The sequence below is a fragment of the Actinoplanes sp. DH11 genome (assembly GCF_020873875.1).
GTDB lineage: Bacteria > Actinomycetota > Actinomycetes > Mycobacteriales > Micromonosporaceae > Actinoplanes.
In genome coordinates this window covers 1-44,431 of record NZ_JAHWGU010000048.1, presented here as the reverse complement: position 1 = coordinate 44,431, position 44,431 = coordinate 1, and the positions used below count along the sequence as shown (strand labels likewise).

The following is a 44,431-nucleotide window of genomic DNA, read 5'->3' as shown; positions in this document are numbered from 1 at the left end:
GGTCATAGGCCCCGCTTTCAACCACAAACGCTTCGTGCGTCGCCCACAACACTCCAAGATCCACTGCGCGGGGCGGGGCTGCGGGACGGCGTGGCGCGGAGGCGCTGCGGGGCGGCGGGACGGCGTGGCGCGGAGGGCGGCGGGGCGGGGCGGCGGGGCGGCGGGGCGGAGGGGCGCGGAGGGGCGGCGGGGCGGCGGGACCGCGGTGGGGCGGCGCGCCCTGGAGAGGGTGGCGGGGCGCTGGGGGTGTCGGCTGGGAAGGTGCGGGAGAGCTACGGGAGGGTGGGTGCGCGGTTTCAGCTGATGATCAGGAGCGGACGATAGGGTGCGGCGGTGCGCACGAAGCAACAGCTGACCGAGGACATCCGGCGGGAACGTCGCGCGGCTCTCGTGGTCAACGCCCGCTCGCGGCGCGGCCGGCAGCTCTACGCCGACGCGCACGACCGGCTGGTGGCGGCCGGGTTCACGCTGCTGGGGGCGTTCGCAGTGGAACGCGACCTGGAACGGAGCCTGCGCGACGCGATCGACCTGGGGCCGGACCTGCTGGTCGCGGGCGGGGGTGACGGCACGATCAGTACGGCGGGCCGGATGCTGACGCACCGGGACATGGCGCTCGGGCTGCTGCCGCTGGGCACCACCAACAACTTCGCCCGGACCGTCGGCATCTCGCCCGATCTGGACACCGCGATCGCGACGATGACCGAGGGCGCGGTGATCGATGTGGACCTCGGGATCGCCGGTGACATGCCGTTCACCAACCACGTCGGTGTCGGGCTCTCCGCCGAAGTCATGATCAACGTGCCGAGCCGGTTGAAGCGGGCGCTGGGCCGGCTCGCGTACCCGATCACCGCTCTGGGTCTACTCGCCCGGCACCGGCCGCTGCGCGCCGTCGTGCGGGCCGGCGGCGACGAGATCGTTTTCAGTACGCACCAGGTCTACGTGGCGAACGGGGGCTTCCACGCCGGTCGCCCGATCACCGCGGACGCGCATGCCGACGACCGGTTGCTGGTCGCCTACCCGGTGGGTGGGTCGACGCGGCGCGAGCTGCTGCGTGAGACCGCCCGCAACGCGCTGACCGGGCACCGGCGGACGCTGCACGAGCGCCCGTTCCTGGCGGTCGGCGAACTGTGGCTGGAGACCGACCGGCCGGCTGCCGTCGAGGTGGACGGCGAGCCGTGCGGGCGGACGCCACTGCGGATCGCGCTGGACCCGAACGCGCTGCGGATCATGGCCCCGCCGGGAACGCCCGACCACTGACGGCAGCAGCCACCGGAAACGGCGAACGCCGGAGGCGGCGAACGCCGGAGGCGGCGCCCACGGGAGCGGCGAGCATCGGGACGGCAGGCATCGCGGCGGCGGACGCCGGAGCGGCCGGCGTCAGAAGGTGCAGGGACCGGGGGCGGCCGGCACCCCGGGCACAAGGCAGGCAGGGAAACGCCCCGGGAGATCGGCTCCCAGGGCGTTTCGGCAGGGTGAGGTGCGGCGCGGGGTCAGGCCGGGGTGGATGCCTTCTCGCCGGGCGCCTCACCGGCGGCGTCGGCGGCTGCGGCGGCTTCGGCCTCGGCGAGGATGCGGCGGTCCTCGTCGGCGTTCTTGCGGTACTGCTTGATGGCGTAGACCAGCGCCGCCGCCCAGGCCGCGTAGATCACGGCGTAGACCGTGTAGCGCACCGGGTCGGACGCGTCGATCCAGTCGCTGCGCAGCAGGGACCGGGTGTTGGTGAGGATGATCAGGCCACCGACGGCGGCGCCGAGCACCCGCGGCGGGATGTGCCGGACCAGCCAGGCCGCGATCGGCGCCGCGATGACGCCGCCGATCAGCAGGGCCGCCACCCAGCCGTAGTCGATGTTCTCGTCGCCCAGACCCCAGAGGAAGCCGAGGCTGGCGGCGACCGCGATCAGGAACTCGCTGGTGTCGATGGAGCCGATGGTCTTGCGCGGCTCGAGGCGGCCGCTGGCCAGGATCGCCGGGGTGCCGACCGGGCCCCAGCCTCCGCCCCCGGTGGCGTCGACGAAGCCGGCGACCAGGCCGAGCGGGCCGAGGAACCGCTTGCGCAGCGGCTTGCCGAGGTGCCCCTTGGGGAGTCCCTGGAAGGTGAAGCGGAGAAAGACGTAGAGGCCGAGGACCAGCAGGATGATCGCCATCAGCGGCGCCGCGGTCTCGGTGGAGAGGTTGGAGAGGAACGTCGCACCGGCGAAGGCGCCGACCGCGCCCGGGACACCGATCTTGGCGACGACCTTCCAGTCGACGTTGCCGAACTTCCAGTGCGAGAAGCCGGAGACCAGCGTGGTGCCGATCTCGGCGAGGTGCACGGTGGCCGACGCGGCGGCCGGGTTGGTGCCGACGGCGAGCAGCAGTGTGGTGGACGTCACACCGTATGCCATGCCCAGACTGCCGTCGACGAGCTGCGCACCGAGGCCGACGAGGGCCAGGAGGAGAAGTTTCTGCATGTCTCTACCGCCAGTGGTGGATGGGGTGGATACGTGCGGTTTCAGCCCAAGGCTGCATCGCCGACGTGGCCTGCATTTCCTATTTGTTAGATCGGAGATTAGTTGCTTGCGCCTCCGGCGGCAAGACGGCGTTTCGAGGAACACCGGCGATGGCAGGATGGCGGCATGGCTGATGCGGATGACGTACGCCGCCTCGCGCTGGCCCTGCCGGACGTGGTGGAGATCGACAGTGACGGCTTCGACTTCCGGGTCGGCAACAAGGGGTTCGTCTGGTCGTACCCGGAGCGCGTGCCGGGCAAGCCGCGTCGCCTCCGCACCGACATCGCCGTGCTCTACGTCGGCGACGAGGCCGAGAAGCAGGCACTGCTGCTCGGTGAGCCGGACCTCTTCTTCACCACATCGGGGTACGAGGGCCTGCCGCTGGTGATGCTCCGCCTGGCCAAGGTGACCGTCGCCCGGCTGGCGGAGTTGGTGACCGACGCCTACCGGATGCGGCTCCCGGCGGCCGACCTCGCCGAGTGACACCGGACATCGACGCGGTGGCTTGCCTGCGCCGCCGCAGTTTGATTAGGTTAGCCTCACCTTATCTGGGAAGGCTTTCATGTCACTGGAAGTGGACGGCGTCAAGAGCGCCGTGGAGATCACTGATCATGTGGATCTGGAGGCGCTCGCCGCGGTCTACCGGCGCGTGCACGCCGCGGATCTGCACCTCGTCGACCACAGTGAGCCCTCCGTGGAGGACAGGCTGCGGTGGACGGCCGAGGCGCCGGGCTTCGAGGCCGCGGTCGGTTATGTGGACGGGGAACTGGTCGGCACCGTGATGGGCTGCCCGCTGCCGCCGGAGACGCTCTGGTGGCGGGACCTGACCGACGCCACCGACCCGGACCTGGCGGTCGAGTGGGAGGGGCGCACGTTCGCGATCTGCGAGGCGTTCGTGCTGCCCGAGTACCGCCGCCACCGGCTCGGCGTCCGGATGGTCAACGACCTGCTGGAGCAGCGTTCCGAGGAGCGCGTGACACTGGCCGTCACGGAGACGAACACCCGGGTGTGGCACGCGCTGCAGCGGCTGAGCTTCCAGCACGTCGGTGACCTGGTGCCGTTCCCGGGGTGGCGCTCCCACCGGATGCTGGTCCGGGCGCTGCCGCTGAGCTCGTCGCGATAGAGCTGGCACACGAAGGGCGCAAGCTGACGAAGCGGGCGCCGGCTCCGATGAGCCGGCGCCCTTCCGCCGTGTCCGGGATGTCAGGGTTTCGCGGCGGCCGGGACGGCAGGCCTACGCCGTGCCCGGGACGTCAGACCTACGCCGTGCCCGGGATGTCAGGGCTTCGCGGCGGCCTTGCGGTAGGCGAGCAGGCCCAGCACCAGGCCCGCGAGGCCCGCGACCAGACCGGCGATCCCCCACGCGGTACCGCCACTGCCGCTGTCACTCTCCGCCGGGGCTGCCTCGGCGGCCGGGGCGGCGCTCGCCGCGGTCTCGGCGCCGGCGGCGGTGAGCTTGAGGACCGGCGCGGGCAGTTCCGGCTCGGTGCCGTCGGTGGTCGGTTCGTCGATCCAGCGGACGATGTTGCCGTCCGAGTACGTCTGGAGCGCCTTGAACACCATCTGCTCGGTCTGCGGCAGCGGCCCCATCGACACGTCGAACTCCTGGAACGTGCCCGCCTTGATCTCCGAGCCCTTCGCGGCGGTCCACGTGATCTTCGAGACGGCCTCGGTCATCTCGGCGCCGTGCACCTGCACCGGCGTGGTCAGCTTCGACTTCTCGGCCACCGCGGTCCAGCCCGGCACCGGCTTGATCGAGACGGACCCGACCGGGCTCTCCATCGGCAGGTTGATCTCGAGCTTCGTGGTGGACGCGGTGTCGCTCTCGTTGGGCACGCGGAACGAGACCTTGGCGTAGCCGCCCTGAGTGGCGTCGCCCGGGTTGACCGTCACGTGCGCGGCGGCCGGGACGGCGACACCGAGGACTACGGCGGCCGCGACGGCGGAGACGGCCACGGCACGGCGGAGGACTGCTTGCTTCATCAAGAGAGAACCTTTCCCGCCTTACGGCGGCGACGAGCGATGGGATCGGCGGCGGGGAAACAGGATCGCCGAGGGGCGAGGCGGCAGAGGGGGTGAGGGGTCGAAGCGGCGGAGGCGAGCTAGGGGGTCGAAGCGGCGGAAGGAATGCGGCGGGCGAAGCGGCAGAGGGGATGCGGCGGTCGAAGTAGCGGAAGGGATGCGGCCGTCGGGGAACTGCGGACCGGGCTAGGAGGCCGGCCGACGACGGCGGCGGACGATCACGAAGCCGGCGAGTGCGGCGAAGACCAGCACCGCGACACCGGCGAGCCAGCCCAGCGCCGACGACGACGAGTCGGACACCGGAGCGGCGTCGACAGCGGCCGGCGCCGCACCGGAGGCGACCGAGGAGGCGACGGCCTCGGACGAGGACGAGGACGAGGACGAGGACGACAAAGAGGACGGGGACGAGGCGGGCGCGGCGGCGGCCGGGTCTTCGACGGTGAACTTGTACGAGCCCTTCACCGTGTGCCCGTCCGTCGAGGCGACCTGGTAGGCGACCGTGAAGACCCCGTTACCGAGCGGCTCGTCGAACTCCACGACGCCGGTCCCGCCGTCCACCTCCGGGGCCGACGTGGCGACCTGCCGCTGGTCCGCGTCGCTGACCGTGATGACGGTCTTCGCCGGGTCGAGTTTCTGCAGGAACTTCAGTGTGACGCTCGCCGGCGCCTTCGCGAGTTCGGCGTTCTTGGCCGGTTTCGCGTCGGTCAGGGCGTTGTGCGCCCACGCCGGCACACCGGGCAGCAGCACCGCGAGCAGGGCGGCCACGGCAACCAGCAGGCGGGCCGGACCAGAGCGGCCCGGACCGGGGCGGACCGGACCGGAGCGGGCCGGGCGCGGCCGGCGGAGTCTTATGTCGTCCATGCGTCCTTCTCGGCGGGGGGGTGGGGCAGTTCATCTCAGCTTGATACAGGGCGGAGATGCCTCCGCCGTCGGGTCCGGTCCCCTGTTTGTCGCTGCCCGGGCCGCCGGAGTTCCCGGCGATTTTGCGAGTTTCAGAGAATCGTCCGCAGATCGAGGGTGTGCCAGACCGCGGCCTCCTGCGCGCCGGTCGACCACCAGAGCATGCCGTCCCGGCTCGCGGCCAGGTCGGCGGCCGTGGACAGGGTGACTGTGCGGCCGGCCTCGATGTCGTGCACGACCAGGCCGGCCGTGCCGGTGAGGTCGGTGTCCGGCCGCGGCTCGGAGAACACCTCGAACCGGTCCAGGACGGCGACGTCGTTGACCGCGGCCTGCGTGCCGGGGCCGGCGATCCGCCGCCGGTCGGTGCCGTCGGGGCGCATCAGGTCGATCCGGGCGAGCCCTTCGCCGGACATCACCATCACCCGGCACCAGGCCGGGCTGCACATGGTCCACTCGGCCGGGCCGGCTGTCACCCGCTGCTCCTGGCCGGTGTCCAGGTTGCGCAGCCGGATCGTGCCGGACTGCCCGCCCACGTCGTCGGTGAGCCAGGGCCACCCGGCGAGCGCCCACTGGCCGGCCTCGGCGCGGACCGTCACGGCGCCGCCGGTCAGCGGCACCGAGCGGATCTCGGTGCGCTTGTCGCCGTCACCGGCCGCCCAGTGCACCCGGCCGTCCGCCACGACCAGGTCGTGCTGGTTGCCGTAGAGCAGGATGTCGCCGGTGTCCGCGGTGAGCCGCCGCGGCCGGTCGTCGCCGGTCAGCCGGGCCGCCCAGATCTCGGTGCGGCCCTCGGCGGCGGTCTCGGTCCAGAGCAGGTCGTCGCCGGAGCGGGTGAGGTTGTCGAACCGCGCGTCCACCGGCAGCCGCCGCAGTTCCCGGTCCTTCAGCAGCAGCCGGACCTGCTTGCCGTCCGCCGTCTCGGCGGTGCCGGCGGGTGTCGTCGCGTCCAGGAAGAGCAGCGGCGTGAGGCCCAGGTCGCGCAGGTCGGCGCGGGCGGCCTGCGGCCACGCCTGGGCCAGGGCCTGACGGGCGGCGGTCACGGCGGGCGCCGGCGCCTGCTCCGGCAGGCCACCGGCGAGCAGCGCGACGGCGGCCAGCAGGGCGAGGGCCAGGCTGATCGGGCGGGTACGACTCACTCGTACTGCTGCTTCGGCGCGGTGATCGACTGCCACTGTTCGACCTCGAGGTAGGCGATGTCGGCCTGGTTGACCGGATCCGTCGTCCGCCGGGTGCTGTGCCGCCCGGTGACCTGCACCCAGGTGCCGGCGGGCACGTCGACGGCCGGGCCGCCGGTGAGCCCCACCTTGATCGGCCGGCCGTCGGCGGCGCAGCAGCTCACCACGATCCGGGCCAGCATCGGGGCGCCGTCCGGGCCGGTGGTGAGGAACCCGGTCAGCAGCAGCCGGCGCCCGGCCACGCTGCGCCCGTCGTCGTAGATCACCCGGGAGGCGTAGTCGAGCAGGCCGACCGGCACCGGGTCGCCCTCGGGCAGGGGCGCGTAGTCGGACTCGGCGGCCGCCGGCAGGGTGCCGGACTCCTGCGCGGTGTACGACCCGAGGGCCGGCGGCGCCACGAGCAGCAACCCGATCACGGGCAGCAGGAGCAGCCACCCGACGCGGGGTTCGCCATGCCCATGGTCGTGGACGCCGGAATCCCTTCTGCTGGGTGGGGAAGGGCGGTACTCGTACCACATCGTCATGACCGCCGCCGCCACCAGGACCGCGCCCGACACCAGGAGGAAGGGCCGCAGGCCCTCCTTCACGTAGCGCAGGTGGAGGTCGGTGGCCGACGCCTTGAGGATCGCACCGCCGAAGAGCAGCAGCACCACCGCCTGGGCCTGCCGGTTCACAGCAGCACCACCCCGGTGAGGCTGCCGACGAGCACCGCCAGCACGAACGTCGCCGGGGCGAACCGGATCGCGAAGCGCCGGCCGAGGACGCCGGTCTGCATGGCGATCAGTTTGAGGTCGACCATCGGGCCGACCACCAGGAAGACCAGCCGCGAGGTGAGCGAGAACTGGGACAGCGAGGCGGCGACGAAGGCGTCGGCCTCGCTGCAGATCGAGAGGAGTACGGCGAGCACGGCCAGCGCCAGCACGGAGAGCACCGGGTTGCCCGCCAGGGTCTGCAGCCACGCCTCCGGCACCAGCACGTTGATCGAGGCGGCAGCCGCGGCGCCGAGCACCAGGAAACCGCCGGCGTGCACCATGTCGTGCCGCACCGCGGACCAGAAGGCCAGGCCCTTCGACCCGCCGGCCTCCTGGTGCGGCAGCCGGATCCAGTCGGCGCGGCCCACCCGCAGCCACAGCCAGCCCATCAGGACCGCGACGACCAGGCTGGCCAGGCCCCGGGCGAGGACCATCTCCGGGTTGCCGGGGAACGCGACGGCGGTGGCGGTCAGCACGATCGGGTTGATCGCCGGGGAGGCGAGCAGGAACGCCAGGGCGGCGGCCGGGGTGACGCCGCGCCGGATCAGCGACCCGGCGACCGGCACGCTGCCGCACTCGCAGCCCGGCAGCGCCACACCGGCCAGGCCGGCTGCCGGCACCGCGAGCGCCGGGTGCCGGGGCAGCGCGCGGGCCCAGAACGAGCTGGGCACGAAGACCGCGATGACGGCCGAGAGCACCACGCCGAAGACCAGGAACGGCACGGCCTGGACGAGCACCGAGACGAAGACGGTGGTCCAGGTCTGCAGGCGGGCGCCGCCGGCCAGGCCGGCGAGGTGCCCGCGCAGGACGACCAGCAGGATCAGCAGCGCGGCGAGCACCTCGACCGATCCGATCCCCCGGTCGCGGCGCACCGGGGGATCGAGCGTCTGGGTGTCGGTCACCGTGCGAACCTACCGGCTGACCGCGCCCGGACGCGGATCACCGACCCGTTCGGGTGATCGTCTCACCGGCCCCGGGTCGGGGCCGGCCGATCCGGGGTCAGGGGCTGGCCGATCCGGGGTCAGGGGCTGGCCGGTCCGGGGTCAGGGGCTGGCCGCGAGGAAGAGGAACACGGCGAGCAGGCTCAGGTGCAGGCCGCCCTGCAGGATGTTGGCACGGCCGGGCACCACGGTCAGCGTGCCGACCACGAACGTCAGCACGAGCAGCACCATCTGGGTGCCGCCGAGCCCGAGCAGCAGCGGACCGGAGAGCCAGATCATCGCGATGGCGATGGCCGGGATGGTCAGCCCGATGCTGGCCATGGCCGAGCCGAGGGCCAGGTTGAGGCTGGTCTGCACCCGGTCGCGGGCCGCGGCGCGGACCGCCGCGATCGTCTCCGGCAGCAGCACCAGCAGGGCGATCACGACGCCGACGACGGAGTGCGGCAGCCCGGCGGACGCCACGCCCGACTCGATGGCCGGCGAGATCCCCTTGGCCAGGCCGACCACCGACACCAGCGCGATGAGCAGCAGTCCCAGGCTGATCAGGGCGGTCCGCGCGGACGGTGGCTCCAGGTGGTCCTCGCCGTCGATCACCTCGCCCGCGGTGGTGATCGGCATGAAGTAGTCCCGGTGACGCCGGGTCTGCACCGCCACGAACAGCAGGTACAGCCCGAGGGAGACGACCGCGGCGAAGGCGAGCTGCGCGGGCGAGAACTGCGGGCCGGGCCGGCTGGTGGTGAACGTGGGCAGCACCAGGCTCAGCGTGGCGATCGCCGCCACGGTCGCCAGCGCGCCTCCGGTACCCTCCGGGTTGAAGACCGCGATCCGCCTGCGCAGGGCGCTCACCAGCAGTGAGATGCCCATGATGCCGTTGACCGTGATCATCACGGCGGCGAAGACGGTGTCCCGGGCGAGGGACTGCGACTTCTCGCCACCGCTGATCATGAGGGTGACGATCAGCGCCACCTCGATCACGGTGACCGCGACCGCGAGGATCAGCGAACCGTACGGTTCACCGACCCGGTGCGCGACGACCTCGGCGTGGTGCACCGCGGCCAGCACGGCGCCGCCGAGCAGCAGCGCCACGATCACCACCACGGGCGGTGGCAGGTCGCGGCCCCACGTCAGCACGAGGGCGACCACCGAGAGAACGGGCAGGACGACGTTCCACTGGTACAGGATCTTCAGATTCATCGGGGTCAACTTTGCCGTAGCCGATCAGTTCTCGCCCGATGTTCCGGCCGTCCTGCGGTCGCTGTGGCCCAGGTCCCGGCCGGGCGCGACCCGATCCCGGACCATCCGTTTGAGGGCCGGGAGCTCGGGAAAACCGCCCTCGGCCTTACGCGACCACAGCGTCTCGCCGTCCAACCGGATCTCGAAGACGCCGCCGACGCCCGGCACCAGGACCACCTCGCCGAGGTCGGTGGTGAAGGTGGTGAGCAGTTCCTGCGCGGTCCAGGCGGCGCGCAGCAGCCAGCGGCACTGGGTGCAGTATTCGATTTCCAGGCGGGGTGTCGGCACGCGGACGAGTATGCCCCGTCCGGCATGATCATCCCGCGATGCGCTCCGCGAAGTTCGGCAGGCGGGGTGCGCGAGGCGAAGGAGACGGTGTGAGGCTCGGATGGATCGCCGCCGGCGCGGCGGCCCTGCTTGTCGGTTCCGGATGTTCGGGCCCGGCCGGTGACGACCCGGTCGAGGAGACGGTGCAGGCCGTGGTCGCCCGCGACTACGTGGCGCTCGGCGATTCCTACGCGGCCGGGCTCGGCGGGGGCGGCTACGTCGACACCAGCTGCCTGCAGAGCAAGGCGAACTCGTACCCGCAGCTCTGGATCGACGCCAAGGGCGCCGACGCGTTCGGCGAGACCGTCAACAACGCGTGCAGCGGCGCCCTGGTCGGCACCGTCACCAACCGCCAGCTCACCGCGCTGGACGAGCAGACCGGCTGGGTGACGCTGACCGTCGGCGGCAACGACGCCGGTTTCGTCGCCACCCTCCAGCAGTGCCTGCTCGGCTCCGACCAGACCTGCGCGGGCTCGGTGAAGACCGCGGTCGGCACGATGGGGTCGAACCTGCCGGGCTCGCTCGACGGCCTCTACACCGAGATCCGGGCCAAGGCGCCGAACGCCAAGGTGTACGTGCTCGGCTATCCCCACCTGGTCGCCGACCCGGGCAAGGGCGTGGCGTGCGACGCGCTGACGGACGGCCGCCGCAAGACCCTCAACGCGGCCTCGGACACCCTCTCCGAGACCATCTCGAAGACCGTCGCCGCGCACGATGGATTCACCTACGTCGATGTACGCAAGGCCTTCGCCGGCCACGAGGCGTGCACGAAGGAGCCGTGGATCCACGCGGTCGGCAACGACATCTCCGAGTCGTTCCACCCGAACGCGGACGGTTATGCGGCGTACGCGAAAGCCCTGCTCAGCGCGACCGGCTGAGAATAAACTGAGCGTTCGGTGAACACGGTCATCCAGATATTCCAATGCTTGTGGAACATTGGCGAGCTCACTGAGCGATCGGGCCGGGGCGGCGTGACGATCCAGGTGTGACCGAGACACTTGTGATCCTGACCCTCGTGGTCATCACCGCCCTCGGCTTCGACTTCACCAACGGGTTCCACGACACGGCGAACGCCATGGCGACGTCGATCGCCACCGGAGCCCTGCGGCCGAAGGTCGCCGTCCTGCTCTCCGCGGTGCTCAACCTCATCGGCGCGTTCCTCTCCATCGAGGTCGCGCTCACCGTGACCAACGCCGTCGTCAACATCCAGAACTCCGACGGCGCCCCCCGGCCCGAACTGCTCGCCGACGGCGGCACCGCCCTCCTGGTGATCGTGCTGACCGGCGTCGTCGGCGGCATCCTCTGGAACCTGCTCACCTGGCTGCTCGGCCTGCCGTCGAGCTCGTCGCACGCGCTGTTCGGCGGCCTGATCGGCGCCACCGTGGCCGGCCTCGGCTGGGCCGGCGTGAACTGGACCGGCGACGGCAGCAAACTCGACGGCGTCCTCGGCAAGGTCGTCCTGCCCGCGCTGATGTCACCGCTGATCGCCGGGGTGGTCGCCGCCGCCGGCACCTGGCTGATCTACCGGATCACCGTCGGGGTGGCGGCCCGCTTCACCGACAACGGCTTCCGGTGGGGACAGATCGGCAGCGCGTCCCTGGTCTCGCTGGCGCACGGCACCAACGACGCGCAGAAGACCATGGGTGTGATCACCCTTGCGCTGATCGCCGCCGGCGAGTGGTCCGACACCGAGGACATTCCCCTTTGGGTACGGGTGAGCTGCGCCCTCGCCATCGCCCTGGGCACCTACCTCGGTGGGTGGCGGATCATCCGTACGCTCGGCAAAGGTCTCGTGGAGATCGCGCCCCCGCAGGGTTTCGCCGCCGAGTCCGCCGCCGCCACCGTCATCCTGACCTCCAGCCACCTGGGGTTCGCCCTCTCCACCACCCAGGTCGCCACGGGCTCCATCCTCGGCAGCGGCGTCGGCCGGCCCGGCGCAACGGTCCGCTGGGCCGTCGCCGGCCGCATGGTCACCGCCTGGCTGATCACCCTGCCCGCGGCCGGCCTCACCGGCGCGCTGATGTGGTTCGGCGCCGACCTGATCGGCGGCGTGGCCGGCGCGGCCGCCGTGTTCGTGCTGATGCTGGCCGCCGCCGCGGTCATGTACCGGCTCTCCCGCCGGTCCCCGGTCGACCACCAGAACGTCAACGACGAGTGGCAGGACGCGCGCGAACCCGCCCGCGCCGCCGGCTGAAGGAGACACCCATGGGCAACCTGACCCTGGCCCTGGACAGCGCCTGGAAGATCCTGCTCGCCGGCCTGCTCCTCGGCGCCGGACTGCCGGCGGTCTTCGCGGTGGGGATCCGGTCGATGGCGTACGGCGCCGGCGGCGACGCCGAGGCCCACGCCACCGGAACCCCCGGACCGCGCCCGCACCCGGCCGGCCGGATCGGCGCGTACGCCTGCTTCGCCGTCGTCCTGCTCGCCGTCGCGCTGGGCATCACGTTCGTCGTGGCGACCGGGTTCGGCAAGGAACTCAGCTTCGAGCACATCTACCCCACCCTGACCGGCAAGGACTGACGCGATGGCGGAATCCCGTTCGCGCTTCCTGGCCCGCGCCCTCGAATGGCTGCGCGCCGGGTACCCGCAAGGCGTGCCCCGGCAGGACTACGTGGCGCTGCTCGGCCTGCTGCGCCGCAAACTCACCGAGGACGAGGTCCGGTCCATCGCCCGCGGCCTCGCCGCCGGCCAGGTCACCGAGCCGATCACCGGGCAGGACATCGAAGCGATGATCAGCAGTACGGTCCTGCAGGAGGCCACCCCGGAGGACGTGGTACGCGTCTCCGCGCACCTGGCGGCCGGCGGCTGGCCCCTCGCCGACCCGCCCGAGGCTTAACGCCGGGCTCACGGGCCGTTCGTGTGCCGGATGCCTCGGCGCGCTTCGATGAGCCGTGCACCACGCCAACCACTACTACGGGCACAGCCACGTCCTCGCCCGTTACTGCGGCTACGACGGCGCCGACCCGCCCCGGATACCCGGGTACCTGCAGCACGGCTGGAACATCGGCGACGGGCTGGCGCCCGACCACGAGTACGTGCCGGGCATCCCGTCGTTCGTCTGGAGCGAACGGACCCGGCAACGGGCCGCGTCGATGGGGCGCCGCCGGGTGTACGTCACCGGCGCGCCCCTGGCGTACCTGCTCACCATGGCACCGGCGGTCACCGGCCCCCGGGAGGGCACCATCTGGTACCCGTTCCACGGCTGGGAGGGTCAGCACGTCCAAGGCGACCACGACCGGCTGATCGACGACATCCGGGCCACCGAGCCGGGCCCGGTGACGGTCTGCCTCTACTGGCAGGAGTACCGCACCACCGCCGTACGCCGCCGCTACGAGCGCGCCGGCTTCCGGGTGATCTGCCACGGCTACCGGGGCGGCTGGTGGAAGGACCTCGACCCCGGCTTCCTCGATCGTCAGCTCGCCGAACTGCTGCGCCACCGGCGGGTCGCCTCCAACCGGCTGTGCAGCGCCGTGCTCTACGGCGCCCTCGCCGGCTGCGAACCGGCCGTCTACGGCGACCCGATGCAACTGCGCGACGAACGCGACCTGTTCGGCGGCCGCCCCCGGATCCGCCGGCAGTGGGCCGCGCTGCACGGCGCCCAGGTCGACCCCGCCGTGGCCCGGGCCGTGGCCGCCGACGAACTCGGCGCCGACCGATTGCTCACGCCCGCCGAACTGCGCGCCCTGTTCCACTGGTCCCCCGCCCAGTCCTCAGCCCAGTCCCCCGCCCGGCCGCTCGCCTCGTCCCCTGCCGTCGTGGAGGCTGCCTCATGACCCCGCACCCGCCGCGGCCGCCGCATCTGCTCGGGGGTGAGATGCCGCACTGGTCCGACCCCGCGCCCACCGGCGGGCCCGCCCTGACGTCGCTGACCTCGTTCGTGCGGGGACACACCCTGATCGCCGGCCCGCACGACCCGGCCCTCATCGACGCCGTCCCCGCCGAACGGATCACCGTGCTGGTCCGCGGCGTACCGGACGCCGAAACCCTGGCCACCCGCTACGCCACCCGCCCCGGCGTCGAGGTGTGGTGCGGCAGCGTGTCGAAGCTGGCTGCCGTCCCGGCGTTCGACACGGTGCTCGCCCTCGACGGCCCCGAACGCGTGAGCTCCACCGAGGACGTCGGCCTGACCTGGGAGGACAGGTTCGCCGCGCTGGTCGGTGTGCTGCGGCCCGGCGGGCGGTTGCTGCTCGGCTGCCAGAACCCGGCCGGCCTGCATCGGTTGCTCGCCCTCGCGCCCGATGACTCCGACGGTGAATGGGCGCCGCCGCTCGGCGACGACCCGACGCGTCCTGCTGGGCTGGCAGCCCTGCGTGAGCGGCTCGCTGCCGGCGGTCTCGAGGTGCTGCGGGCGTACGCGGCCTTCCCGGCACCGCGCTCACCCGGGACCCTGATCAGCACCGCGGCGCTGTCCGACCCGGAGCTGCACGGGTTCCTGGCGGGCGTCCTGCGGCGTACGTGGCCGACGGCGGTGCCGGTGCTGGCGGATCCGCAGCCGATGGGCGTACACCTGCTCAGGAGCGACCTGGCCACCCACCTCGCTCCCGCCTGGTTCCTCCTGGCCACCAGCACCGCCCCGCCCGCCGCCGTGCCCGCCGCCCTGCCCGCCACCGCACCCGCCGCCCTGCCCGCCACCGCACCCGCCGCCCTGCCCGCCACCGCACCCGCCGCCATGCCCGCCGCCGCACCCGCCGCCGCACCCACCGTCCCGGCCGCCGCCGCACCCACCGCCCTGCCCACCGCCGCGCCCACCGCACCCACCGCCCCGGCCGCCGCCGCACCCGCCGCACCCGCCGCCCTTCTTGCCGCTTCGGCCGACGCCGGGGGCGTCGAGTTGCCCGAGGCTGTGCTCGCATCCGCCTCCGGCGACGTCCGCCACCTGGAGCGGGCCACAACCGGCTGGCTGCTGCGGCCGGCCGCCCCCTCCCCCAGTGCCGTCACCTCGCCGCCGTTCGCGGTGCCGGCGGGACGCAACCTGCTGGAGATCCTGCTGGTCGCGGCGCGGGCGCACGACCTGCCCGGAATGCGGGCGCTGCTCGCCGGATGGCAGGGCGGTGAGCACGCCGGCACCGACGCCGACGCGATCGTCGTGGACGGAGACGGGCGGTTGCACGCGGCCGGACCCGGCGGGGACGATCCCGCGGCGGCGCTGCGGCGTTTCGCGGACGCCGCGCCGATGGACCTCGCCGAACTCATCGGCGCCATGGCCGGCGTCGCCCCGGCAGCACCACAGTCCGCCGACCGGCCCGGCATCGCCGCCTTCCGCGAGGTCGCGGCGGACCGCGACCGTCTGGCGCGGGAACTGGGCGAGGCGCGGGCACAGTCCGAGTGGTACGAGCAGAGGCTGTCCACCCGCGACGCCGAACTGACCCGGGCCTACCGCATCATCTCCCTGCTCAAGGGCACCGTCCCCGGTCGCGCGGCCACCGCCGTACGAGGCGCGCTGCGCACCGGCAAACGAGCCGCCCGGACGGCCCTGCACCAACTCCGCAAACCCTGACCCGCCGCCCACCGGCACGCAGACCCCCGGGCTCCGCTGACACTGGTCTCGACCGGCCTCCGTGGAGTCCGGACCGTCGAAACGGGGTGATGCCCGAGGGCCTGGGCGTCATGTGTGGAGTTCCGAGGACGCTATGGCCCGGCTGTCACGAGCGGCTGCTGCGCCGGCGACGAAACAACCCTGGGTGACAGCCGGGCAGCAAGAACGACCCTGGGTGACAGCCGGACGGCATGAACAACCGTGGATGACAGCCGAGCCACAGCTGTCACTAGCGGCTGCTGCGCCGGCCACGAAACAACCTTGGGTGACAGCCGGACTGCAGGAACAACCGTGGGTGACAGCCGGGCAGCGGCTGTCACCCACGGCTGCTGTGCGCCCGGCAAAGCAACCCCCAGTGACAGCCGAGCCACAGCTGTCACTAGCGGCTGCTATACCGGCGACGAAACAACCCTGGATGACAGCCGGACGGCATGAACAACCGTGGGTGACAGCTGGGCGGCAGGGCGGCCGGGCGCGGACGGGCGGGGCGAGGTCGGCTGTGACGGGCGGTCGTTGTGCGGGTGGCGCAGCCGTGGGTGACAGCCGGGCGGGAAAGGGCAGCCGGGCGGGAAAGGGCAGCCGGGCGGGGAGGCGCAGCCGGGCGCGAAGGGGCGGCCGGGCCGGCGACGGGCGTGGTGCGGGCGTGGTGCGGGGAGCGGGTGGTCAGCGGGCCGGGACGGGTGGGTGGGCGGCCGCTTCGTCGTACAGGTGCTCGAGTTTTCTGGTTTGTTCTCGCAGGTCGAAGGCGGCCGCCACCCGCCGGCGGCCCTGGGCGCCGAGTTTGTGGCGCAGGGAGGCGTCGCCGAGCAGGCGGGTCATGGCGGCGGCCAGGGCGGTGGGGTCGGCTTCGGGGCAGAGGAGGCCGGTTTCGTGGTGGATGACGGCTTCGGGGATGCCGCTGTGGTGGGTGGCCACCACCGGCAGGCCCAGGGCGGCGGCCTCGAGGATGGTGGTGGGCAGGCCTTCGGTGTCGCCGTCGGGGGCGGTCTTGGACGGGGCCACCAGCATTCTCGCCTCGGCCAGGTGGCGCTGCACCACGTCGGGTGGCTGGCTGCCGAGGAAGGTGGCGTCGAGGCGCAGCTGTCCGGCCCGGGCGCGCATCGCGGTCTCCAGCGGGCCGTCGCCGATGAACAGGGCTCGGGGGCGCGGGGAGTGCATGGTGGCGAGCGCGGTGAGCAGGTCGTCCACGCCTTTCTTGGGCACCAGGCGGCCGACGAAGATGACGTCCCAGCGTTTTGGCACCGCCGGGAGGGCCGGTGGCAGGGGGACGCCCGTGTGGTGCACGCGCACCTTCGCCGGGTCGGCGCCGCGCGCCACGGCCCGGTCGCGGATCACTTCGGAGACCGCGACGATCAGGGTGGCGCGGCGGAACACGGTGTGCAGGTTCCGGCGGTAGCGCAGGCCGTGCACCCCGGGGGCTTCGGGCTGACGGGTGACGTCGTGGCCGTGCACGGTGACGACCAGGGGTACGCCGGCCCGCCGTGCCGCGCCACTGACCAGCCAGCCGTCGCCGCCGAAGTGGGCGTGCACCAGGTCGGGCCGCTGATCGGCGAGGGCCCGGTCGAGCCGGGGTGAGCTGCCGGTCAGCCGCAGCCGCAGGAAGGAGCGCCGGTCGCCGCCGAAGACGATCACGTCGTCGGCGCGGGCCAGCGGTGAGCCGGTGCGGGTGGCGCCCAGATAGGTCGGCCGCCACCGGGTCAGCGCGTCGCCCTGCCCGCGGACGAACGTCTCGGACCCGGCGAGCAGGGCGCTGCGCCAGATGACGACGCGCGGGCCGGCGGTCTCAGGTGGCATTCTGCGACGCCCGGCGGCTCACCACGAGGTCACGGACCCGGTGCCGCAGCGACGGCGGCAGCGCCCAGATCTGCGCGTGGGTCAGGTAGTCGAGCGCGCCGGGACGGCCGTTGCCCCGGGCTTCGGCGAGCAGCTCGCGGAACAGCCGGGCGTCGCGGGTGGGCGCGGCCATGGAGCTGAGGACGCTGAGGGCGAAGGCGGCGTACGCCCGGGGCGTGAACAGGTCCCGGTTGGTCCGCAGCCATTCCAGCTGCTGCTCGTAAGGCATTTCGAGGCTGATCCGGTGCCGGTCCTCGTCCTGGTGCCACAGCACCAGCGGTTCCGGCGCGTAGATCAGTTCGACGCCGTCCTCACGGACCGCCCGCAGCGTCCAGTCGAGTTCCTGCTGGCGGCGCAGACCGACGGTGAACGGCACCGCGCGCATCAGCGTGGCCGGCGCCATGATCGTGGAGGTCTGGATGAAGCCGTCGCCGTAGAACAGGCCGCGGCGCACGGTGAAGTACTCGCTGAGCGGCTCCCCGGCGGCCGGCAGCCGGCGCGGCATGATCGAGTCGGCGCGCGGGGTGCGGTTGATCAGGCGGCTCGCGACGACGGGGTACGGGACACCGGACGCCGCCGCCAGCCCCAGCTGAGTGGAGATCTTGGCGGGCAGCCATTCGTCGTCGTCGTCCAGGTAGGCGACGAAGCGGCCCCGGGCCTCCCGGGCGCCGACGTTGCGGGCGTGCGGGGCGCGGCCGCGTTCCGGCAGCACCACGACGCGCAGCCGCGGGTCGCCGATGCGGGCCAGTTCCGTGACGGTGGCGTCGTCCGGTCCGTCGACGACCACGATCACTTCGAGGTCACGGTGGGTCTGTGTCAGGGCGGAGGTGACGGCGCGGGCGGCGAGTTGCGGTCGGTTGCACGTCGGGACGACGACGCTGACATCCGGCTCGGAGGACATGAGGCCCGACGCTAGGTGCGGCAGGCGAGGGCCGGCCCGCGCCTGCGGGAACAGCCCCCGACCGTCAGATGAATCAATGGAGTGGATGCCCGGATCCGGCGGTGACCCGGGAAAGCGCACGCGCGACTACGTCGGAAATGTAACTTTTGGGACGGGGCGATGGATGCGACGGGCGACACTGGCGCCGGCCTGGGGACTGACCGAGGCGGAGGCGCAGGAGCGGCAGCGCCGGGGTGAGGCGAACACCTCGGTGCAGGGTGGCTCGCGCACGTACGGCGAGATCCTGCGGACGAACGTCTTCTCCTTCTTCAACCTGATCCTGTTCGCGATCGGGGCGGCGTTGCTGACCCTGGAGCGGTACAGCGACGCGCTGGTCAGCGTCGGGCTCGGCCTGATCAACGCGGTGATCAGCGCGGCACAGGAGATCCGGGCGAAGCGCAAACTGGACCGGTTGCAGCTGCTCGACCGGGCGAACGTGCTGGTCATCCGGGACGGGCGGGAGGTCGAGATCGTCCCGGAGCTGGTGGTGCGCGGCGACGTGCTGCACGTCCGGCCCGGTGACCAGATCGTGGTGGACGGGCCGCTGCTCGACGGCGGCCGGCTGGAGGCCGACGAGTCGCTGCTCACCGGCGAGAGCGACCCGGTGGTGAAACACCCCGGCGACGAACTGCGGTCGGGCAGCGTGTGCGTGGCCGGCGACGGGCACCAGCAGGCCCGGGACGTGGGCCCGCACAGCTACGCCGGCCGGCTGACCGCGGAGGCCCGGCGTTCCACCACCGACAAGACGCCGTTGCAGCGGCGCATCGAGTTCATCGTGCGGCTCGTCATGGTGCTGACCGCGCTGATGAGCGGGGCGATCCTGGCGCAGGCGGCGATCGAGGGCTTCAGCGTGCTGCGGGTCGTGCAGATCACCGCGGTGCTGTCCGGCCTGGTCCCGTACGGCCTCTTCTTCCTCATCGCCCTCGCCTACACGGCCGGCGCCGTCCGGATCGCCCGGTACGGCGCCCTCGTGCAGCAGGTGAACGCCGTCGAGTCGGTCAGCAACGTGGACGTGGTCTGCACCGACAAGACCGGCACCCTGACCACCGGGCAGCTCACGCTCGACGAGGTCGTGCCGCTCGGCGGTCACGAGTACGGGGAGGTGGCGACCGCGCTCGGCAGCCTCGCCCACAACACGACGACGCCGAACCTGACCGCGCTGGCCCTGGCCGCGGCGCTGCCCGGCGACCCGTGGGAGGTCCGCGACGAGGTGCCGTTCTCCTCGGCGTCCCGCTGGTCGGGCCTGGTCGCCGCGGAGGGCACATGGGTGCTCGGTGCCCCCGACGCCCTGGCACCCCACCTGGTCCGGCCGGCGCCCGCCGATCAGGTCGCCGAACGCGCCGGCGCCGGCCTGCGGGTGCTGCTGCTGGCCCGGGCGGCGCAACCCGCCGGCGCCGAACCGCTGCCGGCTGCCAGCGAAGCCGGTACGGGACTGCGGCCTGCCGGCGAAGCCGGTACGGGACTGCGGGACGACGCCGGGCGGCCGGAACTGCCGTCGCTGGAACCGATCGCGCTGGTCGCGCTCGCCGACGAGCTGCGCGACGACGTGATCGCCACGGTTCGCCGGTTCGGCGAGGAGGGTGTCGCGCTCAAGGTGCTCTCCGGCGACGACCCGCGTACCGTCGCCGCGATCGCCCGCCGCGCCGGGATCGACGCGGGCGAGCCCGTGCCGGGTGCCGCGATCGACGGCCTCGGCGACGCCGCCCTGGACGCCCTGGTGGGCCGGACCACCGTGTTCGGCCGGGTGGCGCCGGAGCACAAGGAACGGATCGTCAGGTCGTTGCGGCGGCAGGGCCGGTACGTCGCGATGATCGGGGACGGCGTCAACGACGCGCGGGCGCTGAAGCAGGCGCACATCGGGGTGGCCATGCGCAGCGGCAGCGCGGTGACCCGGGACGTCGCCGACATCGTGCTGGTCGACGACTCGTTCGCGGCGCTGCCGCCGGCCCAGCTGGAAGGCCGTAAGATCATCAACGGGATCGGGATCTCGCTCTACGTCTTCCTGGCCCGGGTGGTCAGTCAGGGCCTGGTGATCCTCACCGTGACCATGCTGGGGCTCGGCTTCCCGTACTCGCCGACACAGGTCGGGCTCACCATGTTCACCGTCGGCGTGCCCACGGTGTTCCTCACGTTCTGGGCCGGCGCGAACCGGCCGGACCCGTTCCTGCTGCGCAACCTGGTGCGGTTCGTGGTGCCGGCCTCGGTGGTGACGGCGACGTTCGGGGCGGCCGTCTACACCGCCCTCTACGAGATCGTGGTGAAAGGGTTCAGCCACGGGCGGCGGACGCCACACGAGATCATCGCGGAGTTCGAAAGCTACACCGGCCTGACGTACGGCATCGACGCGGACTTCACCACGGCCTCCGCGACGATCATGGCGCAGACCGGGCTGTCGACGTTCTTCTGCTTCGCCTCGTTCGGCCTGATCCTGTTCCTGGCGCCGCGGTCGAGGTTTTTCGCCGCGTGGACCGCGCCGACCGGGGACACCCGGCCGGCGCTGCTGGTGCTCGGCTTGTGCGCGGTGTTCAGCGCGGTGCTGTGCGTCCCGGTGTTCTGGCAGTACTTCGGGCTGATCGGGCCGTCCCGCCCGGTCTTCTTCGTCGTGCTGCCCGCCCTGCTGATCTGGTACGGCACGCTGACGGTCGTGTTCCGGGTACGCCTCTTCGACCGCCTGCTCGGCCTGGACGACCCGCCCTGCCCGTGACCGGTCTCCGCTCAGGCGTCGTGGCGCAGCACCCACACCGGCAGTGGGTCCCGGAACGAGGCGGTGACCTGCCAGCCGGCCTTCTCGTACATCCGCACGTTGCCCTCCGTGGAGGTCTCCAGGACCGCCGGCAGCCTGTCCTCGGCGGCCCGGCGCAGGCCGGCGGCCATCAGGGTGTGGCCCCAGCGGCGGCCGGTCCAGTCCGGGTGGGTGCCGAGAACACCGAGATACCAGTACGGTTCCTGCGGCAGCACGGCGTGCAGGGCGACGTCGTACGCCTTCATCCGTGACCGCTCCGCCTCCGGAAGCTCAAGCTCCCCCGCGGGGGCCGCCGCACCGGGCTCCGCGGGAGGCTCCCAGATCGCGACGGCGGCGCCGTCCCCGATGGTCCAGATCGCGTTGCGGTGCACCCGCTTGTCGAAGAGGTGACCGAAGAAGGCGGCGGCGTGCCGGGGGTAGGTCGCGTCGTCCGGGAACAGGTAGCGCAGCACCGGGTCGGCGGGGAACGCGGCGACGAGCGACTCGACGATCCGGTTGCGGTGGGCCGGTGTGGCGAGGGAGATCTCGGCGGAAGTCACGAGATCGCACTGTAGCGCCACCCCTAAGGCATCCTAGGAGGCTAGGATTGAGCTGACGATCGAGGGCGGTCCGGTGAGCCGCACCCGGGCGGCACCCCGCCGGGGTCCACCGTCGCAACGCCGGCTCGGGACCTTGGGGATGTCAGCCGACCGAAAGGATCCCGCATGCCCCAGTCGAGCTACGAGGCGACCTCTCTCGATGTGCTGGTCGACAGCCGTACCGAGATGGTCAGCACCCTGCTTGCCGCCAGCGCGCCGGTGCGCGACGAGTTGCAGGCGGTGGTCGACGACGTCGCGGCCCGCCTGAACGCGCCCGTCGCCGCCCTGAACCTGGTCCGCGACGACGCGGTCCTGTTCGCGGCCGCCACGGGCGTCACCGGGTGGATCGCCGAGTGCGGCGGGGTCCCGGCCGGCTGGTCGGTGTGCCCGCGCGTGGTGAACCCGGACAAACCGCTGCTCGTGGGTGACCTGCACGCCGAGAGCTGGGGCCCGTTCCGCCCGGCCGCCCTGTACGGCAACATTCGCGCGTACGCCGGCGTGCCGCTGCGGGTCGGCGGCACGGTGGTCGGCACGCTCTGTGCCTTCGCCGCCGCCCCGAACGCGTTCGACGAGCGCGCGGTGGCGGTGCTCGAGGACCGCGGACACCACGCGGTCCGACTGCTGGACCGCTGACCACGACACCATCCGATCGCCCGTGACCTCACCAGGTCCCGGGCGATCGGCGTTCTGCCCATTCGGAGACGCCACGGCGGGCGACCTCGATAGCGTGTCGGTGAGACGTTTTCCGCGGGGAGCTGGGGTCAGACGATGTGGCAGCCGACAGAACGACAGGGTCCGGTCGTCCTGCTGGTGGAGGACGACGAGGACCTGCGCGAGGTGACCACCCGGATGCTGGAGTTACGGGGTTTCTCGGTGCTGGCCGCGGAGGACCCGGTGAACGCGATGATGAAGTGCCGCGTGCATGACGGCCCGATCGACATCCTGCTCACCGACCTGGGTCTGCCCGGCGTCTCCGGCGGGGAGTTGTCGCGCTCCGCGGCGGCGGTGCGGCCGAGCATGAAAGTGGTGTACGTGTCCGGCCTGCCGGAGGCGACAGCGGTCAAGAAGGGCCTGATCGAGGCCGGGTCGCCGTTCGTCACCAAGCCGTACACCGCGGACGTGCTGGCCGGCATGCTCCGCACCGTGCTGGCGCAGGGCTCGGCCTCGGCGGGGCGATAGCAACAGTCCGGACGACAGCGAACGGCCGGACAGCAGCACCGTCCGGAAAGCAGCCGACCTGCAACGGAGCGTAACCGTTCGGCTATCAAAACCGGGACAGCAGCACCCGATACGTATGGCACGAGGCTGCCAAGCTGGGCGGGCTCCCGAACGTGGGGACATCGCTGTGGAGATCTTCAAGCTTCTCGCCTCGTACCTGCGCTCCACCAGCAAGCCGAACGAAGGTGCCACCGCTGTCGAGTACTCGCTGCTCGCCGCCCTCATCGCCGGCGCCCTGATCATCATCATCCAGGCTCTGCGCGCCGACATCGCCGCGATGTTCGGCAAGCTCATGGACGTCATCTGAGCTGCGCCTTCCCCCGCCCTGAATCGGCGCTGACCCGGCGCGCTCGCAGGCTCAATTTCCGGTGGCGCTCCGGAACCTCAGTTGCCGGCGGCGTGACCGTGTCGCCAGTACCCGATGAAGTCGATGTTCTGCTTCGGCACCTGACGTTCGCCGACCAGGTGCCGGCGGCCGCCGGTGACCAGCGCCGACTCACCGACCAGGTAGGCGTAGACGCTGCCGGCCGGCAGGTCGGCCGCGAGCAGCGTGGACAGGGCCAGCTGCCCGGGCCGGCTGCCGGCGCCGTCGCGCGGCACCCAGGTCAGCTGGACCCCGGGCGGCACCCGGAAGTCCTGCTTGTCGGCGGACGCCGGCAACTCCACGATCGCGACACCCCGGGCGTCGTCCGGCAGCGACTCGCAGATGCCGGCGACCGCGGGCAGGCCGGTCTCGTCCGCGACCAGCAGCGTCCAGTCGTGGTCGCCGCGCGGGTTGTAGCCGCAGCCCTGATCGAGCAGGCCGACCTGCTCCCCGGGCCGGGCGTTCAGCGCGAACATGCTGGCCGGGCCGCTGTGACCGTCGTCGTCCACATGCACCACGAAGTCGACGTCGAGCGCGCCCGGCCGGTGCGCGCGGACCGTGTAGTTCCGGACGAACGGCCGTTTCTGCTTGGCGGTCGCCAGGTACTGCGCGTACCAGAGGCCGGACGTGCGGGTCGGCAGCTTCAGACTGTCCTGGCCGGGGCGGGCCAGGAACAGCCGGAACCACTGGTCGAAGCCGAGCGGCGTGAACTTCTCCAGCCCCTCGCCGCCGAACGTCACCCGGACCACGTTCGGCGAGACCCGCTCGGTGCCGGTGACCTCGAGCATCAGCACGTGCGGGTCGATCGGCTTGCGGATCTTGTAGTTCGACATCGGGCGGACCTCCGGGGCGGCGGAGAAGTAAGGCTAGCCTAACCATCGAACCATGGGGCAGCCTGTGCGCGGCATCGGGGGTCACGAATGCCCCGCCGGGCGGGTATCGGCGATGTCCTTGCATGCGGACGCGCCGGGACACCGCAGAATGACGGGATGAGCCGGGTGCTTCTGTTGCGCGGGATGGGCGTACTCCTGGCCCTGATTCTGATCCTGGCGCTTGCGTGGTCCCTGCAGCGCAAGCTGATCTACTTCCCGGAGCGTACGCCGCCGCCCCTCCCGCCCGGCGCGACCGCCGTGACGTTGCGGACCGCGGACGGGCTGCGGCTGAGCGCGTGGTTGCTCGAACCGCCGCCGGGTACGCCGGACCGCGCGCTCGCCGCCCTCGTCGCGCACGGCAACGGCGGCAACCTGGCCGGCCGGATGCCACTCGGTACCGCGCTCGCCGGACTCGGACTGACCGTGCTGCTGCTCGAATACCGCGGGTACGGCGGCAACCCCGGCTCCCCCACCGAAACCGGCCTGGCCGCCGACGCGGACGCCGCGCAGTCCTACCTGGCGGCGCTCGGCAAGCCGATCATCTACTACGGCGAGAGTCTCGGCGCGGCCGTCGTCACCGCGCTGGCGGTCCGGCGCCCACCGGCCGGGCTGGTGTTGCGGTCACCGTTCCGCTCCTTGGCCGCGGCCGGCGGCGAACACTATCCGTGGCTGCCGGTGGGCCTGCTGCTGCGTGATCGCTACCCGGTGACGTCACTGATCTCCCAGGTGACGGCGCCGACGGTCGTGATCTACGGTACGGCGGACTCGGTGGTGCCGGCCGCCCAGAGCGCCGACGTGGCGTCGCGGGCGGCCCGCCTGATCCACGAGGAGGTGGTGGAGGCGGCCGACCACAACGATCGCGTCCTGCTCGACGGCCGCCCCATCCTCGACGCCGTCCGTTCCCTCCTGACCGTCCTCCCCCACTGACCCTCCCCACCCGCGCCCGGCTGTCACGCACGGCTGCCCACCCCGCCCAGCCGTCACCCACGGCCGCCCCAGCCGCCCGGCTGTCACCGGGGGCCGCTCTACCCGCCGCACAACAGCCATACGTGACAGCCAGACCGGGGCAGCTGTCACCCACGGCTGCTCCGCCGGCCGCGGGACAGCCATACGTGACAGCCGAGCGGGAGCTGTCACCCACGGCTGCCCCAGCCGCCCGGCTGTCACCCACGGCTGCTCTACCCTCCGCTCGACAGCCGTGGGTGACAGCCAGACCGGGGCGGCTGCTCTACCCACGGCTGCCTTGCCGGCCGCGGGACAGCCATACGTGACAGCCGAGCGAGGGTGGCTGTCACGCACGGCTGCTTTACCGGCCGCGGGACAGCCGTACGTGACAGCCGGGGCGGGGGTGGCTGTCACGCACGGCTGGGTTTCGGGGCCTGGGGCAGCCGCGGGCTACGGCTGGGAGGGGCGGGTGCGGTGGGACAGTTCGGCGGACAGCAGGGCTACTGTGCGGCGCGGCGTGCGGAACAGGTCGTCGGCGGCGAACCGGAGCACGGACCAGCCGGCCAGCCGCAGGGCGTTCACCCGCGCGATGTCCCGCCGGTACCGGTCACGATCGCGGTGGTGATCACCCTCGTACTCCGCGGCCACCCGAGCCGCCGGCCAGCCCAGGTCCACCCGCGCGATCAGGCGGCCACGCGAGTCGAGCACCTCGTACTGGGGTTGCGGCACCGGCAGGCCCGCATCGTGGAAGAGCAACCGCATCCGCGTCTCCATCGGCGATTCGGCGCGCGGGTCCGTGAGCCGCAGTATCTCGTCGAGTTGGGCGGTGCGCGGCCAGTGCCGGCGTTCGCGGGCGAGGCCGGCCACTGCCGCAAGGTCCAGCCCGGTGCGCGACATCGCGTCCAGGGCCACCAGCGCGTCGCCGCGGCGCAACCGGCGGCCGAGGTCGAAAGCCGTCCGCTCCGGCGTGGTCACCGGCACCACCACCGGCGGGCGGGACGCGGTGGGGTCGGGCAGGGGGATCGTGGTGCGGTCGGCGGGGGCGAGGACGGTGTGGTGCGGGACTACGGCGCTGCCCCGGTGCACTCGCCGGGTGCGTGGGGTGGCCACGGACACCGGCGCGTCGGGGTGGATCAGTTCGGCGCCCCACAGGTAGGCGGCGCTGAGGCCGGCGATCACGGCACCGGGTGGCAGGGTGAGTGCTACGGCGGCGCATCGGACGTGGTGGTCGAGGGGTACGTCACGGTGCAGGTAGACGTCCGGCAGCAGCCGGCGCCACCGGGCGCCACGCAGCTGGGCGCGGGTGAGCAGGCCGGACCGGATCGCCTCGGAACCGCGGAACGGGTGGGGCATCCGGCCAGCATCGCGCGACCAGGCACGACCAGGCGGATCACCCTGTGGACAGAGCGCAACCCGGGACGGTGAAGGCGGACCGCCCTGTGGACAGAGCGCAACCCGGGACGGTGAAGGCGGACCGCCCTGTGGACAGAGCGCGACCCAGAACGATCCAGAACGATCAAGGCGGACCGCTCCTGTGGAAGAGCGCGTCCGGGCGGTTGATTAGCCTGTCCTAACCATGACTGAGAACCTGCTCCTGCGCGCCGTCAAGCGCCATCGCGTACGCCTCGGCGGCGGCGTCGCGCTGCTCTGCCTGCATCAAGCCACCGAGGCGATGGTGCCGGTGGCGATCGGCGTGGTCATCGACCGGGCTGTCGCCACGTCCGACACCGGTGCGCTCGTCGCGTCGCTGGCGGGGCTTGTCGCGCTGTTCACGGTGCTGGCGATGGCGTGGCGGTTCGGGTCGCGGCTGGGGTTCGGGGCTGCCGAGCGGGAAGCGCATCTGCTCCGGGTGGAGATCGCCGAGAAGGCGCTGGATCCGCGCGGGCAGCGTACCGGGCTGCGGGACGGTGAGCTGCTCAGCATCGCGTCCGGGGACACCGAGCAGGCGGTGCAGGGGGTACGGGCGGTCGGGCTGGCCGCGGCGGCGTGCACCGCCCTGCTCGTCTCGGCGGTGGCGCTGCTGGTCATCGATCCGCCGCTCGGTGCCGGGGTGCTGGTGGGCGTACCCCTGGTGCTTCTGGCTCTGCAGCGCCTGGCGCCGCTGCTGACCCGCCGCAGTGACGCCCAGCAGGCGGCCCTGGCGCAGACCACGGCGCTCGCGGTGGACCTGGTCACCGGCTTGCGTGTGCTGCGGGGCATCGGGGCGCAGCATCACGCGGCGCGACGGTACGCGGACGCCAGCGAGCACACCCTGACGCAGACGCTGCGCACCGCGAACACGAAGGGCCTGCACCTGGGCCTGACGACCGCGGTGAACGGGTTGCTGCTGGCGGCGATCACCGGGGTGGCCGGCTGGCTGGCGCTGCGCGGCGAGATCACCGTCGGTGAGCTGGTCGCGGTGGTGGGGCTGGCGCAGTTCATCGCCGAGCCGGTGCAGACGCTGGGCTGGTGCGTGCAGCTGTTCGCGACCGCGCGGGCCTCGTCGGGGCGGGTGGTCCGGGTCCTTCAGGCGCCGCCGGCGATCCGGCCCGGCGACGCGGGCGTTCCGGTGCCGGCGGAGCAGCGGGTCGTTCTCGACGGCATCGGGTACGGGGGCCTCGACCAGTTCGGGCTCCGCGTCGAAGCCGGTGAGATGCTGGGCGTGGTCGCGTACGACGCCCGGGACGCGGAGGCCCTGCTGGACCTGCTGGCCGGCAATGTGGACCGGTCGGCGTACCGCGGCACGGTCCTCGTTGACGGCGTACCGGCGGAGACGCTCGACCCGGCGGCCGCCCGGGGTGTGGTGCTGGTGGAGCAGCACCACGTGACCCTGTTCGAGGGGACGCTGCGGGAGAACCTGGGCGGTGCCGACGACGCCGTCCTGCACGCCGCCGTGCACGCGGCCGCCGCCGACGACGTGCTCACCGGCGGCCTCGACCAGGCCCTGACCGAGCGGGGCGCGAACCTCTCCGGCGGGCAGCGGCAGCGGGTGGCGCTGGCCCGGGCGCTGGCGGCGGATCCGCCGGTGCTGGTCCTGCACGACCCGACCACGGCGGTCGACGCGGTCACCGAGGCGCTTGTCGCGGACCGGCTCGCGGAAACCCGGCAGCGGGCGCCGCGCGGCACGATCGTGATCACCAGCAGTCCGGCGCTGCTCAAAGCCGCGAACCGAGTGGCCGTGCTGGACGGCGGCCGGGTGGTCGCCGAGGGAACCCACGACGAGATGGTCGCGGCCGAGCCGCGCTACCGGGAGATGGTGCTGCGATGAGCCGGCCGCTGCTGCCGACCGCGACCCCGCGGGAGACCTGGGCGGCGACGCGCGCCGAGTTCGCCCGGCTGCCGGGGCTGACCACCGCCGCGGTGGCGCTGCTGGTCGGCGCGTCCGCCACCGGCCTGGTCGCCCCGTGGGTGCTGGGCCGGCTGGTCGACGACGTGATAGCCGGCGCCGGCACCGAGCAGATCCTGTACCGGGTCGCGGTGATCGCGGCGGCCGCGGTCGCCGGTGGCCTGCTGACCGCGGCCGGTGCGGCCGCCGCGGCCCGGCTCGGTGAGACGGTGCTGGCCCGGCTGCGGGAACGTGTCGTGGACCGGGCCCTGCACCTGCCGTCCGCCACCCTGGAGCGGACCGGCACCGGCGACCTGGTGGCCCGGACCGGCGACGACGTGGCAGTGGTGGCGAACGCGATCACCGGCGGTGGCCCGATGTTCGTCGGCGCGCTGCTCTCCATCGTGCTGACCGCGGCCGGCCTGTTCGCCCTGGACTGGCGGCTCGGGCTGGCCGGCCTGGCGGCGGCACCCGGGTACGCGCTGGCGCTGCGCTGGTACCTGCCCCGCTCGATGCCGTACTACGTGCGGGAACGGGTCGCGTCGTCGGAACGGGCGCAGGCGATGGCGGGGGCGTTGCAGGGTGCCGCGACGGTCCGGGCGTACCGGCGGGAACGCGAGCAGGTCGCGCACATCGACGAGCGGTCGGCGGCGACCCGGGACCTGGCCTTGGACGTGTTCACGCTCTACACCCGGTTCAGTTCGCGGATCAACGCCGCCGAGCTGATCGGGCTGTCGGCCGTGCTGATCGCCGGGTTCCTGCTGGTCCGCGACGGCTCGGCGACGGTCGGGGCGGCCACCGCGGCGGCGCTCTACTTCCACCGGCTGTTCAACCCGATCGGCCTGCTGCTGATGGAGGCGGACACCGTGCTGCAGGCCGGCGCGAGCCTGGCCCGCCTGGTCGGCGTGGCCTCGCTGCCGCAACTGCCCGCACCGGCCGCCGTCCGGCCGGCGTCCGGCGTCCTCGAGGTGACCGTCGCCGAGCACCGGTACGAGGACGGCCCGGTGGTGCTCGCCGGTGTCACGCTGACCGTGCGGCCCGGCGAGCGGGTCGCCCTGGTCGGGGCGAGCGGCGCCGGCAAGACCACCCTGGCCGCCATCGCCGCCGGGATCATCACGCCGGCCGACGGCTCGGTCCGCCTCGGCGGTGTTTCCCTGGGCGAGCTCGGCGAGAACGCCACCCGCCGCCGGATCGCGCTGGTCAGCCAGGAGGTGCACGTCTTCGCCGGTCCGCTCGCCGACGATCTGCGGCTGGCCCGGCCGGAGGCGGGCGACGCGGAGCTGACCGCGGCGCTGGAGGCGGTCGGCGCGGGTGGCTGGCTGAAGGCCCTGCCGGACGGCCTCGCCACCCACGTCGGTGAGGGCGGGCATCGGCTCACCGCCGCGCAGGCCCAGCAGCTGGCCCTGGCCCGGCTGGTGCTGGCGGATCCGGAGGTGGCCGTCCTGGACGAGGCGACCGCCGAGGCGGGCAGTGCCGGCGCCCGGGACCTGGAACGCGCCGCGCTCGCCGCCACCGAGGGCCGGACCACCCTGATCGTCGCGCATCGGCTCACCCAGGCCGCCGCCGCGGACCGGATCCTGGTGCTGGACGGGGGCCGGGTGGCCGAGGAGGGCAGCCATGCGGAGTTGCTGGCGGCCGGTGGCCGGTACGCCCGCCTCTGGCAGGCCTGGCGCCCGGCGTGACCCGGGCTGCGAACCGGCCGGCAGCGGCCGCGGGCGGCGACCGGCTCGAAGCAGGCAGCGAACCCGCCGGCAGCGGCCGCGCGGCCGCGCGCGGCTTGAAGCAGGCGCCGCCGCCGCTCAGCGGTCGTGGAAACCCGGGAGCGGTCCGGTCGGCAGCCCGAAGTGGGCGGCCCGGGTGACCGCCTCCCGGCGGCGGTTGGCGCCGAGCTTGCGGTAGATCGACCGCATGTGCGCCTTGATCGTGTTGACCGAGACGCCCAGTTCGGCGGCGATCTCGCCGGCGGTGAGCTCGGACGGCAGGTATCGCAGCACCTCGGACTCCCGCGCGCTCAGCGGCTCGGGCGGCGTCCCGGCCGGCGCATGCCGCAGATGCTCGGCGCCGAGGACCCGGAAGGGCCGGCTTATCCCGTCCGGCTCGGCCAGCACGACGGCCCGGGCACCGGCCGCCGCCGCGCCGCCGGGGTCGCCCCGGGACTCCGCCAGCCGGGCGAGGACCAGCCAGGCGGAGACCGCGGCGAGCGGGTCGGTCCCGGTGGCGGCCCGGGTCAGCAGGTCGGTCGCGGCGGGTGTGTCGCCGAGCGCCAGGTGGGCACGGCCGAGGACGACGTGTTCCGCGGGTGCCGGGTCGGCCACTTCCCGGAGCCGGTCCAACACCCGCCCGGGTTCGCCGGCGGCCAGGTCGATCTCGCATGCCACGGTGTCGAGCCAGCGTTCGAGCAGGGGCGCCCGCAGCGGCGGAGCCGCTTCGTCGCGGGCCTGGCGCAGCGCCGCCGCGGCCGCCGCGTGGTCGCGGCCGGCGAGCGCCAGATGGGCCCGGACCAGGACCGACACCACGGCCAGGGTGGCCTCCGGCGGGTCCGACTCGGAGTGCCGGGCGTGGCGGAGCACGGCCTGCGCCTGCACCAGATGGTCGCGTTCCACCTCGATCAGGGCGAGCACGAGATATGCCGGGGTGGCCTGCACGGTGCCGGTGGCACCGAGCCGGTCGGCCTCGTGGTAGGCCGCGCACGCCCGCCGTTCGGCCTCGCCCAGGGTGCCGTCGAAGCACGCCAGCAGCGCCAGGTGCCCTTCCGCGGTGACCGCGGTGAGCGGCATGCCCAGCTCCCGGGCCTCGGCCTGGCCGACGGTCAGGTGCTGCCGCGCCTCCGCGAACCGGAGCATCCAGATCAGCGCCTGCCCCTTGCTGACCTTCGCGATCGCGCTGACGTACGGCGCGATCGGCAGGATCCGCGGGTCGGCGTGACCCATCCGCTCCAGGATGCCGCCGGCCGCCGCCGCCATGGCCGGCATGTCACCGGTGACCCGCGGCACGGCCGTCGTCTCGATCACGTCCAGCACCGTATCGACGGCCAGGCGGTCGGCCGCCGGCCGGCCGGCCAGCAGTTCCCGGGCCCGGCCGAGCACCCGCGGCAGGCCGCGGAAGTCGCCGTCGGCGAGCGCCGCCAGCGCGGCGCAGACGGCGAACTCCGGGGTGGTGCGCAACAGTTCCGGCGGGATCCGCCGGATCGCCTCGATCAGGGTCCGCCGATGAGGCGAGAGGCCCAGGCCCGGTGCCAGGGTGACGACCAGGTGGCTCAGGTACGCCCAGTCCCCCGCGTCGGCGGCGTGCCGCAACGCCTCCGGGGCCATCCGTGCCCCGGCGTACCAGCGCGCGGCCCGGGCGTGCAGCGCCGGCACCTCGCCGGGCGCCTCCCGGCCCAGCATGCGGCGCAGCTCCGCCCGCAACTGCCCGTGCAGCCGGGCGCCGTCGACCAGGCCGGTGTCCCGCCGCAGGACGGACAGGATCCGCCGGCTCCCGGTGCCCTCGGTCAGCGCGTCGGCGAGTTCCGGGATCACCTCCTCGACGATGCTGGTGCACATCAGGAACCGGCGTACCGCCGCGCTCTGCCCGGCGATCACCTCCCGGGCCAGGTAGTCGCCGATCACCTCGCCCGGGTCGGCGCCGTGCGTCCCGGCGGCCAGGCGCACCCCCAGCGGCCATCCCTCGGCCAGCGCGGCCACCTCGGTGACCGGGAAGCCAGGCCGGAGCAGCCCGGCCAGCGCGGCCGTCTCGTGGTCGTCGAAGCGCAGGTCGGCGGCGCTGATCGGGAGCAGCCCGCCGGTCGAGCCGGGCACGGCCAGGGGCAGTTCCGGCCCGGTCCGGCTCAGCAGCACGAGGCGCAGCCCGGCCGGCTGCCGGCGGATCAGCCCGGCGAGCACCGCCAGCGCCGGCGACCCGTCGACAACCTGGAGGTCGTCGAGGACCAGCGAGACGGGGCGGCCGAACCCGGCGGCGAGCCGGCGCAGCCCGGCCTCGTCCGGGACGTTCCCGGACCGGCCGGGCACCGCGGCCGGCGGGAACGCGGCCCGCAGCGCCGCGGCGACGTCCGAGCAGAAGATCGGGACGCGCCGGTGCCGTTCGCGCAGCGTCAGCCAGGCCACCCGGTGCTGCGGCCCCGCGGCCCAGCCGGCGACGAGGGTGGTCTTGCCCCACCCCGGTCCGGCCTGGACGGACGTGACCGCCCGCTGCGCCCCCTCGTCGAGCAGGCGGTGCAGGCGCGGGCGGATCAGATGCGGCTCCGCGACGGGCAGCCGATCCGTGGAACTCATGGTCACCCCGTCCTCGGGTCGGAGCGCTTCCGGGCGCCGGGCCGGCGGCACAGTGCGTCATCCTCGCATCACGCAGGCCCGGCCACCGTCAGCAAAGCGTCACCGGCGCTCGGCGGGGAGCTCACGCGTAGTACGGCTCGGTAGGCGGTGGCCGGCGCTGTCCCCTGCCGAGCAGGTGCATGGCCCAGGCTCATGACGCCAGACTCGTCGCGCGCCGGCCGCCGGGCATCCTTCGCGCCGGGTGATTTCATCCGGCACCGGCGCGCCTACCGTCGGCGCTGCGGAGGTGAGCCCATGGCGGGACGGATCGCGTCGGATCAGGACCTGCACGAGTTCCTGCTCTACCTGGGCAGCGCGCTCACCGCGGCCGGCGAGGCGGTCAACCGGATCCAGGAGCATCTACTGCTGGTGGCCACCGCGTACGGCGCTCCGCAGGCCCGGATCAGCGTCTTCCCGACGTTCCTGGTGGTGTCGCTGGAACCGGGCCTGCCGGTGACCCAGGAACCGGCCCGGCAACTGGGCGGCGGGCTGCGGCTGGATCAGACCGCCGCGCTGTACCGGTTGCTGCGGTCGGCCGAGCATGGCGCGATCGACCCGGCCGACGGTGCCCGGCAGGTCCTGGACCTGGTCGCGATGCCGGCCCGTTTCGGCCCGGTGGTCCGGGTCCTCGGGCACGCCGTGCTGACCGTCGGCGTCTGCATGATCCTCCTGCCGACCGGGGAGGACCTGCTGCTGGCGGGCCTCTTCGGCATCCTGGTCGGCGTCTTCAAGCTGACCGGCCGCCGCTGGCCCAGTCTGCAGATGCTGATGCCGGTGATCGCCGCGTTCACGGTCGCCTCGATCACCTTTCTGCTGGCCCGGTCCGGCTGGGTCGACGCGGACCTGCGGGCCATGGTGGCGCCGCTGGCGACGTTCCTGCCCGGCGCGATGCTGACGATGGCGGTGGTGGAGCTCTCCGCGTACGAGATGGTCACCGGAGCCAGCCGCCTGGTTGCCGGGATCATGCAGTTGCTGCTGCTGACGTTCGGGCTGATCGGGGCGGCGCAGGCGGTCGGGGTGCCACCGCCGGAGGCTGGTGCGGCGGTCGCTGTCGCCGGGATCGGCTGGTGGGGGCCGTGGGCCGGCACGCTGCTCGTCGGTCTCGGCAACTACCTGATGCTGGCCGGCCCGCCCCGGTCGCTGGGCTGGCTCTGCCTGGTGCTGCTCGCCGGCTGGACCGGCCAGTACCTGGGCAACCTGGTGTTCGGCGGGTACCTGAGCGGTTTCGTCGGCGCGCTGGTCCTCACCGTCGTCGCGTACCTCGTGGAGCGGCGGCCCACCGGGCCGCCGGCCCTGGTCTCGTTCCTGCCCGGCTTCTGGCTGCTGGTGCCGGGCGCACTCACCCTGATCGGGATGACCGAGTACCTGGGACAGGACCCGGTGCGCGGCGGCGAGGACCTGACCGCCGCGGGCGCCTCGATGCTCGCGGTCGCGCTCGGCGTGCTCTGCGGCCACCCGCTCTACCGGGGCCTCGCCCGCGGCCTGCGGCGGATCCCGTGACCGGACCGGGCTCCCGGTACGAAGATTCACCCCGTGGAACCGCCGGTCATCCCCACGGGGTGAGGCGCGATCGGGCTCGGCAGCCGAGGCTGGAACACGTCCGGTGCACCCGCGCACGGCCCAGGGGGATCGCCGCATGCAGAGCCGGCTTCGTCTCGGGGGGCAACCGGTCCAGCCGGTGCTGCTGATGTTCCCGCTCGGGCTCTTCGCCATGGCGGTCATCTTCGACGTGGCACACCTGCTGGGCGCGCCGGCACTGTTCGGCACGCTGGCCTTCCTGAATCTGATCGCCGGGCTGGCCGGCGGCCTGCTCGCGGCACTGGCCGGCGGGTACGAGGCGTTCGCCGCCCGGGGGCCGCGGGCGGCCCGGGCCGCCTTCCTCAGCTTGCTGCTCGACACCGGTGTGCTGATCTTCTTCGCGGTGCTCACCCTGCTGCGGGTGCGCAGCCCGGGCCGGGTGGCGGAGGCCGGGCTGGTCGTCATGGAGCTGCTCGGCCTGGCGGCCGCGATCTTCAGCACCTGGTACGGCGGCCGGTTCACCGAGACCCGGTCGGGCACACCGAGCGGGTCCGGCACACCGGGGCCGGACCCGCTTCGCGTGTGTTTCAGGCGGGCACCGTACGCGCGCCGCGCAGTCCCGCGATCGCGCTGACCATCAGGAGCAGGCCGACGAAGACGATCGTCGTCGCGCCGAGGAACAGGAACGCGGTGAGGCCGATACCGGGCCACACCAGGATCGCGATGCCGGCCAGCACCGTCACGATGCCCAGCCCGATCCGCCAGCCGCCGGCCTCCCGGCCGGAACCGAGCGAGACGAAGATCTCGGCGAGGCCGTCCAGCATCCAGCCGATCGCGACCAGGACCAGCAGCAGCGACAGCGAGGCGACGATGTTGCGCAGGCAGAGCAGGCCGACGATTGCGACCAGCAGGCTGAGCAGGATGCCGAGCACCCGGTAGAGCACCGGATGGTTCGGCGCGTAGAAGAGCAGCAGCAGCGTCCGGGTGACCCCCATCAGCAGCAGGTTCAGTCCGAACAGGAAACCGATGACCCGCAGGGTCGCGGACGGCCAGGCGAACGCGACGACGCCGACCACGACGGCGAGGACGCCGAGGACGAGCCGGGCCCAGTGCCAGGAACGCGAGTGGTCCATCACCACACCTCGCTTCCGGGCGCGGCAGATGTACGGGTGTCCGACATTCCGGTGCTCCCTTCACAGTTCTTTCGTCGACTCCTGACCCGGGCCCTGCCAGGCCCGGGGCCGCCACTTGTCCACCACCTTCGCCACCGCGGTGACCAGGAAGAGCTGACCGGTGAGCGCCTCCAGGACGGCGAGGCTCTGCGCCGGGTTGCCGGACGGGACGAGGTCGCCGTACCCGGTGGTGGTCATCGTGACGAAGCTGAAGAACAGCGCGTCGGCGAGTTGCGGGTCGCCCTCGGCGCCGAACAGCGGGCCCGGTTGCAGCACCGCCAGGCACTCGTAGGCGAACCCGAACGACATGCCGATCAGCAGGTACGCGGCGAGTGCCCCGAGCAGCGTCTGCCGGTCCACCACGGGTCGCCAGCCCAGGTCCCGCACGATCGGAACCGGCGCCAGCAGGTAGAGCGCACTGGCCGCCAGGAACGTCCAGCCGACGAGCGGCGACTCCCGGACGAGCAGGCCGACCACCGCCGTCACCAGGGCGAGCAGGAAGACCAGCGCCGCGACGGGACGGCTCATCGGCGTACGGTGTCCGGCGGCGCCCCCGGGTCCTCGTCCGGCGGCAGCCGGCGCACCTCGATGAGCCGCAGCCCGAGCCCGTGGATCCGGGAGATCAGGCCGACCACCGCCGACTGGTCGGGCAGCGAGCCGTGCAGCACCGTCTCCGGCGGCTCCATGCTCACGGTGAGGCCCGGCAGCTCGGCGAGCACCTCCGCGGGGATCTCCCCGGAGACTCGCAGCTGGTACGTCGCGTCGGGCATCAGCTGCCCCTCCCTCTCCGAGTGGTCATCCGGTGAACCTGCCGCTCCGTCGGCGATCGGCCTCCATCAGGGCGGTCTCCATCGGCCCGGGCACCACTGAGCTTCCACTGCCGCAGCGGGTCGGTGCGGCGGCGCTCGAAGCGGTGCGCCTGCACCTCCTGGGTGACGCTGAAGTACAGCTTCACCAGGATCGTGCCCTGCCGGACCAGGTCCTTCTCGAAACCGGTCACGCCGCGGAGGAAGTCCCGGTACTCCTTGCGGGTGCAGAAGCCGAACACCCGCTCGACCATCGCGCGGTTGTACCAGCTCCGGTCGAACAGCACCATCTCGCCGCCGGCCGGGAACTGCGCCACGTACCGCTGGAAGTACCACTGCGTACGCTGCTCCGCGGTCGGCCGGCCCAGCGCGACGACCTGGTAGTGCTTCTCGTTCATGAACCGGGTGACCCGGCGGATGGTGCCGCCCTTGCCGGCCGCGTCCCGCCCCTCGAAGAGCACGATCATGCGAAGTTGCTCCGCCTCGAGGTGCCTCTGCAGCTTCAGCAGCTCGACCTGCCAGGGGCGCAGATCCCGTTCCGCCTTGAGCCCCATCGGCCCTCCTCGCCTCGCCGGTGGTGCCAGCCTGCGCCGATGCGGGCGGTGGCACGTCACCCCGCAGGGATGAGGAAGCCCGGGGCGGTCGGCGGCACGATCGCCCCATGACTAGAAACCCCGGGCTTCTCACCGCGATCCTGGCGGCGGCGGTCCTCGGCACCGGCGGCTGCGCGGCTTCCGAACCGGAAGCCCCGGCGGTGTGCGAGAGCTTCGCGACCGTGCAGAACACGGTGACCCAGATCCGCAACACCAACGTCTCGGAGAACGGGCTGGTCGCGGTCCGGCCGTACGTCGCCGAGCTCCTCAGCCAGCTCAACCAGCTCGTCCTGGACGCGAAGGCGCAGTTCCAGCCGCAGGCCGACCAGCTCCGCGTGTCCGTCGACCAGCTCTCCGCCAGTGTGGAGTCCGCGAGCGCCGATCCGGGCGCCGCCACCCTCGCCACCGTGCGCACGGCGGTGGCCTCGGTCCGCACCAGCGCCCAGGCCCTGCGTGACGCGATCGGCGGTACCTGCTGATGGAGGTCGAGGAGAGCCGAGCCACCGCCTGGGTGGGCGTCGTGCTGTTCGGCGGCATCGCCCTGGTCCTGCTCGGCACCGTGCACCTCACCATGGGGTCGCTGGCCCTGGGTGATCCCGAGATCCTGGCCGGCACCCGGGGGGACCTGCTGCTGCCGGTCTCGCTGACCCTGCTCGGCTGGCTGCACATGGCGATCGGCGCGCTCGCCGTTATCACCGGCGTCGCCCTGTTCGTCGGCCGGCTCTGGGCCCGGATCGTGGCGTTCCAGCTGGCCCTGCTCATCGCGCTTGTCGACTTCCTGTTCCTGGCCGCGCACCCGACCTGGTCGGGCATCGGGCTGATGCTGGCCGTCGCCGTGATGTGGGCGGTGGCCAGGCACGGCGCCGAGGTGGCGGACGCGCAGGGTCAGTGATCCTCCACCGCCTGGACGACCTGCACCGGCGGCACGCCGGGCCGGCCTTCGTCTGGGCGGTGGCCCGCAAATACCTCGACGACCGCGGCGCCCGTGAGGCCGCGCTGATCACCTATTACGGGTTCCTGAGCCTCTTCCCGGCCCTGCTGCTCGGCGCGGCGATCGTGACCGAGGTGCTGGCCGGGCGGCCGGAGCTGCGGCAGAAACTGGTGGCCGCGATCGTGCCGCCGCGGCTGCGGCCCGGTGTCGAGGCGGGCATGGTGGAGATGTCGCAGTCCTCCGCCGCGTGGGTCGCCGGTGCGCTCGGGCTCGTCTGGTCCGGGACCGGGGTGGTGTTCTCCGTGTACGAGACGCTCAACCACGTCGCCGCGGTGCCGTTCCGCGAGCGCGGGGTGCTCTCCCGGTACGCCCCGGGTGGTCGCCGGCCTGGCGGTGATCCTGACCGGGTCGGTCGCGATCGGTGCGCTGGCCGTCGCGGCCGCCCAGGTGCCGGTACTGCCGTGGCTGTCCCGCACCGGCGCGCTGCTCGGCTCCGCCCTGGCCGCGTTCCTGGTGCTGCTGGCCCTGGCCCGGCTCCTGCTGGCCCGCCCGGCGCCGCTGCGCGCACTCTGGCCGGCCGCCGTCCTGGGCGCGGTGGCGGTCACCACGACCGTCGAGCTGGGCACCTCGATGCTGCCCGAACTGGTGCGGCGGACCGGCCGGGTCTACGGCGCGTTCGCCGGCGTGGCGGGCGGAACGCACACCGGGCGATCAGGTCCGCTACCGCCGGCGCGGCTCCCCCGGGTGAAGGGTGTCCGGATCGGCGGGCGCCGGTCGGGCCGGGCTGACACGCGGCAGGAAGGCCGCGGCCGCCAGGCCGATCACCCCGGCGCCGGCCAGTCACGCTCCACCGGCGGGCCGCGCAGCCGCCCCCGGTCGTCCACCCAGATCGGGGTCCGTTCCCCGGGCCGGCCGGTCGCCTCGACCGGCACGGGACCGCTGCGCGGCATGCCGTCCGGCGCGGTCCACCGCGCCGGGGCGGTGTAGGGCGCGGTGTACGAGCCACCTCCGGCCGCCGGTTCCGGCATGCCCACCAGCTCGGCGCCGGCGCACCGGCCAGGAACGCCATCACGATCGTGAAGAGCATCAGACTCTCGATCCGGTCCGAACGCCGGCGCAGCGGATTGCCCATGGCGACGAGCATCGCGAGAACGGGCGTCGCCGTACCCATTCGCAGCGGGTGATTCATCCGCGCCGGACGAGGACCGCGGGCGGCGGCCGGTGGACGCTGAGGCCATGGCACTCGGGGTCCGCCTCACGCACGACAACCAGGAAGCGACAGCGGCCGGCATCTACGGCCTGATCGTCGGCGCCGCCGTGCTCGTCGCCGCGCATCCCAAGACCGCCACGGCGGCGGTGGTCGCCGAGGTGGTGACGCTGACCATCTACTGGGCGGCCGAGCGGTACGCCCGGATCATGGCCGAGCGCATCCACGAGGGACACCGGCCGACCTGGCACACCGTCCGCCAGCAGTTGACCACCGGCTGGGAGATCGTCACCGCGTCCGCGCTGCCGCTGCTGGTCCTGGTGGTGGCCCGGCTGGTCGGCACCCGGCTGATCACCGCGGAACTGCTGTCGCTGACCTGCACCACGGTGCTGCTCTGCGTGGCCGGCTGGCGGATGGGCGCGGCCGGCAACTTCACCGCGTGGGAGCGGACGCTGTCCACCGTGATCGCCGGCATGTTCGGTGTCGCGCTCGTCGCCCTCAAGACGCTGCTGCACTGACCGTCACCACCCGCCCGGTGCTCCAGCGACCGTCCCGGAAGTGCCGTTCCCGCACCTCCGTCGCGTCCGGGCGCACGCTGATCAGGCTCCACGAGCAGCCGATGCCCTGCCGGGTGCGCCGGCTGACCGCGGTGCCCGCGACCACGAAGACCGGGCCGCCCGGCACCGGGACCCGGACGTCCGGCACGTGGGTGTGCCCGGCCAGCACCAGGTCGACGCCTGCCGCGCGGATCGCGTGCAGCAGCCGGTCCCGGCCGAGGAGCCGGACGGTGCCGCGGGCCAGCGGCGGGTGATGGAGCGCCAGCAGCCGCAGGTCACCCCGGGGCGCGCCGCCGAGCACCCGGACCACCGCGGCGGCCTGCCGGGCGGTCACCCGCCCGTTCTTCCAGCGCCACCGCGGCATCGATTGCAGACCCAGGGCGGTGAGGCCCGGGACCCGGCGATCCGGTTCCAGGTCCGGGTCCATCCAGGTCCGATACCGGGCGTACGGGCGGAGCAGCCGCCGCCAGCTCATCAGCGGCAGGTCGTGGTTGCCGGTGACGACGAGCAGCGGGCCGGGCAGCCGGTCGAGCAGGTCCCGGGCCAGGCGGAACTCCCCGGTCCGGGCCCGCATGGTGCTGTCCCCGGTCACCACGGTCAGGGCCGGCCGGAACCGGGCGACGTCGGCAGCCACGCTCGCCACCGCCCGCCGGTCGTGCGCACCCAGATGCAGGTCGGAGAGGTGCGCCACGACCACCGGGTCCCTCGTCATCCGGCTGCGGCGATCAGGGCACGGCGGGCTCGAAGTGGCCGAGCTCGTCGTCACCCTTCTGAATCACCCCGTAGCTGGACTCCGGCACCGGCTGCCACGCGCCCTCCAGGTCGCCGAGCGGCTCGGAGACCACCAGCCGGGTCTCGTCGGAGAGCCGGGCCAGCTGCCGGTTCTCCGGGTACAGCTTGTGCAGGGCACTCGTCGCGGTGCTGTAGAACAGCGACCGGCTGTGTCCCTCGCTGGAGTACCTGACACACCAGATCCGGTCGCCGTCGGTGGTCGCCACGGTCATCTGCAGCGGGTACGGCACCCCGTAGGCGCGGCCGACCGACTCGACAAGCCCGGCCATCCGCTCCACCGCGGCCACCGGCCGGTCCCGCAGGCCGAACGTCAGCGCCAGGTAGAACATCACCTCGGAGTCGGTGGAGCCGACCATGGACGGGTAGAGCTCCGGGTCGACGGCGAGGACCAGGTCCCGCCGCAGCCGGGAGAAGTCGCGGATCGCGCCGTTGTGCTGCCACAGCCAGTTCTGGTAGCGAAACGGATGGCAGTTGGTCTGCTGCACCGCCGTGCCGGTGCTGGCCCGGATGTGCGCCAGGAAGATCGGTGAGACGGTGGACCGGGCGATCTCCCGCAGGTTCGCGTCGCTCCAGGCCGGCCCGGTGCCGCGGAGCAGCGCGGGCTCAGCCGGGCCGTCGATCGGGTACCAACCCACCCCGAAGCCGTCGCCGTTCGTCGTCTCCACGCCGAGCCGGGAGTGCATGCTCTGGTCGATGAGCGAGAAGCGCGGCTTGTAGATGAGCTCCTCGAGCCGGATCGGGGTACCGGAATAGGCCAGCCAGCGGCACATGAAGGCTCCTTCCACGACGGAAAGCCCCAGCCTGCGGTCCCGGCCCGGCCGCCAGGCTCATCCCGGACGGATGAGGTCCCGGTCCGCGGGCCGGCAGCCGGTCTCCGCCAGCGCCCGGCAGAGCAGCCGGTGCACCGCGTCCGCGCCGACCAGTTCGGCCGGCACCCGCCAGGACCGCGGGTGGATCAGCACCGGCCGGCTCTGCCAGCCGCCCAGCCCGCCGTGACAGCCGATCAGGTCCTCGAACGCGGCCACCTCCCGTACCTCCGGGTCCCAGCAACTGTTGATCACCAGGTCGCCGGTGTTCGCGAGGCCGTCGTGCCGGCGCAGGTCCCGGCGGCGTGCGGGCCGAAGCCGAGCAGCGGGTCGCGTCCCGTCACATGGCCGTCCCGCAGCCGGCGGCGGCCGGCGCCGCCCAGCACCACGGCGCCGTGCTCGCGGGATCGGACCAGCACCCAGCCGATGCCGGGGTGCCCGGTGAGCCCGTCGAGCAGGCCCGGATGCCGCTCCTCGATCTCCTCCAGGGTCACCCGGCCGGGCAGCCGGGCCAGGTAGACGAGCGACAGGTTCCCGGAGGACGCCACGACGATCTCCGGCCGGGCCGAGCTGTTCGGGCTGTCCGGCCGGTCCGGCCGGGCTTCCGGGTCTCGTTCGGCCTCCACGTCCGGCTCGGGCTCCGGGTCCGGCCCGGCGGTCAGGTCCGTGCGCAGCGCCCGCGCCCGGCCCTCCTGCTCGTCGTCCCGTGTCGCCACCACCGGGACACCGGCGGTCAGCCGCCCGATCAGCTCCTCCAGCCGCACGCCGTACCGCTGCGCGAACGTGGCGCCCTGACTCTGCCCATGATCGGAGAGAACTACGAAGAGGTACGGCCGGGGCGCCGCCGTGGCCACCCGCTCCAGCGTGGCCAGCACACCGTCGATGCCCTCCAGGGCGGCGAGCGCCTCCGGCCGGGCCGGGCCGGCATGGTGCGCGATCTCGTCATAGTCGACAAAGTCGCAGAAGATCGACGGTGACCCGCGCATCATGTGCTCGGCCACGATAGCCAGATTGAGGTGCCGCAGCAGCACGTTGGTGGCGCCGCGCAGCAGCACGTACCAGCCGCCGCGGCGCATCCGGGGGTGCACGTCGCGCAGCCGCTGCCGCCGGGCCTGGTACAGCTCCTTGACGATCTCGCCGACGGTCAGGACCAGCGACCGGGTCAGGCCGAACGGGTCGAGCAGGTACGTGCTGAGGTAACCGGACGGCCCCCGCGACCCGGCCGTGCTCATGGTCAGCAGCGAGGTGCCGGCGTCACCGGAGAAGACGTTGCTGACGCTCACGCCGCCACCGGCCAGCAGGCCCCGGCCGTCGGAGCAGCGGGACTCGACCAGGGCGCTGTCCTTCGGGCGGTTCGTCACGACGAGGCGGCCGGTCGTCTTCTCGTACCACCGGAAAGCCGGCACCTGATCGCTCGCGCCGTGCAGCAACCCGGCCTGGCTGGCCGGCGTCGTCGCCGGCAGCTGCGCGTGCCACTCGGTGAGCGTGTGGCTGCCGTCGCGCAACCAGCGGCCCAGCGTGGGCAGGTTGCCCGCCTCGAGCGCCCACCGGGCCAGCGGCGCCGACAGCCCGTCGATCTGGATCATGACAACGCCCGGCGTCGCGGTCCGCGGGACGGTGCTCCGGAAACGCCGGTTGACCCGCAGCAGGTGCTCGGTGACCGTGCCCGCCTGCCCCGCGGTGATCGCCCAGAGGCCGACGCTGACCAGTGCCGCGACGAGCCAGGACGCCCAGAACGCCGGCCAGAACCCGGCCACGTGCACGCCCGGGACCGCTCGCCGCGGTGATGCCCGGCAGCAGAACGACGGCGAAACCCAGCGCCGCACCGGTGGGACCCGCTGTGACCAGCGTGGACAGGACCGGGACGGCGCGGGTCGTCGAGGGCATGCGGCAAGTGCCGGCGGCGCCCCGGGGCCGTACGCCATCCGCAGCGGATGATGCCCGCCCCCGGCCGCGTCGCCCACCATGGCGGGGTGACCGAGCCCGACCGCAGCCTCACGCCCGGCGGCGTGCTCGCCGCGGTGCCCCGGCGGCTGCGGCCCGGCGCGGCCCTGATCCTCGGCAACCGGGCCGGGGCGCTGCTGCTGCGCACCGCGGGCGAGCTGATCCGGGTGCAGATCTTCGACCGGGCGATGACCCTCGCCGCGCAGGCCTTCACCTCGATCATCCCGCTGCTCATCATGTTCGGCGCGGTGGTCGGCCACCGGGCCCGGGACCAGTTCGACGGGATCCTGCAGGTGCCGGACAGCAGCGCCCGGCTCATCGACGACGCGCTCAGCGGCAGCCGCAGCAACGCGTTCGGCGTGGCCGGCAGCCTCGTCGTGATCATTTCGGCGACCGGCCTGGCCCGGGCGCTGACCCGCTCCTACCGGGCGATCTGGTCGGAACGCGGCCGCCGGGGCGGCCCGGCGGCCACCGTCTGGCAGATCGGCACCGTCCTGCTGCTGGCGCTCTTCCTGATCGGCGGCCGGCTCGTCGGGTGGCTCACCGGCCTGCTGCCCGCACCGCAGGTCACCGGGGCCGTGCTGACGTTCGTGACCGACTTCGCGCTGGCCGCGCTGCTGCCCCGGATCCTGCTCGGCCCCGGGCTCCCCCGCGCCCGGCTGCTGCTGTCCGCAGCGATCTTCGGTGCCGCCATGGTCGGCGTCCGGGCGGTGGGCTCGATCTACCTGCCGCGGGCGCTGCAGGCCAGCGCCGACCGGTACGGGACGATCGGGCTGGCCTTCACATACATCGGCTGGCTCTATGTTCTCTCGTTCTGCCTGCTGCTGTGCGCGGTGGCCGGCAGCGTGCTGACCGCCCGCCCGGACCCGCCCTGAGCCGCACCCCCCCTGCCCCGCCCATCCAGCGCCGCCCGGCATCCGACGCCGCCCCGCCGCACCCAGGGCCCCGCCGCACCCAGGGCCCCGCCGCACCCAGGGCCCCGCCGCACCCAGGGCCCCGCCGCACCCGGGCCCCCGCCCCGCCGCACCCGGGCCCCGGCGCGCCGCACCCAAGCCCCGGCCCGCCGCACCCGAGCCCCGCCTCCCGGGCCTGCGCTGTGGTGATCACGCCCCGCTGCCGGCGCTTGATGTCCTCGAGTATTGCCATGCGAGCGAGGTTGCGCCGTGCTCGCCGAGATCGCCACGCGGTCTGTGGAGAGTTAGAGAATGTGGACAACGCCTGCGTGGAGTCTGGTGGGTGTTATAGGCCCCACTGCCAACCACAAACCCCGTCGCGCCCTCCCCACCGCACTCCAAGATCGCAGCGTGGGGCAGGTGAGGCGGCGCACGCCATGGACGGCAGCGCCGGGCATCGATCACGGTCCCGCACCCCTCCCCAGCCACAGACCTCAGCGACGGAAGGTGCGGCAGCCGGGAACGGCATAGTGCACAAAACGGCCGCACCCGGCCCTACCTGCGCCTGGGGAGCGCTGTGGGGCCGGGACCGCTGCGTCCATGACCGGTGGTCTGGAGCGGGCGCAGGTCACCACCGCCCGTACTCCCCAGGGCGCACGCGCCCCGCCGGTCTACGAGCGCGGATGACGGCCTGCGGAGGCGTTCGTGGTGTCTGAGCGGGGTCATAGCG

At 73.3% G+C, this 44,431-nt stretch carries 45 protein-coding genes and 1 pseudogene; 24 read left to right on the top strand and 22 right to left on the bottom strand.

The features are described from left to right. Positions 1 to 333 precede the first annotated feature (333 nt). Positions 334 to 1,257, top strand: a complete 924-nt coding sequence (locus LPA41_RS39315) for a diacylglycerol kinase family protein (RefSeq protein ID WP_229076585.1) — start codon at positions 334 to 336, stop codon at positions 1,255 to 1,257. 233 nt (positions 1,258 to 1,490) lie between these two features. Here the strand turns inward: LPA41_RS39315 and LPA41_RS39310 are convergent, their stop codons facing one another. Next, positions 1,491 to 2,450 carry a sulfite exporter TauE/SafE family protein gene (locus tag LPA41_RS39310; RefSeq protein ID WP_229076584.1) on the bottom strand — a complete coding sequence of 320 codons (960 nt, stop codon included), beginning with the start codon at positions 2,448 to 2,450 and terminating at the stop codon, positions 1,491 to 1,493. 165 nt (positions 2,451 to 2,615) lie between these two features. Here LPA41_RS39310 and LPA41_RS39305 point away from each other — a divergent pair, with 165 nt between their 5' ends. Further along, entirely contained in the window at positions 2,616 to 2,972 is a 357-nt protein-coding gene (locus tag LPA41_RS39305) for an MmcQ/YjbR family DNA-binding protein (RefSeq protein ID WP_229076583.1), read from the top strand. Between the two features lie 79 nt (positions 2,973 to 3,051). Further along, positions 3,052 to 3,612: a GNAT family N-acetyltransferase gene (locus LPA41_RS39300; protein ID WP_229076582.1), complete on the top strand. Its 561-nt coding sequence runs from the start codon at positions 3,052 to 3,054 to the stop codon at positions 3,610 to 3,612. Positions 3,613 to 3,767: 155 nt separating this feature from the next. On the opposite strand, the gene LPA41_RS39295 is transcribed toward LPA41_RS39300, so the two are convergent. From LPA41_RS39295 to LPA41_RS39265, 7 genes are all read right to left on the bottom strand, one after another. Beyond that, positions 3,768 to 4,472, bottom strand: a complete 705-nt coding sequence (locus LPA41_RS39295; RefSeq protein ID WP_229076581.1) for a YcnI family protein — start codon at positions 4,470 to 4,472, stop codon at positions 3,768 to 3,770. A 225-nt stretch (positions 4,473 to 4,697) separates the two neighbouring features. Then, positions 4,698 to 5,372, bottom strand: coding sequence for a copper resistance protein CopC (locus LPA41_RS39290; protein ID WP_229076580.1), 675 nt, complete (start codon positions 5,370 to 5,372; stop codon positions 4,698 to 4,700). A gap of 131 nt (positions 5,373 to 5,503) precedes the next feature. Further along, on the bottom strand, positions 5,504 to 6,547 hold the full coding sequence (locus LPA41_RS39285; RefSeq protein WP_229076579.1) for a hypothetical protein: 1,044 nt from the start codon (positions 6,545 to 6,547) through the stop codon (positions 5,504 to 5,506). Next, a complete protein-coding gene (locus LPA41_RS39280) occupies positions 6,544 to 7,260 on the bottom strand; it encodes a TIGR03943 family protein (RefSeq protein WP_229076578.1) in 717 nt (238 codons plus the stop codon). Before LPA41_RS39280 ends, LPA41_RS39285 begins: the two co-directional genes overlap by 4 nt. Further along, on the bottom strand, positions 7,257 to 8,240 hold the full coding sequence (locus LPA41_RS39275; RefSeq protein WP_229076577.1) for a permease: 984 nt from the start codon (positions 8,238 to 8,240) through the stop codon (positions 7,257 to 7,259). Before LPA41_RS39275 ends, LPA41_RS39280 begins: the two co-directional genes overlap by 4 nt. 141 nt (positions 8,241 to 8,381) lie before the next feature. After that, positions 8,382 to 9,473 carry a calcium:proton antiporter gene (locus LPA41_RS39270; RefSeq protein WP_229076576.1) on the bottom strand — a complete coding sequence of 364 codons (1,092 nt, stop codon included), beginning with the start codon at positions 9,471 to 9,473 and terminating at the stop codon, positions 8,382 to 8,384. Positions 9,474 to 9,497: 24 nt separating this feature from the next. After that, a complete protein-coding gene (locus LPA41_RS39265; RefSeq protein WP_229076575.1) occupies positions 9,498 to 9,800 on the bottom strand; it encodes a SelT/SelW/SelH family protein in 303 nt (100 codons plus the stop codon). Positions 9,801 to 9,889: 89 nt separating this feature from the next. Between LPA41_RS39265 and LPA41_RS39260 the strand changes: the two genes are divergently transcribed. The 6 genes from LPA41_RS39260 to LPA41_RS39235 all read left to right on the top strand — a co-directional run bounded on the left by LPA41_RS39260 (position 9,890) and on the right by LPA41_RS39235 (position 15,336). Beyond that, positions 9,890 to 10,717: an SGNH/GDSL hydrolase family protein gene (locus tag LPA41_RS39260; RefSeq protein WP_229076574.1), complete on the top strand. Its 828-nt coding sequence runs from the start codon at positions 9,890 to 9,892 to the stop codon at positions 10,715 to 10,717. A gap of 107 nt (positions 10,718 to 10,824) precedes the next feature. Continuing rightward, positions 10,825 to 12,033, top strand: coding sequence for an inorganic phosphate transporter (locus tag LPA41_RS39255; protein WP_229076573.1), 1,209 nt, complete (start codon positions 10,825 to 10,827; stop codon positions 12,031 to 12,033). An 11-nt stretch (positions 12,034 to 12,044) separates the two neighbouring features. Next, a complete protein-coding gene (locus tag LPA41_RS39250) occupies positions 12,045 to 12,359 on the top strand; it encodes a hypothetical protein (RefSeq protein ID WP_229076572.1) in 315 nt (104 codons plus the stop codon). Positions 12,360 to 12,363: 4 nt separating this feature from the next. Next, positions 12,364 to 12,675, top strand: a complete 312-nt coding sequence (locus LPA41_RS39245) for a DUF3349 domain-containing protein (protein WP_229076571.1) — start codon at positions 12,364 to 12,366, stop codon at positions 12,673 to 12,675. A 55-nt stretch (positions 12,676 to 12,730) separates the two neighbouring features. Next, the gene (locus LPA41_RS39240; protein WP_229076570.1) at positions 12,731 to 13,612 is read left to right on the top strand and encodes a hypothetical protein; all 882 of its coding nucleotides are present in this window, start codon (positions 12,731 to 12,733) and stop codon (positions 13,610 to 13,612) included. Next, on the top strand, positions 13,609 to 15,336 hold the full coding sequence (locus tag LPA41_RS39235) for a hypothetical protein (protein WP_229076587.1): 1,728 nt from the start codon (positions 13,609 to 13,611) through the stop codon (positions 15,334 to 15,336). Before LPA41_RS39240 ends, LPA41_RS39235 begins: the two co-directional genes overlap by 4 nt. Before the next feature lie 702 nt (positions 15,337 to 16,038). On the opposite strand, the gene LPA41_RS39230 is transcribed toward LPA41_RS39235, so the two are convergent. Next, positions 16,039 to 17,169 (bottom strand): glycosyltransferase, encoded by a 1,131-nt coding sequence (locus LPA41_RS39230; protein WP_229076569.1) that lies wholly within the window; start codon positions 17,167 to 17,169, stop codon positions 16,039 to 16,041. Beyond that, the gene (locus tag LPA41_RS39225; protein WP_229076568.1) at positions 17,159 to 18,109 is read right to left on the bottom strand and encodes a glycosyltransferase family 2 protein; all 951 of its coding nucleotides are present in this window, start codon (positions 18,107 to 18,109) and stop codon (positions 17,159 to 17,161) included. Before LPA41_RS39225 ends, LPA41_RS39230 begins: the two co-directional genes overlap by 11 nt. Positions 18,110 to 18,272: 163 nt before the next feature. Here LPA41_RS39225 and LPA41_RS39220 point away from each other — a divergent pair, with 163 nt between their 5' ends. Next, entirely contained in the window at positions 18,273 to 20,852 is a 2,580-nt protein-coding gene (locus LPA41_RS39220; protein ID WP_229076567.1) for an HAD-IC family P-type ATPase, read from the top strand. Between the two features lie 11 nt (positions 20,853 to 20,863). On the opposite strand, the gene LPA41_RS39215 is transcribed toward LPA41_RS39220, so the two are convergent. Further along, positions 20,864 to 21,430: an N-acetyltransferase gene (locus LPA41_RS39215; RefSeq protein WP_229076566.1), complete on the bottom strand. Its 567-nt coding sequence runs from the start codon at positions 21,428 to 21,430 to the stop codon at positions 20,864 to 20,866. A 165-nt stretch (positions 21,431 to 21,595) separates the two neighbouring features. Here LPA41_RS39215 and LPA41_RS39210 point away from each other — a divergent pair, with 165 nt between their 5' ends. From LPA41_RS39210 to LPA41_RS39200, 3 genes are all read left to right on the top strand, one after another. Next, entirely contained in the window at positions 21,596 to 22,102 is a 507-nt protein-coding gene (locus LPA41_RS39210) for a GAF domain-containing protein (RefSeq protein WP_229076565.1), read from the top strand. Between the two features lie 135 nt (positions 22,103 to 22,237). After that, on the top strand, positions 22,238 to 22,648 hold the full coding sequence (locus tag LPA41_RS39205) for a response regulator (RefSeq protein WP_229076564.1): 411 nt from the start codon (positions 22,238 to 22,240) through the stop codon (positions 22,646 to 22,648). Between the two features lie 166 nt (positions 22,649 to 22,814). Further along, positions 22,815 to 22,994, top strand: a complete 180-nt coding sequence (locus LPA41_RS39200) for a Flp family type IVb pilin (protein ID WP_229076563.1) — start codon at positions 22,815 to 22,817, stop codon at positions 22,992 to 22,994. A 77-nt stretch (positions 22,995 to 23,071) separates the two neighbouring features. Here LPA41_RS39200 and LPA41_RS39195 read toward each other — a convergent pair whose 3' ends face one another. Further along, complete coding sequence (locus tag LPA41_RS39195; protein ID WP_229076562.1) at positions 23,072 to 23,884, bottom strand: siderophore-interacting protein; 813 nt, start codon at positions 23,882 to 23,884, stop codon at positions 23,072 to 23,074. Between the two features lie 156 nt (positions 23,885 to 24,040). On the opposite strand from LPA41_RS39195, the gene LPA41_RS39190 reads away from it, so the two are divergent. Continuing rightward, positions 24,041 to 24,850, top strand: coding sequence for an alpha/beta hydrolase (locus LPA41_RS39190; RefSeq protein WP_229076561.1), 810 nt, complete (start codon positions 24,041 to 24,043; stop codon positions 24,848 to 24,850). Between the two features lie 468 nt (positions 24,851 to 25,318). Here LPA41_RS39190 and LPA41_RS39185 read toward each other — a convergent pair whose 3' ends face one another. Next, positions 25,319 to 26,221 (bottom strand): DUF559 domain-containing protein, encoded by a 903-nt coding sequence (locus LPA41_RS39185; protein WP_229076560.1) that lies wholly within the window; start codon positions 26,219 to 26,221, stop codon positions 25,319 to 25,321. A gap of 223 nt (positions 26,222 to 26,444) precedes the next feature. Between LPA41_RS39185 and LPA41_RS39180 the strand changes: the two genes are divergently transcribed. Together LPA41_RS39180 and LPA41_RS39175 are read left to right on the top strand one after the other, a co-directional pair. Further along, a complete protein-coding gene (locus LPA41_RS39180) occupies positions 26,445 to 28,115 on the top strand; it encodes an ABC transporter ATP-binding protein (RefSeq protein WP_229076559.1) in 1,671 nt (556 codons plus the stop codon). Further along, positions 28,112 to 29,854 carry an ABC transporter ATP-binding protein gene (locus LPA41_RS39175; protein ID WP_229076558.1) on the top strand — a complete coding sequence of 581 codons (1,743 nt, stop codon included), beginning with the start codon at positions 28,112 to 28,114 and terminating at the stop codon, positions 29,852 to 29,854. Before LPA41_RS39180 ends, LPA41_RS39175 begins: the two co-directional genes overlap by 4 nt. Before the next feature lie 117 nt (positions 29,855 to 29,971). Here LPA41_RS39175 and LPA41_RS39170 read toward each other — a convergent pair whose 3' ends face one another. After that, on the bottom strand, positions 29,972 to 32,443 hold the full coding sequence (locus LPA41_RS39170) for a LuxR C-terminal-related transcriptional regulator (RefSeq protein ID WP_229076557.1): 2,472 nt from the start codon (positions 32,441 to 32,443) through the stop codon (positions 29,972 to 29,974). A gap of 294 nt (positions 32,444 to 32,737) precedes the next feature. Here LPA41_RS39170 and LPA41_RS39165 point away from each other — a divergent pair, with 294 nt between their 5' ends. Together LPA41_RS39165 and LPA41_RS39160 are read left to right on the top strand one after the other, a co-directional pair. Continuing rightward, positions 32,738 to 33,982: a threonine/serine exporter ThrE family protein gene (locus LPA41_RS39165; protein ID WP_229076556.1), complete on the top strand. Its 1,245-nt coding sequence runs from the start codon at positions 32,738 to 32,740 to the stop codon at positions 33,980 to 33,982. Between the two features lie 136 nt (positions 33,983 to 34,118). Beyond that, positions 34,119 to 34,634, top strand: a complete 516-nt coding sequence (locus LPA41_RS39160; protein WP_229076555.1) for a DUF2231 domain-containing protein — start codon at positions 34,119 to 34,121, stop codon at positions 34,632 to 34,634. On the opposite strand, the gene LPA41_RS39155 is transcribed toward LPA41_RS39160, so the two are convergent. The 4 genes from LPA41_RS39155 to LPA41_RS39140 are packed head-to-tail and all read right to left on the bottom strand — an operon-like array spanning position 34,588 to position 36,532. Continuing rightward, on the bottom strand, positions 34,588 to 35,133 hold the full coding sequence (locus LPA41_RS39155) for a DUF308 domain-containing protein (protein ID WP_229076554.1): 546 nt from the start codon (positions 35,131 to 35,133) through the stop codon (positions 34,588 to 34,590). The genes LPA41_RS39160 and LPA41_RS39155 overlap by 47 nt on opposite strands. A gap of 60 nt (positions 35,134 to 35,193) precedes the next feature. Then, positions 35,194 to 35,700 (bottom strand): potassium channel family protein, encoded by a 507-nt coding sequence (locus LPA41_RS39150; protein ID WP_229076553.1) that lies wholly within the window; start codon positions 35,698 to 35,700, stop codon positions 35,194 to 35,196. Beyond that, positions 35,697 to 35,942, bottom strand: coding sequence for a hypothetical protein (locus LPA41_RS39145; RefSeq protein WP_229076552.1), 246 nt, complete (start codon positions 35,940 to 35,942; stop codon positions 35,697 to 35,699). The genes LPA41_RS39150 and LPA41_RS39145 overlap by 4 nt, the downstream gene beginning before the upstream one ends. Then, positions 35,942 to 36,532: a hypothetical protein gene (locus LPA41_RS39140; protein ID WP_229076551.1), complete on the bottom strand. Its 591-nt coding sequence runs from the start codon at positions 36,530 to 36,532 to the stop codon at positions 35,942 to 35,944. The genes LPA41_RS39145 and LPA41_RS39140 overlap by 1 nt, the downstream gene beginning before the upstream one ends. 107 nt (positions 36,533 to 36,639) lie before the next feature. On the opposite strand from LPA41_RS39140, the gene LPA41_RS39135 reads away from it, so the two are divergent. From LPA41_RS39135 to LPA41_RS39115, 5 genes and pseudogenes are all read left to right on the top strand, one after another. Further along, positions 36,640 to 37,050, top strand: a complete 411-nt coding sequence (locus LPA41_RS39135) for a hypothetical protein (RefSeq protein WP_229076550.1) — start codon at positions 36,640 to 36,642, stop codon at positions 37,048 to 37,050. After that, positions 37,050 to 37,463, top strand: coding sequence for a hypothetical protein (locus LPA41_RS39130; protein ID WP_229076549.1), 414 nt, complete (start codon positions 37,050 to 37,052; stop codon positions 37,461 to 37,463). Before LPA41_RS39135 ends, LPA41_RS39130 begins: the two co-directional genes overlap by 1 nt. Next, positions 37,412 to 37,795, top strand: a pseudogene (locus LPA41_RS43160) (YhjD/YihY/BrkB family envelope integrity protein); the annotation flags it as partial. The gene LPA41_RS39130 and the pseudogene LPA41_RS43160, both read left to right, overlap by 52 nt. 82 nt (positions 37,796 to 37,877) lie before the next feature. Next, entirely contained in the window at positions 37,878 to 38,489 is a 612-nt protein-coding gene (locus tag LPA41_RS43155; RefSeq protein ID WP_229076586.1) for a hypothetical protein, read from the top strand. A 249-nt stretch (positions 38,490 to 38,738) separates the two neighbouring features. Continuing rightward, positions 38,739 to 39,227, top strand: a complete 489-nt coding sequence (locus LPA41_RS39115) for a hypothetical protein (protein WP_229076548.1) — start codon at positions 38,739 to 38,741, stop codon at positions 39,225 to 39,227. Here LPA41_RS39115 and LPA41_RS39110 read toward each other — a convergent pair. Genes LPA41_RS39110 through LPA41_RS39095 form a run of 4 tightly spaced genes read right to left on the bottom strand, consistent with a single transcriptional unit; the run spans position 39,208 to position 42,627 of the window. Next, complete coding sequence (locus LPA41_RS39110) at positions 39,208 to 39,978, bottom strand: metallophosphoesterase (protein ID WP_229076547.1); 771 nt, start codon at positions 39,976 to 39,978, stop codon at positions 39,208 to 39,210. The genes LPA41_RS39115 and LPA41_RS39110 overlap by 20 nt on opposite strands. Positions 39,979 to 39,991: 13 nt before the next feature. Then, entirely contained in the window at positions 39,992 to 40,828 is an 837-nt protein-coding gene (locus LPA41_RS39105) for a class II glutamine amidotransferase (RefSeq protein WP_229076546.1), read from the bottom strand. A gap of 57 nt (positions 40,829 to 40,885) precedes the next feature. Then, positions 40,886 to 41,119, bottom strand: a complete 234-nt coding sequence (locus LPA41_RS39100; protein WP_229076545.1) for a hypothetical protein — start codon at positions 41,117 to 41,119, stop codon at positions 40,886 to 40,888. After that, positions 41,116 to 42,627: an alkaline phosphatase family protein gene (locus LPA41_RS39095; protein ID WP_229076544.1), complete on the bottom strand. Its 1,512-nt coding sequence runs from the start codon at positions 42,625 to 42,627 to the stop codon at positions 41,116 to 41,118. The genes LPA41_RS39100 and LPA41_RS39095 overlap by 4 nt, the downstream gene beginning before the upstream one ends. 210 nt (positions 42,628 to 42,837) lie before the next feature. Here LPA41_RS39095 and LPA41_RS39090 point away from each other — a divergent pair, with 210 nt between their 5' ends. Next, positions 42,838 to 43,683 (top strand): YhjD/YihY/BrkB family envelope integrity protein, encoded by an 846-nt coding sequence (locus tag LPA41_RS39090; protein ID WP_229076543.1) that lies wholly within the window; start codon positions 42,838 to 42,840, stop codon positions 43,681 to 43,683. Positions 43,684 to 44,431: the final 748 nt, after the last annotated feature.

Bases quoted from the DNA above. Each gene is read 5' to 3' on its own strand.
- LPA41_RS39310 (WP_229076584.1), bottom strand. From the start codon at position 2,450: ATGCAGAAACTTCTCCTCCTGGCCCTCGTCGGCCTCGGTGCGCAGCTC.
- LPA41_RS39305 (WP_229076583.1), top strand. From the start codon at position 2,616: ATGGCTGATGCGGATGACGTACGCCGCCTCGCGCTGGCCCTGCCGGAC.
- LPA41_RS39300 (WP_229076582.1), top strand. From the start codon at position 3,052: ATGTCACTGGAAGTGGACGGCGTCAAGAGCGCCGTGGAGATCACTGAT.
- LPA41_RS39295 (WP_229076581.1), bottom strand. From the start codon at position 4,472: ATGAAGCAAGCAGTCCTCCGCCGTGCCGTGGCCGTCTCCGCCGTCGCG.
- LPA41_RS39290 (WP_229076580.1), bottom strand. From the start codon at position 5,372: ATGGACGACATAAGACTCCGCCGGCCGCGCCCGGCCCGCTCCGGTCCG.
- LPA41_RS39270 (WP_229076576.1), bottom strand. From the start codon at position 9,473: ATGAATCTGAAGATCCTGTACCAGTGGAACGTCGTCCTGCCCGTTCTC.
- LPA41_RS39250 (WP_229076572.1), top strand. From the start codon at position 12,045: ATGGGCAACCTGACCCTGGCCCTGGACAGCGCCTGGAAGATCCTGCTC.
- LPA41_RS39245 (WP_229076571.1), top strand. From the start codon at position 12,364: ATGGCGGAATCCCGTTCGCGCTTCCTGGCCCGCGCCCTCGAATGGCTG.
- LPA41_RS39235 (WP_229076587.1), top strand. From the start codon at position 13,609: ATGACCCCGCACCCGCCGCGGCCGCCGCATCTGCTCGGGGGTGAGATG.
- LPA41_RS39230 (WP_229076569.1), bottom strand. From the start codon at position 17,169: ATGCCACCTGAGACCGCCGGCCCGCGCGTCGTCATCTGGCGCAGCGCC.
- LPA41_RS39225 (WP_229076568.1), bottom strand. From the start codon at position 18,109: ATGTCCTCCGAGCCGGATGTCAGCGTCGTCGTCCCGACGTGCAACCGA.
- LPA41_RS39220 (WP_229076567.1), top strand. From the start codon at position 18,273: ATGCGACGGGCGACACTGGCGCCGGCCTGGGGACTGACCGAGGCGGAG.
- LPA41_RS39210 (WP_229076565.1), top strand. From the start codon at position 21,596: ATGCCCCAGTCGAGCTACGAGGCGACCTCTCTCGATGTGCTGGTCGAC.
- LPA41_RS39205 (WP_229076564.1), top strand. From the start codon at position 22,238: ATGTGGCAGCCGACAGAACGACAGGGTCCGGTCGTCCTGCTGGTGGAG.
- LPA41_RS39195 (WP_229076562.1), bottom strand. From the start codon at position 23,884: ATGTCGAACTACAAGATCCGCAAGCCGATCGACCCGCACGTGCTGATG.
- LPA41_RS39190 (WP_229076561.1), top strand. From the start codon at position 24,041: ATGAGCCGGGTGCTTCTGTTGCGCGGGATGGGCGTACTCCTGGCCCTG.
- LPA41_RS39185 (WP_229076560.1), bottom strand. From the start codon at position 26,221: ATGCCCCACCCGTTCCGCGGTTCCGAGGCGATCCGGTCCGGCCTGCTC.
- LPA41_RS39180 (WP_229076559.1), top strand. From the start codon at position 26,445: ATGACTGAGAACCTGCTCCTGCGCGCCGTCAAGCGCCATCGCGTACGC.
- LPA41_RS39175 (WP_229076558.1), top strand. From the start codon at position 28,112: ATGAGCCGGCCGCTGCTGCCGACCGCGACCCCGCGGGAGACCTGGGCG.
- LPA41_RS39170 (WP_229076557.1), bottom strand. From the start codon at position 32,443: ATGAGTTCCACGGATCGGCTGCCCGTCGCGGAGCCGCATCTGATCCGC.
- LPA41_RS39165 (WP_229076556.1), top strand. From the start codon at position 32,738: ATGGCGGGACGGATCGCGTCGGATCAGGACCTGCACGAGTTCCTGCTC.
- LPA41_RS39160 (WP_229076555.1), top strand. From the start codon at position 34,119: ATGCAGAGCCGGCTTCGTCTCGGGGGGCAACCGGTCCAGCCGGTGCTG.
- LPA41_RS39155 (WP_229076554.1), bottom strand. From the start codon at position 35,133: ATGGACCACTCGCGTTCCTGGCACTGGGCCCGGCTCGTCCTCGGCGTC.
- LPA41_RS39150 (WP_229076553.1), bottom strand. From the start codon at position 35,700: ATGAGCCGTCCCGTCGCGGCGCTGGTCTTCCTGCTCGCCCTGGTGACG.
- LPA41_RS39145 (WP_229076552.1), bottom strand. From the start codon at position 35,942: ATGCCCGACGCGACGTACCAGCTGCGAGTCTCCGGGGAGATCCCCGCG.
- LPA41_RS39140 (WP_229076551.1), bottom strand. From the start codon at position 36,532: ATGGGGCTCAAGGCGGAACGGGATCTGCGCCCCTGGCAGGTCGAGCTG.
- LPA41_RS39135 (WP_229076550.1), top strand. From the start codon at position 36,640: ATGACTAGAAACCCCGGGCTTCTCACCGCGATCCTGGCGGCGGCGGTC.
- LPA41_RS39130 (WP_229076549.1), top strand. From the start codon at position 37,050: ATGGAGGTCGAGGAGAGCCGAGCCACCGCCTGGGTGGGCGTCGTGCTG.
- LPA41_RS39115 (WP_229076548.1), top strand. From the start codon at position 38,739: ATGGCACTCGGGGTCCGCCTCACGCACGACAACCAGGAAGCGACAGCG.
- LPA41_RS39110 (WP_229076547.1), bottom strand. From the start codon at position 39,978: ATGACGAGGGACCCGGTGGTCGTGGCGCACCTCTCCGACCTGCATCTG.
- LPA41_RS39105 (WP_229076546.1), bottom strand. From the start codon at position 40,828: ATGTGCCGCTGGCTGGCCTATTCCGGTACCCCGATCCGGCTCGAGGAG.